Annotated in this window: 54 protein-coding genes (1 of these 54 only partly in view); 27 read left to right on the top strand and 27 right to left on the bottom strand. The window is 74.1% G+C overall.

Translation table 11 applies throughout. The features are described 5' to 3' along the window. Positions 1 to 320, top strand: partial view of a methyltransferase domain-containing protein gene (locus ACWD4U_RS27310; RefSeq protein ID WP_363452201.1) — the 3' portion only. The gene continues 502 nt to the left of window position 1, outside the view; only the last 320 of its 822 coding nucleotides appear in the window; its start codon lies beyond the left edge, outside the window; the stop codon is at positions 318 to 320. Between the two features lie 175 nt (positions 321 to 495). Here the strand turns inward: ACWD4U_RS27310 and ACWD4U_RS27305 are convergent, their stop codons facing one another. Continuing rightward, on the bottom strand, positions 496 to 1,032 hold the full coding sequence (locus ACWD4U_RS27305; RefSeq protein WP_363452199.1) for an O-acetyl-ADP-ribose deacetylase: 537 nt from the start codon (positions 1,030 to 1,032) through the stop codon (positions 496 to 498). Between the two features lie 239 nt (positions 1,033 to 1,271). On the opposite strand from ACWD4U_RS27305, the gene ACWD4U_RS27300 reads away from it, so the two are divergent. Next, the gene (locus ACWD4U_RS27300; RefSeq protein WP_363452197.1) at positions 1,272 to 2,723 is read left to right on the top strand and encodes a PP2C family protein-serine/threonine phosphatase; all 1,452 of its coding nucleotides are present in this window, start codon (positions 1,272 to 1,274) and stop codon (positions 2,721 to 2,723) included. 81 nt (positions 2,724 to 2,804) lie between these two features. Here ACWD4U_RS27300 and ACWD4U_RS27295 read toward each other — a convergent pair whose 3' ends face one another. From ACWD4U_RS27295 to ACWD4U_RS27285, 3 genes are all read right to left on the bottom strand, one after another. Beyond that, entirely contained in the window at positions 2,805 to 3,137 is a 333-nt protein-coding gene (locus ACWD4U_RS27295; RefSeq protein WP_363452436.1) for a DUF2516 family protein, read from the bottom strand. Between the two features lie 88 nt (positions 3,138 to 3,225). Then, the gene (locus tag ACWD4U_RS27290) at positions 3,226 to 3,762 is read right to left on the bottom strand and encodes a hypothetical protein (RefSeq protein ID WP_363452195.1); all 537 of its coding nucleotides are present in this window, start codon (positions 3,760 to 3,762) and stop codon (positions 3,226 to 3,228) included. 38 nt (positions 3,763 to 3,800) lie between these two features. Continuing rightward, a complete protein-coding gene (locus ACWD4U_RS27285) occupies positions 3,801 to 4,193 on the bottom strand; it encodes a helix-turn-helix domain-containing protein (protein ID WP_363452193.1) in 393 nt (130 codons plus the stop codon). A 142-nt stretch (positions 4,194 to 4,335) separates the two neighbouring features. Here ACWD4U_RS27285 and ACWD4U_RS27280 point away from each other — a divergent pair, with 142 nt between their 5' ends. Genes ACWD4U_RS27280 through ACWD4U_RS27270 form a run of 3 tightly spaced genes read left to right on the top strand, consistent with a single transcriptional unit; the run spans position 4,336 to position 6,572 of the window. After that, entirely contained in the window at positions 4,336 to 5,079 is a 744-nt protein-coding gene (locus ACWD4U_RS27280; RefSeq protein WP_363452191.1) for a GbsR/MarR family transcriptional regulator, read from the top strand. After that, complete coding sequence (locus ACWD4U_RS27275) at positions 5,076 to 5,711, top strand: HAD family hydrolase (RefSeq protein ID WP_363452189.1); 636 nt, start codon at positions 5,076 to 5,078, stop codon at positions 5,709 to 5,711. The genes ACWD4U_RS27280 and ACWD4U_RS27275 overlap by 4 nt, the downstream gene beginning before the upstream one ends. Positions 5,712 to 5,753: 42 nt before the next feature. Beyond that, complete coding sequence (locus ACWD4U_RS27270; protein ID WP_363452187.1) at positions 5,754 to 6,572, top strand: alpha/beta fold hydrolase; 819 nt, start codon at positions 5,754 to 5,756, stop codon at positions 6,570 to 6,572. 33 nt (positions 6,573 to 6,605) lie between these two features. Here ACWD4U_RS27270 and ACWD4U_RS27265 read toward each other — a convergent pair whose 3' ends face one another. The 4 genes from ACWD4U_RS27265 to ACWD4U_RS27250 all read right to left on the bottom strand — a co-directional run bounded on the left by ACWD4U_RS27265 (position 6,606) and on the right by ACWD4U_RS27250 (position 13,034). Then, positions 6,606 to 6,869, bottom strand: a complete 264-nt coding sequence (locus ACWD4U_RS27265) for a hypothetical protein (RefSeq protein WP_363452185.1) — start codon at positions 6,867 to 6,869, stop codon at positions 6,606 to 6,608. A 14-nt stretch (positions 6,870 to 6,883) separates the two neighbouring features. Then, positions 6,884 to 9,994: a DEAD/DEAH box helicase gene (locus ACWD4U_RS27260; protein WP_363452183.1), complete on the bottom strand. Its 3,111-nt coding sequence runs from the start codon at positions 9,992 to 9,994 to the stop codon at positions 6,884 to 6,886. A gap of 161 nt (positions 9,995 to 10,155) precedes the next feature. Then, positions 10,156 to 11,904, bottom strand: coding sequence for a vWA domain-containing protein (locus ACWD4U_RS27255; protein ID WP_363452434.1), 1,749 nt, complete (start codon positions 11,902 to 11,904; stop codon positions 10,156 to 10,158). Positions 11,905 to 11,969: 65 nt separating this feature from the next. Continuing rightward, a complete protein-coding gene (locus ACWD4U_RS27250) occupies positions 11,970 to 13,034 on the bottom strand; it encodes an AAA family ATPase (RefSeq protein ID WP_363452181.1) in 1,065 nt (354 codons plus the stop codon). Positions 13,035 to 13,310: 276 nt separating this feature from the next. Here ACWD4U_RS27250 and ACWD4U_RS27245 point away from each other — a divergent pair, with 276 nt between their 5' ends. Next, entirely contained in the window at positions 13,311 to 13,910 is a 600-nt protein-coding gene (locus tag ACWD4U_RS27245) for a YceI family protein (RefSeq protein ID WP_363452179.1), read from the top strand. A gap of 118 nt (positions 13,911 to 14,028) precedes the next feature. On the opposite strand, the gene ACWD4U_RS27240 is transcribed toward ACWD4U_RS27245, so the two are convergent. Beyond that, entirely contained in the window at positions 14,029 to 14,997 is a 969-nt protein-coding gene (locus ACWD4U_RS27240) for a LysR family transcriptional regulator (protein ID WP_363452177.1), read from the bottom strand. A 142-nt stretch (positions 14,998 to 15,139) separates the two neighbouring features. On the opposite strand from ACWD4U_RS27240, the gene ACWD4U_RS27235 reads away from it, so the two are divergent. Then, entirely contained in the window at positions 15,140 to 16,363 is a 1,224-nt protein-coding gene (locus ACWD4U_RS27235; RefSeq protein ID WP_363452175.1) for an MFS transporter, read from the top strand. Positions 16,364 to 16,519: 156 nt separating this feature from the next. Here ACWD4U_RS27235 and ACWD4U_RS27230 read toward each other — a convergent pair whose 3' ends face one another. Next, positions 16,520 to 17,029, bottom strand: coding sequence for a GNAT family N-acetyltransferase (locus ACWD4U_RS27230; protein ID WP_363452173.1), 510 nt, complete (start codon positions 17,027 to 17,029; stop codon positions 16,520 to 16,522). A 340-nt stretch (positions 17,030 to 17,369) separates the two neighbouring features. On the opposite strand from ACWD4U_RS27230, the gene ACWD4U_RS27225 reads away from it, so the two are divergent. Beyond that, complete coding sequence (locus ACWD4U_RS27225) at positions 17,370 to 18,140, top strand: TetR/AcrR family transcriptional regulator (protein WP_363452171.1); 771 nt, start codon at positions 17,370 to 17,372, stop codon at positions 18,138 to 18,140. A gap of 294 nt (positions 18,141 to 18,434) precedes the next feature. On the opposite strand, the gene ACWD4U_RS27220 is transcribed toward ACWD4U_RS27225, so the two are convergent. Next, on the bottom strand, positions 18,435 to 19,727 hold the full coding sequence (locus tag ACWD4U_RS27220) for a GNAT family N-acetyltransferase (protein WP_363452169.1): 1,293 nt from the start codon (positions 19,725 to 19,727) through the stop codon (positions 18,435 to 18,437). Between the two features lie 4 nt (positions 19,728 to 19,731). Beyond that, positions 19,732 to 21,288 carry an MFS transporter gene (locus ACWD4U_RS27215; protein ID WP_363452167.1) on the bottom strand — a complete coding sequence of 519 codons (1,557 nt, stop codon included), beginning with the start codon at positions 21,286 to 21,288 and terminating at the stop codon, positions 19,732 to 19,734. A gap of 148 nt (positions 21,289 to 21,436) precedes the next feature. Here ACWD4U_RS27215 and ACWD4U_RS27210 point away from each other — a divergent pair, with 148 nt between their 5' ends. Both ACWD4U_RS27210 and ACWD4U_RS27205 read left to right on the top strand, forming a co-directional pair. Next, positions 21,437 to 22,390, top strand: coding sequence for an Lrp/AsnC family transcriptional regulator (locus ACWD4U_RS27210; RefSeq protein ID WP_363452165.1), 954 nt, complete (start codon positions 21,437 to 21,439; stop codon positions 22,388 to 22,390). Positions 22,391 to 22,474: 84 nt separating this feature from the next. Further along, a complete protein-coding gene (locus ACWD4U_RS27205) occupies positions 22,475 to 23,038 on the top strand; it encodes a dihydrofolate reductase family protein (protein ID WP_363452163.1) in 564 nt (187 codons plus the stop codon). 48 nt (positions 23,039 to 23,086) lie between these two features. On the opposite strand, the gene ACWD4U_RS27200 is transcribed toward ACWD4U_RS27205, so the two are convergent. The 4 genes from ACWD4U_RS27200 to ACWD4U_RS27185 form a co-directional block, all read right to left on the bottom strand. Further along, a complete protein-coding gene (locus ACWD4U_RS27200) occupies positions 23,087 to 24,352 on the bottom strand; it encodes a C40 family peptidase (RefSeq protein WP_363452161.1) in 1,266 nt (421 codons plus the stop codon). A 235-nt stretch (positions 24,353 to 24,587) separates the two neighbouring features. Continuing rightward, the gene (locus tag ACWD4U_RS27195) at positions 24,588 to 25,580 is read right to left on the bottom strand and encodes a hypothetical protein (protein WP_363452159.1); all 993 of its coding nucleotides are present in this window, start codon (positions 25,578 to 25,580) and stop codon (positions 24,588 to 24,590) included. A 60-nt stretch (positions 25,581 to 25,640) separates the two neighbouring features. Then, positions 25,641 to 27,347: a threonine/serine exporter family protein gene (locus ACWD4U_RS27190; protein WP_363452157.1), complete on the bottom strand. Its 1,707-nt coding sequence runs from the start codon at positions 27,345 to 27,347 to the stop codon at positions 25,641 to 25,643. A 108-nt stretch (positions 27,348 to 27,455) separates the two neighbouring features. Beyond that, a complete protein-coding gene (locus ACWD4U_RS27185) occupies positions 27,456 to 28,070 on the bottom strand; it encodes a DedA family protein (protein ID WP_363452155.1) in 615 nt (204 codons plus the stop codon). Between the two features lie 111 nt (positions 28,071 to 28,181). Between ACWD4U_RS27185 and ACWD4U_RS27180 the strand changes: the two genes are divergently transcribed. Further along, on the top strand, positions 28,182 to 29,150 hold the full coding sequence (locus ACWD4U_RS27180) for a cation diffusion facilitator family transporter (protein ID WP_363452153.1): 969 nt from the start codon (positions 28,182 to 28,184) through the stop codon (positions 29,148 to 29,150). Here the strand turns inward: ACWD4U_RS27180 and ACWD4U_RS27175 are convergent. Continuing rightward, positions 29,131 to 29,985, bottom strand: coding sequence for an alpha/beta fold hydrolase (locus ACWD4U_RS27175; RefSeq protein WP_363452151.1), 855 nt, complete (start codon positions 29,983 to 29,985; stop codon positions 29,131 to 29,133). The two genes, ACWD4U_RS27180 and ACWD4U_RS27175, sit on opposite strands and share 20 nt — an antisense overlap. 49 nt (positions 29,986 to 30,034) lie before the next feature. Between ACWD4U_RS27175 and ACWD4U_RS27170 the strand changes: the two genes are divergently transcribed. The 3 genes from ACWD4U_RS27170 (at position 30,035) to ACWD4U_RS27160 (ending at position 32,000) form a co-directional block, all read left to right on the top strand. Continuing rightward, positions 30,035 to 30,544 carry a MarR family winged helix-turn-helix transcriptional regulator gene (locus ACWD4U_RS27170; protein ID WP_449787329.1) on the top strand — a complete coding sequence of 170 codons (510 nt, stop codon included), beginning with the start codon at positions 30,035 to 30,037 and terminating at the stop codon, positions 30,542 to 30,544. A 269-nt stretch (positions 30,545 to 30,813) separates the two neighbouring features. Then, positions 30,814 to 31,203, top strand: coding sequence for a hypothetical protein (locus tag ACWD4U_RS27165; RefSeq protein ID WP_363452149.1), 390 nt, complete (start codon positions 30,814 to 30,816; stop codon positions 31,201 to 31,203). Positions 31,204 to 31,622: 419 nt separating this feature from the next. Beyond that, positions 31,623 to 32,000, top strand: coding sequence for a hypothetical protein (locus ACWD4U_RS27160; RefSeq protein ID WP_363452147.1), 378 nt, complete (start codon positions 31,623 to 31,625; stop codon positions 31,998 to 32,000). A gap of 296 nt (positions 32,001 to 32,296) precedes the next feature. Here the strand turns inward: ACWD4U_RS27160 and ACWD4U_RS27155 are convergent, their stop codons facing one another. Beyond that, positions 32,297 to 34,633: a hypothetical protein gene (locus ACWD4U_RS27155; protein WP_363452145.1), complete on the bottom strand. Its 2,337-nt coding sequence runs from the start codon at positions 34,631 to 34,633 to the stop codon at positions 32,297 to 32,299. Continuing rightward, positions 34,630 to 36,567: an ATP-binding protein gene (locus tag ACWD4U_RS27150; protein ID WP_363452143.1), complete on the bottom strand. Its 1,938-nt coding sequence runs from the start codon at positions 36,565 to 36,567 to the stop codon at positions 34,630 to 34,632. The genes ACWD4U_RS27155 and ACWD4U_RS27150 overlap by 4 nt, the downstream gene beginning before the upstream one ends. Positions 36,568 to 36,896: 329 nt before the next feature. Here ACWD4U_RS27150 and ACWD4U_RS27145 point away from each other — a divergent pair, with 329 nt between their 5' ends. Next, complete coding sequence (locus tag ACWD4U_RS27145; RefSeq protein ID WP_363452141.1) at positions 36,897 to 37,214, top strand: hypothetical protein; 318 nt, start codon at positions 36,897 to 36,899, stop codon at positions 37,212 to 37,214. Here the strand turns inward: ACWD4U_RS27145 and ACWD4U_RS27140 are convergent. Then, positions 37,211 to 38,404 (bottom strand): TetR/AcrR family transcriptional regulator, encoded by a 1,194-nt coding sequence (locus ACWD4U_RS27140; RefSeq protein WP_363452138.1) that lies wholly within the window; start codon positions 38,402 to 38,404, stop codon positions 37,211 to 37,213. The genes ACWD4U_RS27145 and ACWD4U_RS27140 overlap by 4 nt on opposite strands. Positions 38,405 to 38,562: 158 nt before the next feature. Here ACWD4U_RS27140 and ACWD4U_RS27135 point away from each other — a divergent pair, with 158 nt between their 5' ends. Then, positions 38,563 to 39,720: an acyl-CoA dehydrogenase family protein gene (locus ACWD4U_RS27135; RefSeq protein ID WP_363452136.1), complete on the top strand. Its 1,158-nt coding sequence runs from the start codon at positions 38,563 to 38,565 to the stop codon at positions 39,718 to 39,720. An 83-nt stretch (positions 39,721 to 39,803) separates the two neighbouring features. Beyond that, positions 39,804 to 40,916: a hypothetical protein gene (locus ACWD4U_RS27130; RefSeq protein WP_363452134.1), complete on the top strand. Its 1,113-nt coding sequence runs from the start codon at positions 39,804 to 39,806 to the stop codon at positions 40,914 to 40,916. Between the two features lie 59 nt (positions 40,917 to 40,975). On the opposite strand, the gene ACWD4U_RS27125 is transcribed toward ACWD4U_RS27130, so the two are convergent. After that, positions 40,976 to 41,233: a hypothetical protein gene (locus ACWD4U_RS27125; RefSeq protein ID WP_363452132.1), complete on the bottom strand. Its 258-nt coding sequence runs from the start codon at positions 41,231 to 41,233 to the stop codon at positions 40,976 to 40,978. 161 nt (positions 41,234 to 41,394) lie between these two features. Between ACWD4U_RS27125 and ACWD4U_RS27120 the strand changes: the two genes are divergently transcribed. Then, complete coding sequence (locus ACWD4U_RS27120) at positions 41,395 to 41,733, top strand: cupin domain-containing protein (RefSeq protein WP_363452130.1); 339 nt, start codon at positions 41,395 to 41,397, stop codon at positions 41,731 to 41,733. Positions 41,734 to 41,767: 34 nt separating this feature from the next. Here the strand turns inward: ACWD4U_RS27120 and ACWD4U_RS27115 are convergent, their stop codons facing one another. Beyond that, positions 41,768 to 42,355 (bottom strand): TetR/AcrR family transcriptional regulator, encoded by a 588-nt coding sequence (locus ACWD4U_RS27115; protein WP_363452128.1) that lies wholly within the window; start codon positions 42,353 to 42,355, stop codon positions 41,768 to 41,770. A 110-nt stretch (positions 42,356 to 42,465) separates the two neighbouring features. On the opposite strand from ACWD4U_RS27115, the gene ACWD4U_RS27110 reads away from it, so the two are divergent. The 6 genes from ACWD4U_RS27110 to ACWD4U_RS27085 all read left to right on the top strand — a co-directional run bounded on the left by ACWD4U_RS27110 (position 42,466) and on the right by ACWD4U_RS27085 (position 47,338). Next, positions 42,466 to 44,043 carry an MFS transporter gene (locus ACWD4U_RS27110; RefSeq protein WP_363452126.1) on the top strand — a complete coding sequence of 526 codons (1,578 nt, stop codon included), beginning with the start codon at positions 42,466 to 42,468 and terminating at the stop codon, positions 44,041 to 44,043. A gap of 147 nt (positions 44,044 to 44,190) precedes the next feature. Further along, on the top strand, positions 44,191 to 44,541 hold the full coding sequence (locus ACWD4U_RS27105; protein ID WP_363452124.1) for a YidH family protein: 351 nt from the start codon (positions 44,191 to 44,193) through the stop codon (positions 44,539 to 44,541). Next, positions 44,538 to 44,879, top strand: a complete 342-nt coding sequence (locus tag ACWD4U_RS27100) for a DUF202 domain-containing protein (protein ID WP_363452122.1) — start codon at positions 44,538 to 44,540, stop codon at positions 44,877 to 44,879. The genes ACWD4U_RS27105 and ACWD4U_RS27100 overlap by 4 nt, the downstream gene beginning before the upstream one ends. A gap of 222 nt (positions 44,880 to 45,101) precedes the next feature. Beyond that, positions 45,102 to 45,377, top strand: coding sequence for a Sec-independent protein translocase subunit TatA (tatA, locus tag ACWD4U_RS27095; RefSeq protein WP_363452120.1), 276 nt, complete (start codon positions 45,102 to 45,104; stop codon positions 45,375 to 45,377). A gap of 162 nt (positions 45,378 to 45,539) precedes the next feature. After that, positions 45,540 to 46,811 carry a hypothetical protein gene (locus tag ACWD4U_RS27090; RefSeq protein WP_363452118.1) on the top strand — a complete coding sequence of 424 codons (1,272 nt, stop codon included), beginning with the start codon at positions 45,540 to 45,542 and terminating at the stop codon, positions 46,809 to 46,811. Beyond that, complete coding sequence (locus ACWD4U_RS27085) at positions 46,808 to 47,338, top strand: potassium channel family protein (RefSeq protein WP_363452116.1); 531 nt, start codon at positions 46,808 to 46,810, stop codon at positions 47,336 to 47,338. The genes ACWD4U_RS27090 and ACWD4U_RS27085 overlap by 4 nt, the downstream gene beginning before the upstream one ends. A gap of 13 nt (positions 47,339 to 47,351) precedes the next feature. Here the strand turns inward: ACWD4U_RS27085 and ACWD4U_RS27080 are convergent, their stop codons facing one another. The 4 genes from ACWD4U_RS27080 to ACWD4U_RS27065 form a co-directional block, all read right to left on the bottom strand. Next, positions 47,352 to 48,842 carry a protein kinase domain-containing protein gene (locus ACWD4U_RS27080; protein WP_363452114.1) on the bottom strand — a complete coding sequence of 497 codons (1,491 nt, stop codon included), beginning with the start codon at positions 48,840 to 48,842 and terminating at the stop codon, positions 47,352 to 47,354. 140 nt (positions 48,843 to 48,982) lie between these two features. Further along, positions 48,983 to 49,132, bottom strand: coding sequence for a hypothetical protein (locus ACWD4U_RS27075; RefSeq protein ID WP_363452112.1), 150 nt, complete (start codon positions 49,130 to 49,132; stop codon positions 48,983 to 48,985). 312 nt (positions 49,133 to 49,444) lie between these two features. Beyond that, positions 49,445 to 50,314: a hypothetical protein gene (locus ACWD4U_RS27070; protein ID WP_363452110.1), complete on the bottom strand. Its 870-nt coding sequence runs from the start codon at positions 50,312 to 50,314 to the stop codon at positions 49,445 to 49,447. Beyond that, complete coding sequence (locus tag ACWD4U_RS27065) at positions 50,311 to 51,045, bottom strand: RNA polymerase sigma factor (protein WP_363452108.1); 735 nt, start codon at positions 51,043 to 51,045, stop codon at positions 50,311 to 50,313. Before ACWD4U_RS27065 ends, ACWD4U_RS27070 begins: the two co-directional genes overlap by 4 nt. 243 nt (positions 51,046 to 51,288) lie before the next feature. Between ACWD4U_RS27065 and ACWD4U_RS27060 the strand changes: the two genes are divergently transcribed. From ACWD4U_RS27060 to ACWD4U_RS27050, 3 genes are all read left to right on the top strand, one after another. After that, positions 51,289 to 51,978, top strand: a complete 690-nt coding sequence (locus tag ACWD4U_RS27060; protein WP_363452106.1) for a hypothetical protein — start codon at positions 51,289 to 51,291, stop codon at positions 51,976 to 51,978. Positions 51,979 to 52,030: 52 nt separating this feature from the next. Next, positions 52,031 to 52,735: a tyrosine-protein phosphatase gene (locus ACWD4U_RS27055; RefSeq protein ID WP_363452104.1), complete on the top strand. Its 705-nt coding sequence runs from the start codon at positions 52,031 to 52,033 to the stop codon at positions 52,733 to 52,735. 148 nt (positions 52,736 to 52,883) lie between these two features. Next, positions 52,884 to 53,585 carry a class I SAM-dependent DNA methyltransferase gene (locus ACWD4U_RS27050; protein ID WP_363452102.1) on the top strand — a complete coding sequence of 234 codons (702 nt, stop codon included), beginning with the start codon at positions 52,884 to 52,886 and terminating at the stop codon, positions 53,583 to 53,585. Between the two features lie 364 nt (positions 53,586 to 53,949). Here the strand turns inward: ACWD4U_RS27050 and ACWD4U_RS27045 are convergent, their stop codons facing one another. After that, positions 53,950 to 54,444: an NUDIX hydrolase gene (locus ACWD4U_RS27045; protein ID WP_363452100.1), complete on the bottom strand. Its 495-nt coding sequence runs from the start codon at positions 54,442 to 54,444 to the stop codon at positions 53,950 to 53,952. Between the last annotated feature and the right edge of the window lie 159 nt (positions 54,445 to 54,603).

The following is a 54,603-nucleotide window of genomic DNA, read 5'->3' as shown; positions in this document are numbered from 1 at the left end:
GGGTGGCGCTCGGGCCGGAGGGCCCGCGGACGGTGACCTTCGCGGCCCGGCTCGGCAGCCTCGGGCAGCCGTCCGACCTGGCCGAGCGGCTGCCGAAGGCGCTGATCCACCACAACGTGCCGGGCCGACCGGTGCACGCCTTCCTCACCGACTTCGACCGGGCCTGGGCGGCCGCCGCGCCGCTCCAGGCGTTCGGCGCCCGGCAGCGCTGGGCGGCGGCCTGCGCCGCGCTGGCCCGCGACTGGCCGCTGCGGGACGCCCGGGGGCGCTGGCGGCAGGGCGAGCTGACCGTGGAGTGGAGTGCGCTGGCCCCGCGCTGAGGACGCGCCGTACGCCCCCTGACCCTCCGTCAACAGTGCTGCTCACGCGCATGTTCGTGCACCCGTTCGATAGTTCACTCGAACGAGTTATCGAATTCCTCTGGCGTGTTGACGCCCCGCCGCGCCACCATGGGAACGTTCGCACGAGCGGGCGCACGCCCCAGCTGAGCGTCCGTCAGCCCCGCTGCTCCGCGATCCCGCGCCACGCCCGTTCGAACGCCTCGTACGCCTCCGCACCGAACAGCACGAACCGCACCTCCTCGAGGTCGGGGTCCGCCTCGACCACGGTCGTCAGGGCGATCCGAGCGGCATCGTCCAGCGGCCAGCCGAAGATTCCGGCCGAGATCGCGGGGAACGCCACCGTCCGCGCTCCCAACTCCACCGCCACCCGAAGGGACTCCCGATAGCACGAGGCCAGCAGCTCCGACCGCTGCTGGTAGTCCTCCGCCAGGTGGACCGGCCCCACCGTGTGCACCACCCAGCGGGCCGGCAGCCGGCCGGCCGTGGTCGCCACGGCCCGACCGGTCGGCAGGCCCTTGCCGTAGCGCGACGCCCGCAGGGCGCGGCACTCGGCGAGGATCTCCGGCCCGCCCCGGCGGTGGATCGCCCCGTCCACCCCGCCGCCTCCCAGCAGCGAACTGTTGGCGGCGTTCACCACCACGTCCACCTGTTGCTCCGTGATGTCACCCTGCACCAGCGTGATCTGTGTCACCGCTGCTCCTCCTCGTCCGACGACTGGTCAGCGACCGGTCGACGCCCGGTCGGCGGTGGCGCAAAAGGTACTCAAAGCCGCCACCAAGTGCGTGGCAATAACCACATCGGCGCCGCTCAGTCGAAGAAATCCTCGGAGATCACGTTATGGTCGCGGGAAGCTCCCCGATGCTCGGTGCCAGGCGGGCACCGCGGACGGACACCGGCCGTTGGCCTGTCGGGGAAAGGAAGGACCGACCGATGCCCGCTACGGGAGACGGGCGGGCACCCGACGCGACCGGAAGCGCCGGGGCCGCCGAGCGAAGCAGACGCCAGGACGGCCGCCCGGCCGCGAAGGCCGCCGGCCGGGTCGCCGCCGTCGGCAGCGCGCCGATACCGCATCCGCGCACCACGCCCGCGCCGAGCGTCCCGCCGAGCGCCGCCGAACCGTCCCGTCCGGCCCCCTTCCGGGTGCTGGTGATCGAGGGCGGCGGTCCGGACGACGAGCTGTTCGAGTCGCTCGCCGCGGAGAGCGGCGCCCACGCCGAGCTGCACCGGGTCCGCGACGTCGGGCAGGCGGTCGCGTTGCTGCCCCCGCTGCCCGGCACCGGCCGGCGCGGACCGCAGCACCGGGACTTCCAGTGCGTGCTGCTCGACCTCGGCACTCCCGGTGAACTCCCGCCCGACAGCGACGGGTTGGATGGCCTGCGGGAACTCCACCAGCGCGCCCCGCACACCGCCGTGGTGGTGCTCACGGACGCCGCCGGGGCCGAACTCGGCGCCGCCGCGGTCGCCGCCGGCGCCCAGGACTTCCTGGTCCGCCAGGAGACCGGCGGCCCGTTGCTGGCCCGCGCCCTGCGGTACGCGGTCGAGCGCAAGCGGGCCGACGAGTCGCAGCGCCGCCTGGTCGAGGCCGAGATCCGCGGCCAGGAGAACGCCCGCCTCCAGCGCCACCTGCTGCCCACCCCGCTGCTCGACGGCGCCGGCCTGTCCTTCACCCGCCGCTACCGCCCGGGCCGCCGCCGCGCCCTGCTCGGCGGCGACTTCTACGACGCGGTGCGCACCGACGACGGCCGGGTGCACGTGGTGATCGGCGACGTCTGCGGCCACGGCCCCGACGAGGCCGCGCTCGGCGTCGCGCTGCGGATAGCGTGGCGGACCCTGGTCTTCGCCGGCCTCGACGGCGAGGAACTGCTCACCACCCTGCAGCACGTGCTGGAGCACGAGCGCCGCAGCGACGAGATCTTCGCGACGCTGTGCATGGTGGTGCTGGCCGCCCCCGGCGAGGAGGGCGATCCGGGCGCCGAGTCCGCCGAGCTGTACCTGGCCGGGCACCCAGCGCCGCTGCTGCTCGGACCGGAGGGCCGCCCCGTGCTGCTCCCCACCGAGCAGGCCGGACCGGCACTCGGCCTGCTGCCGTGCGACGCCACGCACTCCGCCTGGCCCGCCCGGAAGCTCCGGCTCGACCCGGGCTGGCGGCTGATGCTGTACACCGACGGCCTGGTCGAGGGCCGGGTCGGCGCGGGTTCGCCCCGGCTCGGCCAGGACGGCCTGATCGACCTGATCGCCGATCACCAGGCCGCGGGCCTGACCCGCGGCCGGCTGGTGGACAGCGCCATCGCCGAGGTCGAGGAGCTGAACGGCGGCGCGCTCGCCGACGACGTCGCGGTGCTGCTGCTGGAGCGCAACCCGGCTCCGGTGATCATGGGCTGACGGGTCGTCGGACACCACGAGGGCGGCCTCCCGGATGCACCGGGAGGCCGCCCTCGTCGTTCGCGCCGATCCGACCGTCCGTCACCAGGGCCCGTACGGGCCGGTGTTGCTACGGCCGCCACGGCCCCGGCCGTCGGTGAGCTGCTTGATCGCGGGGCGGACGTCGACCACGTAGACGATCGCGGCGACCAGGCCGATCAGGGTCAGGAAGCCGGTGACCGGGTTGGCGCCGAACAGCAGGTCCAGGCCCAGCGCGAGACCGAGGACCACCAGCCAGAACGGCTTGGTCTTCTTGTCCGCCGCCCGGTACGCGTCCTCGCGGCGGGTGGCGGCGTCGACGAAGGCGAACGCCTTGAAGCCGATGATCGCCGTGGCCAGCCACCAGAACGGGTTCAGCACGTCGAAGGTCAGAATCTGCACCGCGTTCTCCTCGCTCTCACATCCATCGTGGCACGACCACTGCCCGAATCAACGGGCTTCACGCCTGGTGCGTTCCGCCGGCTCACTCGCCCTTGGCGGTGGTCTTCCGGGCGCGGGTGGTCTTCTTGGCGGCGGGCTTCTCGGCCTGGTCGGCCGACTCCTCGTCCACGACGACCTCGGCGACCACGATCTCGACCTCGTCCTCGGCGACCGGAGCAGCCGGGGCCGCGCCCTGCGGGCGGGCGGCGGCGGCGTCCACCACGGTGCGGCCGCGGACGGCCAGGTCGTCGTAGACCTCCTTGGCCTTCACCGCGAACTCCAGCGCCCGGCCGACCTGCTGCATCGCGAACTCCTGCGCCTTCGCCTGCAGTTCCTTCACGTCGGTGGGCAGCGCGTTGACCGCCTCGGTCACCTTCGCCTGCGCGCCGGCCAGCTTGGTCCCGGCGTCCTGCAGCGCGGCGGCGGCCTTGTCCTGGGTGCCCTTGCGGTCCGCCGCCAGCGCCTCCAGCTGACCGGGGACCTCGCGCAGCTTCTCGTACGCCAGGTCGCCCGCGCCGGCCAGCGCGTACAGCGGGGTCGGGTCGGTGAGGGTCTTCTTCAGCTCGTCGGTGATCGGCATGTCGGGTCCTCCGGTCTTGGTGCCCACGCGCGGTCGGGTCACGCGTGGTCGGTGGTGTCTGCGGCCTTCGCCCCGGCGGCCGGCGGTTCCTGGTTCTCCTTCAGGAAAGCCTCGTACACCGCCAGCAGCGCCTGCTTCTGCCGCTCGTTGATCAGCTGATCGGCGAGGATCGCGGCCCGCAGCCCGGGGCCGGAGTCCTCCCGCTCCTCCAGGATCCCGGCCTGCACGTACAGCGTCTCCGCCGAGATCCGCAACGCCTTGGCGATCTGCTGAAGGATCTCCGCGCTCGGCTTGCGCAGCCCGCGCTCGATCTGGCTCAGGTACGGGTTCGACACCCCGGCCGCGTCGGCCAACTGCCGCAGCGAGTACTGCGCGCTCCGCCGCTGCTCCCGGATGTACTCGCCCAGCGAGCCCACATTCAGTGACGCCATGTCCGCAGTCTGCATCCTCGCGCTTGCAATTGCAAGCAGCCCGCTAACGCCTGCAACCGCGCGGGTCGGGCGACCACCGTTCGCCTCCGACGCGGGCGCTAGGCTGCCCGGCGGCCGCTAGGACGCGTGAAGGGAGATCACGATGCCGGGAGGCAGGCTCACTCTGCAGGAACGTCAGCAGATTGCGCTGGGGCTGGCTGACGGGCACGCGTACGCGGAGATCGCCCGGCGGCTCGAACGACCGACCTCGACGGTGACCCGTGAGGTGATGCGGAACGGCGGTCCGACCTCGTACCGCGCCGACCTGGCCCACCGGGCCACCGAGCGGCGGACGCAGCAGCGGCGGCCGGCCGCGCGGGGTGGGCAGGCGCCCGTGCCGACCGCGCCCGGGCGGGATCCGGAGGCGATCCGGGCGTACGAGGAGAGCTTCACCGACGTGATGATGCAGTCGGGCCTGTCGAAGATCGGGGCTCGGGTGCTGGTCGCGCTCTACACCACCGACGAGGGCAGCCTCACCGCGTCGGAGCTGGTCCAGCGCCTGCAGGTCAGCCCCGCGACGATCTCCAAGTCGGTCGCCTTCCTGGAGGGGCAGGGCCTGATCCGGCGTGAGCGCGACGAGCGGCGTCGGGAGCGCTACATCGCCGACGACGACGTCTGGTACCAGGCCACCCTGGCCAGCGTCCGCGCCAACGCCCAGGTCGTGGACGCCGCCCGCCAGGGCGTCGCGGTCCTCGGCCCCGACACCCCCGCCGGGGCCCGGCTGGAGAACATCGCCCGCTACCTGGGCTTCGTCTCCGAGACCCTCGCCCGCGCCGCCGAACAGGCCCGCGAGGTGCTCTACGCGAAGCCCGCCCCCGCCCCCGACCAGGAGGAGCGCCCGTCATGACCACGGCCGGGGTGGTACCGCAGGTCGAGGCCGTGCTGTGCGACCTGGACGGGGTGCTGCGGATCTGGGAGCCGCTGGAGTCGGTGGATCTGGCGTACGGGCTGGCGCCCGGGACGGTGGCGGGGGCGGCGTTCCGGCCGGAGCGGTTGGGACCGGCGATCACCGGGATGGTGACGGACGAGCAGTGGCGGCAGGCGGTGGCGGGAGATCTGACGGCGGTGTGCGGGTCGGCGGCCGTGGCGCGGGAAGTGGTGGCCGCGTGGGGGCGGCAGGCGTCGGAGGTGGATGAGCAGGTACTGGCGCTGCTGGGTGAGGCGCGACGGCGGGCCACGGTGGTGCTGCTGAGCAACGGGACGACGCGGCTGGAGCGGGATCTGCTCGCGTCGGGGTTGGACCGGGCGGTGGACGCGGTGGTCAACACGGCCCGGGTCGGGGTGGCCAAGCCGGATCCGGCGGTGTACCGGATCGCGGCGGAGCGGGCCGGGGTGGCGGTGGAGCACTGTCTGTTCGTCGACGACGGGGAGAAGAACGTCACGGCCGCGGAGGCGGTCGGGATGTCCGGGCACTGGTACCGCGGGGTGGCCGGGCTGCGGGCGGCGTTCGCGGCGGCGGGGCTGGTCGCCGCCGGGTGAAACTCGGCGGCGCGCGGGTGGTGGGCGTGGCAGCATGCGTGCATGTCGATCGTGGACGGGTATGACGGGACGGCGCTGCACGTCGAGGAACTCGGCTCGGGGCGGCCGCTGTTGGCCTTGCCGGGCGGGCCGGGGATGGATGCGCGGTACCTGGGGGAGCTCGGCGGGCTGACGGCGCGGCGGCGGGTGGTGCGGATGGACCCGCGCGGGTGCGGGCGGTCGGGGACGCCGGTGGAGCGGGCGAGTTGTTCGTTCGGCGCGCAGGTGAAGGACGTCGAGGCGGTGCGGGAGCGGCTCGGGTGGGAGTCCTTCGACCTGCTGGGGCATTCGGCGGGGGCGTTGACGGCGCAGCGGTACGCGGCCGAATTCCCGTCGCGGGTACGGAGGTTGGTGCTGGTGACGCCGGTCGGACGGGCGGCGCGGGAGCCGGACGAGGCGGAGCTGGCGGCGATCCGGGCGTCCCGGGCGGACCAGCCGTGGTACCCGGAGGCAGCCGCGGCGGCGGCCCGCTTGGCGGCGGGCGACGGGGACGCGGCGGAGCTGCTGCGGCGGATGACCCCGCTCTTCTGGGGCCGGTGGGACGAGCGGGCGCGGGCCGCGGCGTTCGATCCGGAGCTGGTGCCGGCCGCGCCGTGGATGCGGGAGGCGTTCTACGCGGGGGCGGGCGCGCCGGTGCCGGTCACGATGCCGGTGCTGGTGCTGGCGGGGCGGCTGGACGGGATGATCGGCACGGCGCCGTCCCTGCTGGTGGCGCACTGCCACCCGCACGCCCGGCTGGAGGTCATGGACGGCGCGGGGCACCGGCCATGGGTGGATCGGCCGGAGGAGTTCACCCAACTGGTGGACGAGTTCCTGACCTGACCTGACCCGACCTCGCCCCACTCTGACGGTCCGTCAGTCGCGTTCGGCGAGGCGGCGGTAGTCGCGGGCCAGCAGCTCGGCGAGGTCGCGGTCGCGGACGGTGAGGCCGACCGGGCCGAGGCCGTCGGGGGCGGGGGCCGGGCGTTCGGCGGGCGCGTCGACCGGGCGGAGGGTGAACTCGCCCTGCCAGAAGTCGTCCAGGCACCGGTCGAGCGGCCGGTCGGCGGGCGGTCGGGTGGCTGGCTGGCGGGCGGCGGGCGGTCGGGTGGCGGGCGGCACGGGCTTCGCAGGCGGCACGGGTTCCACGATCCTCACTCCCCCACCGCGTCGGCGGACAGCGTCAGCAGCTCGCGCAGCTGCTCGGCCGGCAACTCGGTCAGCCACTGCTCGCCGGGCCCGATCACGGCGTCCGCCAACTCCCGCTTGGCGGCGATGAGTTCGGCGATCCGTTCCTCGACGGTGCCGACGCACACCAGTCGACGGACCTGGACCTCGCGGTGCTGGCCGATCCGGTGGGCGCGGTCGGTGGCCTGGTCCTCGACGGCGGGGTTCCACCAGCGGTCGAGGTGGATCACCTGGTTGGCGGCGGTGAGGTTGAGCCCGGTGCCGCCGGCCTTCAGCGAGAGCAGGAACACCCCTGGCCCGTCCGGGGATTGGAAGCGGTCGACGAGCTCCTGGCGGCGCCCGGCGGTCAGGCCGCCGTGCAGGTAGAGCACGGGTCGGCCGAGCCGGCGGCGCAGGTGCGACTGGAGCAGCGCCCCGAACTCGGCGTACTGGGTGAACACCAGCACCCGGTCGCCCTCGGCGAGGGCCTCCCGCAGCAGCGCGACCAGGCGCTCGACCTTGCCCGAGCGTCCGCCCAACGGCGAACCGTCGTGCAGCAGTTGGGCGGGGTGGTTGCAGACCTGCTTGAGCCGGCCGAGGGCGGCCAGCACCGCGCCCTTGCGCTCCACCCCGCGCACGCCGTTCAGCCGCTGCAGCAGGTCCGCGACGACCGCCTGGTAGAGGCCGGCCTGTTCGGCGGTCAGGTTGCAGCGGACGGTGAACTCCTGCTTGGCGGGCAGCTGTTGGCCGATCTCGGGGTCGCTCTTCACTCGGCGGAGCAGGAACGGCCCGGTCAGCCGCTGCAGCCGGGCGGCGACCTCCCGGTTGCCGGACTGCTCGACCGGGACGGCGTACCGCTCCTTGAAGGACTCGGCGCTGCCGAACAGGCCCGGGTTGGCGAAGTCCAGCACCGCGTGCAGCTCGGCGAGGCGGTTCTCCACCGGGGTGCCGGTGAGCGCGATCCGCGGACCGGAGCGCAGCGAGCGGATCGCCCGGGACTGCCGGGCGGCGCGGTTCTTGATGTGCTGGGCCTCGTCGGCGATCACGCGTCGCCAGTGGATCCGACGCAGCGCGGCGGTGTCGCGTTGCAGCACCCCGTAGGTGGTGATCACCAGGTCGGCGGCGGGGTCGGGGTCGGTGCGCTCCGGGCCGTGGTGCAGGTGGACGCGCAACTGCGGGGCGAACCGGGCGGCTTCGCGCTGCCAGTTGCCGACCAGCGAGGTCGGGCAGACCAGCAGGACGGGGCCGGGCCGGGTGCCGCGGGAGTGTTCGAGGGCGAGCAGGGCGAGGGTCTGGACGGTCTTGCCGAGGCCCATGTCGTCGGCCAGCACCGCGCCGAGGCCGAGCCGCCCGAGGGCGTCCAGCCAGGCCAACCCCCGTTCCTGGTACGGGCGGAGGGTGCCGGTGAAGCCGGGCGGCGGCGGGGTGCGGCGGGCGTCGGGGCGGCTGCCGAGGCGTCCGGCCAGCAGGTCGCCGAGCGGGCCGTCGGCGTGCACGACGGTGACCGGGAGGCCGTCCACCACCGCGTCGTCGTCGAGGGCCAGGCGCAGTAGGGCGGCCCCGTCGACCTGCGGGTCGTCGCGGCGGGTGGCGAGGAAGCGCAGGGCGGCGGCGAGTTGGGCGCGGTCCACCTCGATCCACTGGCCGCGCAGCCGGACCAGGCCCTGCTGGGCGGCCGCGAGCTCGTCCAACTCCTGTCGGGTGAGCGGCTGTTCGCCGAGGGCCAGCTGCCAGCGGAAGTCCAGGACGGCGTCGCGGTCCGCCTGCGCGGCGCGTTTGACCGTGCCGGGGGCGGGTCCGGAGTGGGCGGTGAGGGCGAGGCCGAGGCGGGGGCGGCGGTGCCACCAGGCGGGGAGCAGGACGCCGAAGCCGGCCGCGGCGAGCGCGGGGGCGGTGTCGCGGAGGAAGGCGAGGGCTCCTTCGCGGTCGAGGGTCAGGCCGGTGGGCCGGGTGCGGTGCAGGGCGGCGCGCAGGTCCGGGGCGATCCTGGCCGCGCGGTCGAGTTCGGCCAGGTAGGACTCGACGGGGTCGGCGAGGGCCCGGCCGAGCGCGGTGAACGCCGGTCCGTCGGACCACAGTTCGGCGGCGGGGAGGAGCAGTGACGGCTGGTCGGCGGGGCGGAGCAGCACGTCCAGCCGCCAGTTCTCGTCAGGCACGGTGGCGTCGGCGTCGGCGGCCGCCGAGCCGAGCGGTTCGGACAGCCGGAAGGCCAGCCGGACGGCGTCCGGCTGCTCGGGTCCGGCCTTCCAGGCGGCGAGGCGCGACGCCTGGACGGGGTCGGGCGCGGCGGGGAGCCGGCCGTCGGCGCTGTGCAGGGCGGCGAGCCAGTCGGCGGGTGCGGCGGGCGGCTCACCCGACAGGGACTCCTCACCTTCCTTCACAAGGAAGGTTTCTGACGATTCGTCAGTAGCAAGTCCGAGGCGGACCTCGTGGTCGGTGAGCGCGTCCAGGACGGTGGTCAGCAGCGTGCTGCCGGTGGGCTCGACGGCGGCGGGTTCGGCGCGGGCGATCGGGGGGCAGCCGGTGGCGAGGGCTGCGGCCTCGGTGCGGGCGGCGGCGTCCGGCGCGGGGCGCCAGCGGGCGTGCCACCCGTCCGCCTCCTCGACCAGCGCGGGCAGCACCCGGCCGCGGCCGGCCAGCCGCCAGGCGAGGTCGTGGACGGCGGTGAGCCAGCGCAGGGAGGCGCCGTAGGCGAGTTCGACAGTGCGGCCGTGCAGGTCGACGGTGGTGCCGGGCCACTGCGGGTCGAAGAGCTCGCCGAGCAGTTGGGCCGCCTCGGGCAGGTCGAGGAGCAGCGCGGGGATGCGCCACGGCTCCAGTGCCAGGCCCTTCGCGGTGCTGCCCACCGGCAGGTCGGGCGAGGGCGTGGGCCGACCGCCGATCGTCGGCAGGCGCAGCGTGATCCACCGCTCCGCCGCGCGGTCCGCCAGCCAGGCCGGGCCGGGCCCGATCGCCCCCAGCAGCCCGGCGACCTCGCCCGCCGCCACCGCGAACGGATGCCGCGCGCCGTCCCCCACCCGCGCCCCGAACGCCCCCGCGTCCTCCGCCCACAGACCCAGCCGCCCGTCGGCGCGCCACACCGCGTGCAGGACGTACATGGAACGGGGCCTCCGGCGGGCGGGACGGACGGGGACTGGCTGCGGGGCGGGCGGGGATGGAGGGGCTGATTGCCCAGCGTAGATCGCACCGCTGACGACCGGCGTCCGCACGGCGGAGGCGGACACTGCCCGCGCGGCGTGGACCGCCCGTCCGCAGCGCGTCAGGACAGGTGGAAGACCGGCCCGCGCGGGGTGAACGGCAGGGTGGCGCCGCGGGGGATCAGGTAGGCGTGTTCGCGGCGGGATACGCGGAGGTGGTCGCAGTCGGTGTCGGTGATGATCAGGACGGGGGCGGTGGGCGGGAAGTCGGGGGCGCGGGTGAGGAGGTCGATGCCGGGTTGGAGGACGGTGCCGCCGCGGCCGTGGATCCGGGTGCGGGAGGCGAGTTCGGTGACGGGGAGGTAGCCCGCGTCGTGGGGGGCGGCGTCGCAGTAGACGACCCGGGCGGCGGGGACGTCGCGGGCGGCGGCGTAGGAGGCGATCGCGCCGAGGGCCTTGCCGAGCAGGGTGCGGCTCATCGAGCCGGAGGTGTCGAGGACCACGCCGAAGGTGCTGCGCGGGACGGCCTCCGGCGGGAAGTACCGGCCGGCCCGCGGGATGTCGGGCGTCGCGGACTGGCGGCGCGCGGGGCGTGCGTAGGAGCGGACGGGCTCGGGCCGGGGGACGAACTCGTCGAACCAGCGGGCGAGGCGGGCGTCCCAGGGCAGCGGGGGCTGGGAGAGGGCGCGGATCTCCTCGACGAGTCCGGCCGGGAGCAGGCCGCGCTCGCGCCGGTGGAGGTCGAAGCCCTGCTGCAGGCCGCGGCGGTAGAACTCGTCCAGGTCGACGTAGGTCCCGCCGGGGCCGGGCCGGGTCAGCGGTTCGCCGAGGACGTCGCCGAGGCCCTTGCCGCGCAGGGTGGCGAGGCGGCGCAGCCGGCGCTGGTCGCGGACGATGCGGTCGTAGACCTCCTCCGCGGACAGGCCGCGCAGTTCGGGGTCGTGCAGGAGCCCTTCGGGCATCTCGCCGACGCCCATCTCCAGTAGCCAGCCGTTGATGACGTAGTCGGCGGCGACGTTGAAGAGGTACGGGTCGCGGCCGCCGGTGCGGTCGCCGTGGCGCAGGGCGGCGTGCAGCATCTCGTGGGCGAGGATGAACCGCCATTCCTCGTCGGTGTGGTGGCGCAGCGGGTTGAGGTAGATCTCGCCGGCCTCGGCGTTGACGGCGGCGATGGCGATGCCGTGGGCGCGGGCGAGTTCGGCGTCGGCGACCAGGGTGAGTCCGGCGGCGATGCCGCCGAGCAGGGGGTAGCTGGAGACGAACCAGCCGAGGGCGCGTTCCCAGGGGCGCTGCGGGAGGCGGGGGCCGGTGAGTTCCTCGCGGCGGCCGGCGGCCAGGTCCATCGCCGCGGAGACGGTGCGGGTGAGGGCGTGGGCGAAGGCGAGGGTCCAGTCCTCGGGAGCGGCGTTCCACCCGGTCCAGGTGGCGAGGTGCTGGTCGGGGCGGTCGCCGGCGATCCCGCAGGCCTCGTACTCGGCGGGCAGGCCGTCGCGGCGCCAGCGGGCGGCGAGCTGGTCCTCGTCGCCGCCGGGGTAGGCGGCGGGCCGGTCGTCGGGGGCCCGGCCGACGCTGAAGCCGGTCAGGAACCGGTTGACGACCACGCAGCGGGCGGCGAGGTCGTACCGGTCGGGTTGGATCCGCGGGCCGCGGTCGGCGGGGAGGTGGCCGAAGCCTAGGTGGAGCAGGGCGTGGGCGAGGGCCCAGGCCCATTCCTCGGGTTCGGCGCGGCGGCGGCGGTTGTGGTGCAGGGCGCCGTTGGAGCTGATCACCGCCCAGCCGGTGGGCGGGTGGTGCGGGCAGCGGTCCTCGTCGGCGCCGCAGACGGTGAACGGGACGGCGGCGAGCGCCGGGTTGGCCTTGACCTTGGCCATCCCGGCGGAGAACGCGACCTTGGCCGGGTCGGTGTCGGGCTGGTCGGCGGCGGGCCGGCGGGTGCTCACCGGCGGGCCTCGACCAGGCGGGGCATGTCCCGGGCGGCCTCGATCAGGAACCAGCCGGGCAGCACGGGGTTGCCGTCCGGGCCGTCGGCGATCACGGTCTGCGCGACCTCGACGGAGATCTCGGCGAGCTGCACCAGCAGCGACTTGGCGCGGTAGGCGGTCTGACGGACCGTCGGCGAGGCGTGCTCCTTCTTCGCGGGCAGTTCGCGGACCAGCCGGCCGCGGAAGGAGTCGGCGAGGTAGTAGAGCAGGTCGCGGTCCTCGACGCGGCGCGGCCAGGAGGCGTCGCCCTTGAGGATCGCCTCCAGCCCGTACGCGTTGCGGACGATCTTGACGTACCCGCAGAAGGCCACCGCGTGCGCGGGGGTGAGCAGTCCGTGGGCGATCACCTTGAGGGTGGTCTCGTCCAGCGTCGGGCCGAAGGAGTGCAGCGCGTCGGACAGCATGTGCCAGGCGCGCGGGGTGGAGAACGGCTCCTCGGTCTTCGGCGGGGCGGACCACAGGTGGTCGGGCCGGTCGGTGAGGTGGTCGACCACCCAGGAGTGGATGCCGTGCGCGGCGGCCCAGCCGAGCCAGTCGGTGGCGCTGGCCCGCAGGTGGACGTGGACCAGGCGGTTGAGCAGCGCGGACGGCATCGGGCGGGCGAGCGCGCCGTCGGTGGCCCGGTTGCCGGCGCCGATCACGATGCTGCCTGGCGGCAGCTCGTAGTTCCCGATCCGGCGGTCGAGGATCAGCGAGTAGAAGGCCTTCTGCACGTCGGGCGTGGCCGCGTTGAGCTCGTCCAGGAACAGGCAGTACGGCTGGTCGCGGGCGATCGACTCGGGCGGGCAGAACCGGGACCGGCCCTCGGGGGTGATCTGCGGGACGCCGATCAGGTCCTCGGGGGCGAGCTGGGTGCCGAGCAGCGAGACGCACTCCAGGCCGAGCGACTCGGCGAACTGGTTGACCAGCGAGGACTTGCCGATGCCCGGCGCGCCCCACAGGAACACCGGCCGCACGGTGGCGAGGCCTAGCAGCAGCTCGGGCACCTGGGACGGCGACACGGTGACGGCAGACTGCACGGCTCTCCTAGGGAGGGGGCGTGGGGTGCGGGTTCCGGCGGTCAGTGTGAACCGCGGCCGTGGCGTGGCGCACACGGTTTTCCGCCGGGTGTTGTCCACAGGCTGGGGACAACCGCGCGTCTTCCCAGGTCAGACGGGCGCAACTGGGCCACCCGGGGGAAAGTCGACCAACTTTCAACTTTGTGGTTGAAACTTGAACCAGATCGGAGTACGGTGAAGCCATCAACAAGTTGAAGCCTAAACAACATGGCTTCGACCTCACGGAGGAGACAAGTCATGGGCATCTTCAACCGCTCGAAGAACACCACCACCACCGCCGTCGTCGAGGGCCCGGACCTGGCGCACCTGACCGGCGACTACGCGATCGACGCCGCGCACAGCAAGATCGGCTTCGCGGTGCGCCACGCGATGGTCACCAACGTCCGCGGCGAGTTCACCGAGTACGAGGGCAAGCTGCACCTGGACGGCAGCAACCCGGCCGCCTCCACCGCCGAGCTGGTGATCAAGGTCGCCTCGGTCAACACCAACCAGGCCCAGCGCGACGAGCACCTGCGCACCGGTGACTTCTTCGAGGCCGAGACCTACCCGGAGATCACCTTCAAGTCGACCTCCGCCGAGCGGATCGACGGTGACACCTACCGGATGCACGGCGACCTCACCATCAAGGGCACCAGCCGTCCGGTCATCCTCGACCTGGAGTACACCGGCGCGGCCACCGACGTGTACGGCGCCAACCGGGTCGGCTTCGAGGGTGGCACCACCGTCGACCGCACCACCTGGGGCCTGACCTACAACGCCGCGCTGGAGACCGGCGGCGTGCTGATCGGCGAGAAGGTCAAGCTCACCCTGGACATCTCCGCCGTCCGGGCCTCCTGAGCCCGCCTGTACGTTCCACCCCGGTCACGCCCCCGCCACCCCCTCGGCGGGGGCGCCGCCGTTTCCGCGCGCGGCCGCCCGGCGCCGGGTCCGGGGTCAGCCTGGTGCCGGTCCCGGGTCAGCCCGGCAGTAGCGCGGCGTCCTCCGTGGGGAGCCAGCTGCCCGGCGGTCGGCGCAGCCACTGGTGGTCGGCGGCGAGCCGGGCCGCGGCGGTGCGCAGGGCGGTCAGGCCCGGGTGGCGCAGTTCGGGGCGGTGCACCAGGCCGAGCAGGCTGAGCGGGACGGGGTCGACCAGCGGGCGGGCGATGCCGCCGGGGATCCGCGGGCCGTCGACGGTGGTGAGGACCGGGCTGCCGTGCCGGGTCAGGTAGCGGGCGAACTCGGCGGCGCCGACCGGCGGGGTGCGTCCGGCGGTGGGGGTCAGGCCGTGTTCGGCGAGCAGTCGCAGGCCGAGGTCGGTCCATTCGGCGGTGCCGGGCTGGCCGGCCAGCACGTCGACGGGGTGTCCGGCGAGCGCGGCCAGCGGGACGGCGGGCAGCGCGGCCAGCGGATGATCCAGTGGCAGGAAGACCGCCATCCGCTCCAGCCGGACGGGCGTGTGCGCCAGCCGGGACCGGACGGCGGCGGGCAGTCCGGCGTACCGGCCGAACGACGCGTCCAGCCGGTGAGCGGTCAACTCCCGTGCGGCGGCGGTGAGTCCGTTGTGGTACCGGGCGAGCAGGTCGGCGTCGGGACGGAGCGTGCGGGCCGCGGTGAGCACCTGTTCGGCGGTGAGTTCGCCGTCCGGGCCGCCCGCGCTGTTGACGTCCACCAGCAGCGCCCGGGTGTCGCCGAACGCGGTGATCTCGGCCTGAAGCTCGAGGAGTTGACGGGCCTTCGGCAGTAGCTGCTCGCCCGTCTCGGTCAACTCCACGCTGCGGGTGGAGCGGTGGAACAGCGCGCAGCCGAGCTCGCGCTCCAGCGCCTGCACGTCCCGGCTGACGGCCTGCTGGGCCAGGTGCAACTGCTCGGCGGCGCGGCCGAAGTGCAGCGTCTCGGCAACCGCCGTGAAGCTGCGCAGCAGGCGGGGGTGCAGGTCGCGGGGCATGCCGGGAGGGTAGCAACCGGCCGTTCCCGCCCGGCGACTGACAACAGGATCCGGTGAATCCGGCGGAGCAGGTGTTGGACGGCGCCGACCGCGCGGCCCGAGGCTGGTGGACATCCCCCTTCCCACCGACCGGAGTCGTCGCTTGTCCCTGCCCGCAGCCTCCCCGCACTCCCCACTCGCCCGCTACCGACCGGTGTTCGCCGCACCCGGCAGCCTCTCCTTCACCGTGGCCGGGCTGCTCGGTCGGCTCGCCCTGGCGATGAACGGCGTCTCCACCGTGGTGCTGATCGCCGACCGGCGCGGCTCCTACGCGCTGGCCGGGGCGGTCTCGGCGGTCGGGGTGCTGGCGGGCGCCGCGCTGATGCCGCTGCTGGGCCGGCTGGTCGACCGCCTCGGGCAGGCCCGGGTCGCCGTCCCCGCGGTCCTGGCCACCGCGCTGCCGGTCGGCGCGCTGCTGTCCTGCGTCCGCGCCGACGCGCCCGCCTGGACGCTCTTCCTCTGCTGGGCGCTCTCCGGCTCCAGCCCCAACCTGGGCGGCATGGCCCGCGCCCGCTGGGCCCACCTGCACCGCGCGGACGACGCGGTGCTGCACCGCGCCAACGCACTGGAGCAGTCCCTGGACGAACTCTGCTTCATGGCCGGCCCGGTGCTCGGCATGGCCCTGTGCACCACCCTCGCCCCCGAGGCCGGACTGCTCACCGCCTGGGCCCTCGGCACCCTCGGCACCCTGCTGTTCGCCGCCCACCGCGGCACCGAGCCACCGTTGCCCGCGCGCGCCGAACGCCCCTCCCGCGCAACGGCCCTGGTGCGGACGGCCGGTTTCCCCGCGGTGCTGCTGACGTTCCTCGCGGCCGGAGTGCTGTTCGGCTCGCAGGAGGTGACCACGCTCGCCTACACCGACGCACTCGGCCACCAGTCCGCGGGCGGCGTCCTGCTGGCCCTGGTCGCGGCCGGGTCCTGCGTCTCCGGGCTGGCGTTCGGTGCGGTGCGGCCACGCCGCCCGGTAGCGGTACGGCTCGCGCTCGGGGCGGCGGCGATGGCCGTACTGATGCTGCTGCCACTGACCGCCGCACTGTCCGGCGCCGGGGTGGTGCCGCTCGGCGCAGCCCTGCTGGCCGCCGGGTGCGGCACCGCGCCGACCATGGTCAGCGGCATGACACTGGTCCAACGACTGCTCCCCGCCCACCGCTTGAACGAGGGCATGGCACTCGCCGTCTCGGCCATCCTGGTCGGCATCTCCACCGGCGCCACCCTCGCCGGCACCCTCGCCCAACACACCTCCCCCACCACCGCCTACCTCCTCCCCCCAACCGCCGCCACCCTGGCCCTCCTGGCCACCCTCCCGCAAGCACTGCGCCGCCCCTGACGGCTCGTCACCGAGCGGGATGGCGGCCCGCGGAGAAGGCGACGAGCGGAAGTGGCCCGCCACCGGGACGTGCTTCTCCGGGCGTGATCGGCCGGAGCTGCGCGAGCACGGGCGCGGCCGCGCCACCGCGTTGCGTGCGGCCCGGCGCCGGAACCGCTAGTGCCAGCCGTACTCGTACTCCGGCAGTCGGAGTCCGCCGGGGAAGTGTGCGGTGCCGGTGCCGGTGCGGCGGGCGCCGTGGCGTTCGTAGAAGGTGATGGCGCGGTGGTTCGCGGCGAGGACGTCGAGGCGGACCGGGTGGTCGGCGAAGCGGGTCAGGGCGGCGGCGAGGAGGAGGCCGCCGAGGCCGGCGCCGGTGCGGCCGGGCCGGACGTGCAACTGTTCCAGCCGGACCAGGTCGTCCTCGGGGGTCAGGTAGGCGAAGCCGGCCAGGGTGCCGTCCGGGTCCTCGGCGAGCAGCAGGACGGGGGTGCGCTCGGGCGTCCCGTAGTCGACGGACAGTCGCAGTTCCCAGAGCAGTCGCTGCTCCTCCTCCGAGCCGAGCGCGTCGACCGGGACGAGTCCGGCGTACGCGGCGCGGCGACTGGCGGTGAGCAGTGCGGCGACGGCGGGGGCGTCCGCGGCGGAGCCCTCGCGCAGGCGGGGCGGGGCGGGGGCGGCGGTCATGTGACGAGCGTCCCACACGATCGACTTGAACGCGTTCAAACGAGTGCCCTAGAGTCGTGCCCGCAAGGTTTTGAACGCGTTCGAAACCAGCGCGAACAGGCCGTGGAGGGGATCCGTCCGTCGCACCCGAGGCGCCGGACGGGCGGCCGGACGTACGGACGGCGTACCCGGTGTCGGGGGGCACCCGGTACGCCGTCCACCGGAGGGGGTCTGACTTGTCCGGATCCGGGCTAGGCTCGGAGATCGTGGACCAGACTCCGGTGGGGCGGATGAGCAAGCTGCAGAGCGTCGAGGGAACGGCCGGGGGCAACCCGGCCGAGGCCCGGTAGGGTCGGCTGGCGTGGAGAAGTCGAGCGACATGGACGTCCCGGAGACCGGCGCGCCCCCCACCTCCGAGCTGCCCGGCGGTCGGGCCCAGCCCAAGACGGACAAGAGCGAGGCGACCCGGGCGCTGATCCTGGAGACCGCGATGCGGCTGTTCCAGGAGCGCGGGTACGAGAAGACCACGATGCGCGCGATCGCGGCCGAGGCGGGCGTCTCGGTCGGCAACGCCTACTACTACTTCAGCGCGAAAGAGTTCCTCATCCAGGGCTTCTACGACCGGATGACGTACGACCACGCCGCGGACGCCCGGCTCCGGATGGCGGGCACCCGGGACTTCGCCGAGCGCCTGGAGATCGCCCTGGTCTCGTGGCTGGACACCGCCGCGCCGTACCACGAGTTCTCCGCCCAGTTCTTCCGCACCGCGGCCGACCCCAACAGCTCGCTCAGCCCGTTCTCCAACGAGTCCCACCCCGCCCGGGCCACCGCCGTGGCCCTCTTCCGCGAGGTCCTGGAGGGCTCCGAACTCGCCCCCAAGCTCGACGCCGAACTGGTCGAGCTGCTCCCCGACGTGCTCTGGCTGCACCTGATGGTCGTCGTCCTCTACTGGGTCTTCGACCGCACCCCCGACACCGAGCGCACCCGCGAGTTCGTCCGTCGCTCCACCCCCGTGGCCGCCCGCCTCATCAACCTCTCCCGCTACCGGGTCTTCCGCCCGATCGTCCGCGACGCCAAGGGCCTGATCCAGGACTTCATCCTCCCGACCATCGGCAAGACCGCCGTCAAGTAGCCGACCCCCGGGGACAGCGGGCGGGCAGCCGCTGCGGTACGGGGCAGTTGGCGAGCGGACGTACCCGGGGGGCGAGCCCGAGGTACTCGCCCGGCTGCGCGTTGCCGTCGTGGCACCAGCGCAACTCCCAGCCGGGCCAAGCCTCGTGGAGCAAGTCGAAGGTCGCGGAGGAGCTCGTAGCCGGTCGGCCCGACGAGGACGAGGTTTGCGCGGTTGGCCATGCCCGCAGGGTGGCCCGGGCGTGCCGCCGGCCGCCAGTGGATTTGTCGGCGGCCGGGCGGGGGTGACGTGGGGTCAGAAGCTGTCGGGGTTCCAGGGGGCGCGGGAGGTGCGGAGGAGGGTGTCCGCGGTCGTGGCGGCGCCGGGGCGGAGTTCGGTGAGGAGGGCGGCGTCCGCGAGGCGGGTCGCGCTCTCGCCGCCGAGGTAGAGGACGGCGAGCTGGGAGGTGTCGAGGGCCAGGTCGGGGGCGTCCTCGGTGGGGGTGATCCGGCCGGTGCCGTCGGCGGCGGTCTCCAGGGCCCAGCGGCCGGCGGTCCAGCCCTCGCGGTCGGTGACGTCGAGCACCAGACGGCCGGGGGTGGCGTACCGGCGGGCGGCGAACGCGGCCGGCAGGTCGAGCAGTCGCAGCCAGGTGAAGTCCGAGTTCTCCTCGTGCGGCTTCGCGGCCCGCGGCTCGTTCAGCAGCAGCGGCAACGGGTCGCCGGGGCCGAGGCCGTGGGCGACCACCGTCTTCACCCAGTCGACCGAGAAGGCGAAGGACCACAGCGCGTTGGCGGTCTCCCGGTCCAGCGCGAGGAAGTCCCGGACGACCAGCGGACAGTTCGGGTAGGAGCCGTCCCACACGTCCTCGACCGAGTAGTTGATCAGGCCGGTGACCGTGCCGTCGGCGGTGCGGTGGACGGCGGTGAAGCCCTCCTTCCACTCGAAGCCGGGCAGCTCCACCTCGCCGGTGCGCAGCCGCCACCACGCGTCCGGGCGGCCGATCGCGCCGGTCTGGGTCGGCCGCCACCGCTCGTGCAGTTCGGGGCCGAGCTTGCGCAGCTCGTCCAGGGTGACGAAGTCGATCCGGTGGCCCTCGTGCACCGGCAGCCCGGCGCGCACGCCGCGCGCACGCAGCACGTCCACCCGCCAGCCGGCCGCGTGGACGGCCGGGCCGAAGCCGAACCGGCCGTAGATGTTGTACTCGGCGGCGATCAGGATCGCGGCGGCCGAGCCGCGCTCCCGGGCGGCGGTCAGGTCGTGCCGCATCATCGCGCTGAGCAGGCCGCGCCGGCGGTGGGTGGCGCTGACGGTGACCGCGGTGACGGCGTCCACCGGCAGTTGCGCGCCGCCGGGGACGGTCAGCTCGGTGTCGAAGCTGCGGAAGGTCGCCACGCAGCGCGGCCCCTCCGGCGTCTGGTCGGCGTGGTCGAACGCCGCCTGCATCCGCCCCGGCTCGAACAGCGCCTCCCGCCACTCGGACGCCGGAGCGACGTGCGGCCGCATGAATCCCCGGGCGATCGCCCGGTCCCAGACGGCCAGTTCCTCCCGGACGATCGGCCGGATCTCGATGCCCCGATCGGAGCCCTGTCGTGCGTCGTTGCCCATCCGGTCACGGTACGACGCCCTCCTCGCCCGGGCATCCGGTTTTCCGCCCGGCCCGGCCAGCGGCTCCCGCCCGGCCCACTGCTCCGGCGCTGCCCGCGCCTCCGGCCTCGCCCACGCCTCCGGCCTCGCTCGCGGCTCCAGTCCCGCCGATGCCCTCCGCGCCGCGGGGCTGACGGCCCGTCATAACAACAGCCGCCACCGCGGTGAGGCCGAGCAGCCCGAGGGCGGCGGTGAAGGCGAGCCGGGCGGCGGGCAGCGAGGCGGCGGCCGCATCGGGTGCGCGTAGGGCGGTGAGGAAGACGCCGCCGAGCGCGGCGGTGCCGAGGGTGGCGCCGAGTTGCTGGACGGCGTTGAGCAGTCCGCCGGCCGAACCGGTCTCGTGCGGGCGGACCCGGGAGAGCGCGGTGGTGAAGAACGGCACGGTGAACAGCCCGTTGCCGAGACCGGCCAGGGCCAGCGCGGGCAGCAGCGGCCACGGGTAGCCGTGCGGCCCGGCCGCGCCGTAGGCGGCGACGGCGGCCAGCAGGCCGAGCGCCATCAGCCCCAGCCCGGCGAACATCACCGTGCCGCCGTACCGCGGTACCAGGCGGGCCCCGGCCGCGAGCGAGCCCGCCGCCATCGCCGCGGACCACGGCAGCAGCATCATTCCCGCTGCCAACACGCCGGCCCCCGCGCCGAGTTGGACCTGCAGCACGATCACCAGCAGCAGGCCGTTCATGGCCGCGAAGAACAGCGTCGAGGTGGCCAGTGCCGCCGGGAACGCCCGGTCGCGGAACAGGCTCGGCTCGACCAGGGTGGCCCGACCGGCCCGGGCGCGGCTCCGCTGGTGCGCCGCGAACAGCACCACCAGGCCGACACCACAGGCGAGTTCGGCCCCGCGGATGGCCGGACGGCCTGCCGTGACCAGCAGCGGATGGGCGAGCAGGCCGGTCGCCGCGGCCAGCAGGACGGTACCGGGCAGGTCGAGCCGGGTCCGCGCGGTGGCCGTGTGCGGGGGCAGCAAGGTCGCGCCCACCAGCGCGGCGGCGGCCGGCAGCAGGTTGACCAGGAACACCGAACGCCAGGAGAGGCCGAACAGGTCGGCGCGGGTCAGCACCGCGCCGAGCACCGGTCCGAGGATCGCCGCCAGTCCCATCACCGGGCCCACGGTGCCCATCGCCCGGGCCAGTTCGGGGCCGTCGAACATGGTCCGGATCAGGCCGATGGTCTGCGGGATCACCAGCGCGGCGGCCGCGCCCTGCACCGCCCGCATCCCGATCAGCGCCCCCGGGTCCGGGGCCAGCGCGCAGGCCAGCGAGGCCGCCGCGAAGCCGGCCACCCCGAGCGCGAACACCCGCCGCCGCCCGAACAGATCGCCCAGCCGACCGCCGGTGACCAGCAGTACCGCGAACGGCAGCGTGTACGCCGCGTTGAACCACGGGATCAGCCCGGCCGCCCCGCCCAGTTCGGTGTGGATCACCGGCCCCGCGACCGTCACGATCGTCGCGTCCAGCAGGTTCATCGCCTCCGCGACCAGCAGTGCCACCAGCGCCCACCAGCGCCTCCGGTCCGCCCCACTCATGTGCTGCCTCCCTGGTTGTGTCCTCGGTGCGGCCAGCGTGCGGCGGCTGCGGGATGCTGTTCCATTCAGGGCGGATCAGTGGAGGAAATCTTCCATCGAAAGCGGCTCTGGCGAGAGAATCAACGTCCGCGCGGGAAGGAGTACGGGCATGCTCGACGAACTGGAGCAGCAACTGGTGCAGGCGCTGCAGGTGGACGGGCGGGCGCCGTTCAGCCGGATCGGCGAGGTGCTGGGGGTCTCCACCCAGACCGTGGCGCGGCGCCACCAGCGGCTGCGGGAGACCGCCGGGCTGCGGGTGGTCGGACTGCCGGACCACGCCCGGGTGGGCTGGGCGCAGTGGGTGGTGCGGATCGCCGCGACACCCGGAGCGGCGGAGGAACTGGCCGCGGCGCTGGCCCGCCGCCCGGAGACCTCCTGGGTGAAGCTGACCTCGGCCGGCACCCAGATCTTCGCCCTGGTACAGGCCCGGCAGGACGAGCACCCGCCGGTGCTGCAGCGCCTCCCCCGCACCCGCGGCATCACCGCCGTCTCCGCGCACTGCCTGCTGCACACCTACCTCGGCGGCCCGTCCGCCTGGCACGGCCGCACCGGAGCCCTGACCCCACGCCAACTGGAGCTACTCCAGCCGGAGTTCACCGAACGGTCGGCGCCCGCGCCGCTCACCGACACCGACCACGCGCTGCTCGACGCGCTGCGCCACGACGGCCGCGCCCCGTACGCCGACCTCGCCCGCGCGGCCGCCTGCTCGCAGGCCACCGCCGCCCGCCGGGTGGCCGAACTCCGCGCCCGCGGCGCGCTGTTCTTCGACGTCGAGATCGATCCGGCGGCGTACGGCATCACCACCCGCGCCCTGCTCTGGATGGCCGTCCCACCCGCCCACCTGGACCGGATCGCCACCGCACTCGCCACCCACCGCGAGCTCGCCGTGGTCGCCGCCACCACCGGCCCCACCAACCTGCTGGCCCAGGCCCTCTGCCCCGGCCCCGCCGCCCTCCACCACTACCTCACCCGCCGCCTCGGCGCCCACCCCGAAATCCTCTCCCTGGACGCCGAACCGATCGTCCGCACCGTCAAGTCCGCGGGTCACCTCGCACTCCGCTGACACCGGAAGGCATCAACATGCTTGGCCGCCACCCGCGTCGTGCCGATCCATAGACGTGAGACCGACTCACGGAAGGCTGGCGCCATGCGGAAACTGATCTACGGCATGAACCTCACCCTGGACGGCTACATCGCCGCGCCCGGCGACGACATCGGGTGGAGCGTGCCGAGCGGTGAGCTGTTCCAGTTCTGGTCGGACCAGTTGCAGGCGACCGAGCTGTCGCTGTACGGGCGCAAGTTGTGGCAGACGATGAGCTCCTACTGGCCGACCGGCGACCAGCGGCCGGACGCCACCCCGGCGGAGATCGAGTTCGCGCGTCGGTGGCGGGACATGTCGAAGGTGGTGTTCTCCTCGACGATCGACGAGGTCGACTGGAACACCCGGCTGGTCACCGGCGATGCGGTCGCCGAGATCGGCCGGCTCAAGGCCGAGGACGGCGGCGCGATGGACATCGGCGGCGCGACGCTCGCCGGGGCGGCCATGCGGGCCGGGCTGATCGACGAGTACGTGCTGGCCACCGCGCCGGTCCTGGTGGGCGGCGGCACGCCGTTCTTCACCGCGCTCGACAACTGGGTGAGCCTCGACCTGGTGGAGACCCGGACGCTTCCCGGCGGTGTGATCCTGACCAGGTACGAGACGAGGCGCTGAACGTCCGTCCCGGGCGGCCCTTTCGAGGCCATGCGGCGGCGGAGCAGCTCAGGGGCGGGCGTAGAAGTCGGGGCGGCCCATGATCCAGAGGCTGGCCTGTTTGATGGCGGTGCCGGGGCGGGGCGCCTCGATCATCTGGTCGTCGCCGAGGTAGATGGCGACGTGGTAGATGTCGGCCGCGCGGCCGGTCTTGGTCCAGAAGACCAGGTCGCCGGGGCGGAGTTGGGCGTAGCCGACGGGGGTGGACTCGGCGTACTGGTCGGCGGCGAAGTGGGTGAGGGGACGGCCGCCGCGGCGCCAGGCCATCATGGTCAGGCCGGAGCAGTCGTAGCCGGCCGGGCCTTCGCCGCCCCAGATGTAGGGCAGGCCGATGACGGAGCGGGCGAAGGCGAGGGCGGCGGCGGCGCCGCCGGCGGACCAGGGGCTCTCGCGGGGCGGCGCGGCATGGGCCCGGGCGGCCTCGGCGGCGGCGCGTTCGGCCTCCTGGCGGCGGGCGGCCTCCTCGGCCTCGCGGGCGGCGATCGCCTCCAGTGCCTCGCGGCGCTGGCGTTCCAGGTCGACGCTGGTGTTGCGGGCGGCGGCGAGTTCGGCGAGCAGGGTCTCGCGGCGGCGGCCGATCTCGGCGACCTGGGCCTGCTGGGCGGCGAGCCGGGTCTCGGCCAGTTCCTTGGCGGTGCGGACGGCGTCGGCGGCGCGGACGGCGGTGTCCTCGGCGGTGCGGGCGTCCTGGGCGGCGCGGGCGGCGGCCTGCGCGGTGGAGGTGGCGTCGTCGAGGATCTGCCGGGTCTGCGCGCCGGCCACCCCGATGGCGGCGGCCTGGGCGGACCGCGAGCCGGTGCCGTGTGCGCTCAACAGGGCTTCGATGGCCGAGAGTTGGGGAGAAGCGCCCTGCCGGTAGATCTCGGCGAGCAGGCCGGCGGCCCGGTCGGCGGCCTCGACGCGGTCGGCCTCGGCGGCGGTGGAGCGGTTGGCCGCGGCTTCGGCGTCGGCGCGGGCCCGGGCCAGCCGGACGAGTGCCCCGTTGTACGCCTCGACGGCCTGCTCGGCGTCCCGGCCGGCGGTCTCCAGTTCGGCCTGGGCGGCGGTGAGCCGGGCCTCGATGGCGGTGGCGTCGGCGGCCTTGGCGTCGGCCTCGGCCCGGGCCCGGGCGACCTCCTCCGCCGACGGGTACGCCGCGGAGCCGCCGGACTCCGGGTCGTCGACGGGCAGGGCGACGGTCCGGGTGGCGGGGGCCGCCGGGGCGGTGGCGGCGGGCAGCAGGGCGAGCACCGAGGCGGCGGCGAGCAGGAGCGTGGGGAGGAGCCTGCGCGACATGACGGACCCTCTCTCGCGGCGTTCTGACGATCAGTCGGAAATCCCATGACGTGACCATCCGGTCACGCACCGCAAGATTCTCAGACCTGACGATGTCTCAGCGCCATCGCCATGCGGCCGCGCGGGTGAGATGTCGGATTGTCGGTGCGGACCTCCGCCGGACATCTGCCCCACAGGGACGGGTCGTTCACGAACGCTACCCGTTGAACGGTTGAAGCCGGGCGCGCCCCGGGAGTCAGCGCACCGGCGCCCTGCGGGTGGCCGGGGTGCGCGGCCGGCCCGCCCGGACGGTGCGGCGGCGGCACTGCGCCCGGGCCTTGCGGGCCGGGTCGGTGGCGGCGAGGGCGGACGCCGCGGACCCGGCGGCGGCCGCGCCGGTGGCGGCGGCGGAACGGCGGGCCGCGGCGGGGCTGCCGGCCGGGCGGTGGGCGAGGGCCCGGGCGGCCATCCGCTCGGCGACCCGGTGCGCGGTGGGGTGACCCGCCGGAACCTTGTCGGGGGCGCCGGCGATCACGTCCCACAGCCAGTTGCGGGCCCGGTCGGCCCGCGCGTGCAGGCGGCGTTCGCGCCGGACCGCCCGCGCCATCCGCCGGGGCCGGCCGGTGTAGCGCCAGCGCGCCCACGGGCTGCCGGGCCGGGCCAGCCGGATCGCGCCGATCCAGGACAGGCCGGGCACCATGATGCCGAGCAGCCCGGTCCACACCTTGCCCTTGAACAGCGCGACCAGGCAGACCACGGCGTTGCCCGAGATCACCGCGAACAGCCCCCAGCGGGTGACGTCCCCGGGCACCACGCCGAGCGGGACGTAGCCGGTGAGCAGCAGCGCGGTGAGCAGGATGCCGAGGATCACCGCGTCCACCGACTTGCGGCCCTGCTCGCTCCAGTAGACGTCGTCCAGGTGCAGGATCAGCGCGAACTCGTCCAGCACCAGGCCGCAGCCGATGCCGAAGGCCAGGCCGAACCAGTCGATCCAGGGGTGGCCGCCGTTGGTGGCGAAGACCCCGATGCCGCCGAGCAGCAGGAAGCCCAGCCCGAAGACCATGTGGTGGATGTGCAGGCCGCCGGGGGTGATGTTGCCCGGCCACCAGCGGACCTGGGCGCGGATCATCCGCACGCTGAACCGGATGCAGACGAAGGAGGTGATGAAGCCGACGAGCAGCAGGAACAGCGGTTGCTTGTGGGCGTCCACGATGTGTTCGCGGTAGCCGTCGAGCAGTGCACTGATCATCGGTGGTGCCTTCGGGTCGGGGTGGCCTCGCGCGGCCGCCGGGGCGGGCGTGACGCCGGGTCAGAAGCCGCGGGTGCGTTTCGCGGCGCGGCGCGGGATCAGCACGGGCACGGCCTCGCGGTCGCTGGCACCGGGGTTCTTCAGGAACAGTCGGGCCACCTCGCCACCGAGGTTGACGCCGATCGCCAGCGCCAGGGCGAGCGCGACGGCCCGGGAGGCGGAGACCAGGCCGCTGCTGGCGTGGCCCTGGGCGAACGCCAGCATGCCGAGGTACAGCGCCGAACCGGGCATCAGCGGGCCGATCGCGGGGGTCACGTACGGCAGCGCGGAGGCCGAGCGGTAACGGGCCAGCAGTTGGCCGAAGAGGCCGACCAGGCCGGCCGCCAGGCCGGTGGCGATGATCGGCGAGATGTCGGCGTTGACCAGCACCCCGTAGGTGGACCAGCCGATCCCGGAGTTGAGGGCGACGATCGGCAGCATGGCCCGGTCGGTCTGCAGCAGCATGGCGAAGGCCAGCGCCAGCACCATCGCCGCGACCAGTTGCAGCGGCGGGTTGGTCTGGCCGCCGAGGCTCTCGTCGGGGCGCAGCTTGGCGTTGTAGTTGACGCCGATGTACAGCACCAGCATCACGCCGATGACGATGCCCGCGATCAGGTACATCACCTCCAGCAGCCGGGCGGCGGCGGTGATGTAGAAGCCGGTCAGGCCGTCCTGGACGGCGGCGACCATGGCCCGGCCGGGCAGCAGCGCGAACAGTCCGCCGGTGATCACCACCGAGCCGCGCAGGTGCAGTTCGTTGAAGGAGAGCAGGATGCCGCAGAGCGCGGCGGGCATCGCGGCGACCACGAACTGGTAGAACTCGGGCAGGCCGCGCCGGGCGATGAGGGAGGCCAGCCGGTCGCCGACCACGGCGGTGACGAAGGCGCTGGCGAAGACCAGCCAGGCCTTGCCGTCGATCTGGCCGCCGACCAGGAAGGTCGCGGCGCCGGCCAGCAGCCCGGTGGCCAGGGCGAGCAGCCAGACCGGGTACGGGTGGCGGTTGCGCCGGATCTCCGCGAGCCGCCGGTAGGCGTCGTTGACGGTGACCTGCTCGGCGGTGATGTCGGCGACCAGCCGGTAGACCGCGGCGAGCCGGGTGTAGTCGGAGGTGCGGCGGCGCACCACCCGGTCGGCGGTGACCGGCGGGTCGATCAGCGAGGGCTGGTGGGAGATCGAGATCAGGGTGAAGGTGACCTGCGGTTCGCAGTGGTCGAGCCGGTAGGCGTGCGCGATGCCGAGCATCGCGGCCTCCACGTCCTCGGCGGCCTCGCCGCTGGCGAGCAGCAGTTCGCCGATCCGCAGCGAGAGGTCGAGGATGCGCGGCACGTTGCGGCTGGCGCCGGCCGAGGGGTGCAGTTCGCGCGCGGTGCGTTCGAACGCCGGGCGGTCGACCATCGGCGTGCGCAGCAGGGTGCGCATCCGGTCCGGCCAGGGCGCGTCGCCGGGGGCGCCCTTGTGCAGCTCGGAGAGGTCCAGGCCGACGGCGGGGGTGTACCCGGCGGCGTCCCACTCCTCGGGGGTGAGGGTGTCCTGGACGAGCGGGTTGCGGGCCCGGACGGTCTCCGCGGCGTCCGGTACGGCGTGGCCGAGCAGGCCCTCGGTCTGCGCGGGCGCGGGTGCGTGCGGAACGCTGACGGGGCGTTCGACGGGTGGGGCGTCCGGTCCGAGCAGCCCTTCGGTGGGCGGCGCGTCCTTGCCGGGTGCGCGCTCCTGCTCGCTGTCGGCCACGGTGGTCCTCCGCCTCCCCGGCGGCCGCTGCTCCTCGGGCCACCTCGTGGCTCCCACCTTGCCCGATCGGGGGCGGCGGTGCGAACAACGGGGTGGCCCCGACGGAGGTCAGCCGCCCTGGGCGGCGCCGCGGCGGGCCCGCAGCAGCTCGGCGGCGACGGGCAGCACCGAGACCAACACGATGGCCAGGCAGATGAGTTCGATGTTCTCCCGGACGAAGTCGACCTGGCCGAGGAAGTAGCCGAGCGCCGTGATTCCGGCGCCCCAGAGCACGCCGCCGAGCACGTTGCAGAGCGCGAAGGCGCGGTAGTTCATCCGCCCGACGCCCGCGACGATCGGGGTGAAGGTCCGCACGATCGGCACGAACCGGGCCAGCACCACCGCCTTGGGGCCGTGCCGTTCGAAGAAGGCGCCGGCCCGCTCCACGTTCTCCTGCTTGAACAGCCGGGACTCGGGCCGGTTGAACAGGCTCGGCCCGACCCGGCGGCCGAACAGGTAGCCGACCTGGTCGCCCGCGATCGCGGCCAGCACCACCAGCAGGCAGACCAGCCAGATCGGCTGCTGCAGCAGCGTGCCGCCGGCCACCAGCAGGCCGGTGGTGAACAGCAGGGAGTCGCCCGGCAGGAAGAAGCCGATCAGCAGGCCGGACTCGGCGAAGACGATCGCCAGGATGCCGAGCAGGCCGAAGGTCGAGATCAGCTGGGTGGGGTCGAGCCAGTGCACGGGCGGGACTCCTGCCGGGTCGAGGGATGGCAATGAAAGAGTAAAGCATTCACCAAGAACCCCTGTGGACAGCCCGGTAATACCTCAGCAAATAGGACATACTGGCGCGTTGTGAGCGAGCAGCGGGACGGCGGCGGGCAGGAGAGCGTCACCACGGTGATCGTGGCCGGGCTGGCCAACCTGGGCATCGCCCTCGCCAAGGTGGTCGCCGGGGCGATCAGCGGCTCCAGCGCGATGCTCTCCGAGGCCGCGCACTCCTTCGCCGACACCGTCACCGAGGTGCTGCTCTTCTTCTCGCTGAAGCGCAGCAGCCGGCCCGCCGACGACCGGCACCCGCTCGGCTACGGCCGCGAGCGCTACCTGTGGGCGCTGCTCGCCTCCTTCGCCACCTTCGTCGGCGGCGCGGTGTTCTCCGTCCACGACGGCATCCACACCCTGCGGGACGGCGAGGACCTCGGCAGCCCGTCCCTGTCCTACCTGATCCTCGCCGTCTCGTTCGGCCTGGAGTCCGTCTCGCTCTCCCGGACGGTCCGTCAACTGCGCGGCGACACCGCCCGGCTGGGCGTCGGCGGCTACCGCTACCTGCGGCACACCCCGGACACCACGGTGAAGGCGGTCTTCCTGGAGGACACCGCCGCCCTGATCGGCCTGCTGATCGCCTTCCTCGGCCTGCTGCTCGCCCAGCTCACCGGCGACCCGCTCTGGGACGGCCTGGCCTCGGTGCTGATCGGACTGCTGCTGGCGTGGGTCGCCTACGTGCTGGCCCGCGACAACGCCTCGCTGCTGATCGGCCGCGCCCTGCCCGAGCGCTTCGAGCAGCGGATCGCCGAGACGCTGGCCGCGCAGCCCCAGGTGGTCGCCGTCCTCGACCTGGTGACCAGCGTCTACGGCCCCGACGACGTCCTGGTCGCCGCCAAGGTCGACTTCGCCGACCTGGCCACCGCCGCCGACGTGGAGACCGCCTGCGACCAGGCCGACCAGGCCGTCCGCGACGCCGTCCCCGCCGTCACCCGCGTCTACCTGGACCCGACCCCACCCCGCCGCCCGGGCCCCGCGGACGCTACGCGTGGACCTCGGTGAGGAAGTCCAGCAGGGTGCGGGTGAACTCCTCGGGGCGTTCCAGGGAGGTGTAGTGGCCGGTGCCGGGGAGGGTGAGGGTGCGGCCGTGCGGGATGCCGTCCATCAGCTTGGTGACGGTGTTGAGGCAGGCGGGGCTGTCGAGGGCGCCGTTGAGGGCGAGGACCGGGAGGGTGAACTCGTCGAGGCGCTGGGTGAGGCCGGGGACCGGGACGCAGAGGGCGGGGTCCTCGTCGGGGGTGTGCTTCAGCAGGGTGCGCAGCGCCATCTCCTTGATCCGGCCGAGCATCGCGGCGTCGAGTTCCGCGACGGTGCGGGTGGGTCCGGTGGCGAACGCGGCGAAGGCGTCCTGCCAGGCGGGGATGTCGCCGGCCGCGAGGGCGGTGTGCTGGGCGTCCACCATGGCGGCGTACCAGGGGTCGTCGGCCGGGTCGGGCTGGCAGAGGCCGCGGCCGCTGATCAGCAGGGCGCGGACCAGTTCCGGGTGTTCCGCGGCGGTGTCGATGCCGATCATGCCGCCCATCGAGACGCCGGCCAGGACGGCGGGCTCGCCCAGGTCGAGGTGGCGCAGCAGCGCGGCGAGGTCGTCGGTCTGCCGGAACGGGCGGCTCGCGTTGGCGGACCAGCCGTGGCCGCGGGCGTCCGGGGCGATCACCCGGTAGCCGGCCGCGGCGAACGCGGGGATCAGGTCGTCGAACTCGGTGTGGTCGACGAAGCCGCTGTGCAGCAGGACCAGCGGGTGGCCGTCGCGGGGGCCGGCGTCGCGGTAGGCGAGCGGGCCGTCCCCCGAGTCGAAGATGCCGAACGTGGGAGCGGCGGAGATCGAAGCCTCAGTCATGACAACCAAGGTGTCATATCCCGTCCGACATGGCAACTGAGGTGTCATGATGGGACCCGTGACCGGAACCGACCGCCCCATGGACCGCCCCCTCACCCCCGATGAGCTGCCCGAGCGCCTGATGGAAGTCTTCGCCCTCGTCGGGCCGCTCTACCGGCGGGTGCAGCGAAAGATCGAGCAGGACGCCGCCCCGGGCCTGTCCGTCGGCGTGCGCGCCGTACTGGACCTGCTGCGCGAGCACGGCCCGATGACCGTCCCGCAGATGGGCCGGGCCCAGTCGCTCAGCCGACAGTTCGTCCAGCGGATGGTCAACGACGCCGCCGCGCACGGGCTGGTGGAGAGCATCCCGAACCCCGCCCACCAGCGCTCCTCGCTGATCCGGCTGACCGACGCCGGGCGGGCCGCGATCACCGCCGTCACGGCGCGCGAGTACGCCCTGCTGCGCCAGGCCGGCGGCGAGCTCACCGAGGCCGACCTCGACACCTGCGTCCGAGTGCTGGGCCGGATGCTGGAACTGTTCGACGACGTCGACCTCGGGCAGACCGAGCCACCCTGCTGACGGGGCGTCAATAGGGCGGGACGGGACGGCACGTCAAATGCAGCGAGGCGACGGCGGTACGTCAGATCCGAATCCGCAAGCAGCAGCCCACGGCCAGTCAGCCAATCTCGGTATTTCGTGTCGAGGAGCTCTCGCGCTCGTAGCGGGGTCGCCTGCCGGGCGATCCCTTCGGGCGGTTCGACCCAGACGAGTGCGCCGCGCTCGAACGGGAGACCGGACTGCCCCAGCCTCCCGGCAACCGCTCGTTCCTGGAGGCCGCCAGCGGGGAGATGTCGAACTACTCGATGCGCCTCCCGGTCGGTAGACCAGAACCGGTCCAGGGCTTCGACGACCTCTATCAGTTGGGCCGGGACGATACCGGTGAGTACGCCTGGAGAATCCTCCTGGGCGAGCTGACCGACCTGCTTCCCATCGCCCACAACGGCGGAAGCGACACCCTCTTCCTGGATCTGGACCCGGCTACTCATGGCCGGCTCCATGCGTTCGTCCATGGCGTCGACCTGCTGGGATATCTGGGCAGCCGTGTCCGCAAAGGTCACCGACAGCGATCCCACAGACCCTTGGCGGCGAAGCGTCAAGGAGTGGCTGGACAAGAACCGCCAGGCTGGCACGCTGAAGCGTCCGCTCCGGCTCGTTCTGCGCAGCCCATCACCATCTGAGGATTCACGCGAACAGGGACACCGTGGCGCAGCTCCCAGCGATGGGTGAGTCATCGCATCCGATGCAATTCAGCGCACTTTACTCCGATAACCAGAATTATCAGGGTTTCTTATGCCAAGGTACGAGCAGCCCGGCAGAGTACCGACCACCCGAAGGTGATTCCGGTCCACCGGCCTCAGGCGCATACTCCGCATCGCTACGAGGAGCCCTCGTGACAACCACGCCTCCCACGCCCCCGGCCCCGCCCGGCCCGCCGACCTGAGCCGCTGCCCCGCCGCAACCGACCAGCCCCCGAAAGCCGTTCCAGGGCAGGGCGTTACTGACCCACGGCGCAGCGGCGTTCGTTGCCCTACTCCTTGGCGTCGGAATCGGCGGCGCCGACGGGAAGCCCGCCGCCGAGGCTCGGCCGGCGCCCACTGTGACCGTCACCGCTCCCGCCGCGATCGCCGCGCCCGCCCCCGCGTCCACTGTGACCGTCACCGCCGCCCCGTCGCCCCCGAGCACACCGGAGTCCTCTGCCCCGCCCCCGGCTCCGGCTCCGAGCGGCCCAGCCACCTCGTTCCCAGGCAACGGCAAGTACCTGGTCGGCGAGGACATCGAGGCCGGCACCTACAAGACCGCCGGCCCGGCGGACAGCGTCATACCGAACTGCTACTGGGCGCGTTACAAGGACGCCTCCGGAGAGTTCTCCTCGATCATTGCCAACGGCAACGTCCAGGGCCAGACCCGGGTGACCGTCCGCAAGGGCGAATACCTTGAAGTCCAGGGGTGCTCAACGTGGGAGAAGACCGGCTGACCCCCAGCCACGCGGCCTCCTGGGCACCGCATACGCGGTCACCCACCATCTCCCGGGCACGCCACCTCGTCGGGCCGGCCGATGCGCGTGACCGGTGCGGCCCTGGAATCGACCGATCCCCAACATCCCATCGTGTCAGCCGGCGGTGTCCGACATGGAGGAAGACCTGAGGTCGGCCCTGCTCGCGAGCAGGTGCTCGGCGACGAACCGAAGTCGACGCGATGGCCGGGGACCTGATCCGCTGACAGCCCACGGTCCTGGGGAATGCCAGGACCGCGGGCGGTCGCGGAACGCGCCTACAGGCCGTAGTCCTCCACGATCCGCTGGTGGCGGGCCAGGTCGATGCCGGCTGCCTCGGCGAGGTCGGGCCAGGCCAGGGGGTGGGCGAAGTCGGCGGTGAGCTCCCGCAGCAGGGCGTCGGCCTCCTTGGCGGAGGCGGTCGGGGGGACGCCGACCGCGGCGTAGAGGCCGGGCAGGTCCTCCTGTTCGCCGGTGGGGTCGGTGACCCGGTACTGGTCGCCGCTGTACGCCCAGATGCCGTAGCCGGCCACCTGCAGGCCGGTCCGCAGGGCGAACCAGTCGGTGTCGCCGGGGTGGCCGCCGTCGATCCAGTAGGTGGTGAACCCGGCCGGGTCGAGCAGGGTGATGAACTCGAAGACCGGCCGCCAGTCGTCCTCCTCGCCCGGTTCGGGGCGCTCGTTCAGCACGGCCGGGCCGAACACCACCACGTCGCCGTGGTTGAGGTCGAGTTCGCCGCCGAGCACCGGCAGCACCCGGGCGGTGGCCGGGCCGGTGCGCACGGCGGGCATGTCGGCGGTGCTGCCGTTGCCGCGCGGGGCGCGGAGCGTGATCAGCTGCCACTCCTCGTCGACCGGACCGCTGTCGGCGTCGAACTCGATGCCGAGCCGGGCGCCGACGGTGCGGACGGTGTCCCAGTCGCGGTTGGCGCTGGCCGCGGTGATCAGGTGCCACAGGTCGGGCTCCTGGACGGTGCGGTGCGCCTCGTCGTCCGCGGCCTGCTCCGGGTCGAGGGCGTGCGCCAGCAGCTCCTGGTAGATCCGCTGGGCCTCGGCGTGGTCGCCCTGCCGGGTGGCGGCGGTGGCGGCGAGGCGGCGGGTGTTGATCGCCTCCGGCTGGTGCGCGAGGACGCCCCGGCACTGCTCGCCGGCCTCGGCCCAGCGGCCCTGCGCGGCGGCCCAGCGGGCCCGCAGCCAGTGCGCGTCGGCGGGGTCGGCGGCGGTCAGCAGGTCGGCGAGACGGTGCACGCCCTCGCCGTCCTCCGCGTCGATCAGCTGCTGGCCGAGCAGGCCGACCAGGTACTCGTGCCCGGGGTCGGCCTCCAGCTGCGCCCACAGCAGGTCGGTGGCCGTCCGGGCGTGCCCGAGGGTGCCCAGTGCGGCGGCCAGGTTGACCACCAGGACGGTGTCGCGCCGCCCGCTCGCGGCGAGCCCGGCGGCCAGCAGGTCGGCACCGGCCTCCGGGTCGGGCTGGTGCTCGGCCAGCCAGCCGGGCAACTCCTCGATGTCGACCGGGAGTTCGGGGCGCGGCAGGGCTTCGGCGGCAGCCTTCAGGGCGGCCACCTGCTCGGCCACCCCGTCGGTGCGGCGCAGCTGGCCGAGCTTGCGCTCACCGGTGGCGGCCAGCGTGAGCGCCACCTCGCGGGCGCCGCGGGCGACCGCGAGCCGGCCGGCCAGCAGCACCAGGTCGAGGCACGGGCGGTGCGACCCCGCGACGTCCAACTCGCTGGTCCAGGAGGCGAGTCGGGCGCCGAGCTCGGCGTCGTTGGGGTACGCCCCGGCCTCCGCCAGCTTCTCCACGGCACGCGACCAGCGGTGCCGGATGTCGGCGTAGCGGTCGGCCTCCTCGGCGGGCGGCAGCAGCTCCAGGGCCGGTTCGGTGCGGCCGAGCGCGGCGAACTGCAGGGCGCGGCCGGCGGCGAGCTTGCGCCGGTCGTCGTCGTCCAGCCGGTTGCGGGCGGCGACGTAGGCGCGTTCGGCGCGGTCGTACGAGTCCAGCGCGTCCTGGTAGCGGCCGAGGCGGTGCAGGGCGGAGGCGCGGCTGTGCGCGAAGGAGAGCGAGGGCTGCTCGCCGGCGGCCTGGATCCGGGTCTGCGCGCGGTCCAGGTGGGCGAGGGCGTCCTCGGGGCGGTCGGCGTCCTCCAGGGTGTCGGCGTACTCCCGGGAGAGGCAGTCGAAGCAGGCCCGGGCGGGTTCGACCCGTTCCAGGGTCTCCTCGAGCACGGCGAGCCGCTCGGGGACGTAGCCGGGGCCGTCGATGTTGGCGTGGCAGATGGTGAAGTCCTGGACGGCGCACACCGACTGGGGGCAGCCGGCGGTCTCCTCGCGGTGCGCGAACTCCAGCAGCGAGACCGCCTCGGCCATCGCCGCCTCGCCCTGGTAGCGCTTGTTCAGCAGGTTCTGCAGCCGCCAGTGCCGCAGGAACACCTCCACCCAGGGCAGGTTGAGCGCGCGGGAGGCGGCGAGCGCCTCCGGGAACATCGCGTCGAGCTGCTCGTTGCGGCCCTCGACGGCGTGGCCGGCGATCTCGGCGAGTGCGTCGGCGAGCCGGTGCTGCCCGGACTCGGCGAGCTGGCGGTGGGCGTCGTGGACCCAGGACCAGATGTCGGTGCTCATCGTTCGTCCCCCTGCGGAGTGTCTGAGATGCTGTCGGGGACCGCTGACAGACCGTCGGAGGGGACGGCGGCGGTGAGTGCGGCGACCGCGGTGGAGATCCCGGCGAGGGCCGCGCCCAGGTCGCCGTTCGGGGAGCCCGCGGCAGCGGCCATGATCACCTTCAGCGAGCGCAGCAGTCCGGCGGCGGTGGCCGCCCCGGTGTGCCCGGAGCGGTAGGCGGCCAGCAGGTCGCAGACCGCGGGCGAGGCCAGGTTGAGGTACAGCCGGGCCTTCACCTCGCCGTCGGTGCGCGCGGTGAACGCCCGGGCCAGCCGCAGCGCCGCGGACGGGATCCGGGCGTCCGCCTGGTCGTCCTCGATCCGGGCCTTCAGCTCGGCCTCCCGGTCCGGCACCAGCACCAGCGGCAGCCCGTACGGCTCGAACCTGGCCGGGACCAGCTGCTCGCCGTCCTCGGCCAGCGCGCCGGCCAGCCAGCGGGCCTCCTCGGCGGGCAGCGGGAAGTCCGGGGCGCGGAACAGCTCCCGGTTGCCGCTCTCGCTGCCGAGTTCCACGATCCGGCAGTCCCGCAGCTGCGCGTAGCGGCGCAGGAACGGCAGCACCGCGTACCGGTCACCGCGGGCGATCGGCACCTGCATCGCGCGGTACAGCATCTCCTCGAAGCCGCCGCCGCTGCCGAGCGCCACGTGCACCGCGCCCTCGCCCGCGGCGCGCAGCGCACCGGCGGTCAGCTCGCCCTGCGAGGTGGGCACCGGGACGTCGTCGGCGAGCAGGCTGAACAGCCGGTCGTCGCAGAGCGCCGCGCCGAGCAGGTCCTGCCCGTGCCGGGCGAGGATCCGCCGCCAGGCCGCGGGCTGCAGCCGGGCGGTCTCGTACAGGCCCTCGACGATCGCGTCGGTCAGGGCCTGCTGCAGCGCCCGGTAGTGCTCGTCGCGCTGCAGGTCCTCGCGGCTGGCGGTCGGGGTGAGCCGGGTCGACTCGACCACGCCGCCGATGAACCCGGCCCACTTGGGCAGCAGGTCGCGGGCGTCGTCGGCCAGCAGCATGCCGCGCAGGTACACCGCCAGGTCCCGGTTGTCGGTCGACCCGTAGGTGCCGCCGTCCTGCACCCACAGCAGCCCGACCGCGTCGGTGCTCCCCTCCACGGGGTTCACCGGGAAGGCGGTCAGCGGCTCGAAGCTGCGGGCGAAGGCGCCCGCGAACCGCATCCGGTGCAGGTACGGGGAGCCCGGCAGGTCCTGCCGCCAGGGCACCGCCACGTCGTTGACCGGCTTGTCGTCCTCACCCACGTACACCGGGATCGGCAGCAGCACGCAGTACCGCGCCAGCACCTCGCGCAGCGCGAACTCGTCGGCCAGGTGTGCGTGTTCGGGCTTCAGCCGGAGGCTCACCACGGTGCCGGCGGCGGCCCGCGGCGGGGCCGGCTCGACGGTGTACTGCTCGCCGCCGCGGCTGCGGTAGGTGTGCGCCAGGGCCGGTTCGCGGTGCGAGGCGGTGGTGACGGTCACCTCCTCGGCCACCGAGAAGGCGGAGAGGAAGCCCAGCCCGAACGCGCCGATCAGGTCCTGGTTGCCCGTCAGTTCGCGCAGCATCCGGGTGTACCCGGTGCCGACGGTGGCCAGGTACGCGTGGATCTCCGGCTCGGTCAGCCCGGCCCCGTTGTCCTCGATCGCCACCGTCCGGCGCGCGGGGTCGCCACTCACCCGGATCAGCGGGCGGTAGTCCGACTCCAGGTCCTCCAGCTTGCGCCGGGTGTGCGAGTCGTGGGCGTTCTGCACCAGTTCGCGCAGCGCCACCAGCGGCGTGGAGTAGAGGTGGGTGGCGAGGACGCCCACCAGGCCGCCGAGGTCGACCTCCGTGGTGCGGAGATTCTCTTCCGACGGGAATTCGGCGTCGCTTCCGCCGGTACCGGCAGCGGGGGGAAGGCCATCAGACATGAGGCCACAGTGTGCCAGTACGACAATCAGGCGACCACTCCTTTCCAATTCCCGCTTCTGTCGATCCTCGGTCAACCTGCCGTTGACGTACCGGAACCGCCGCACGCCCCGCCGTTCGGGCGAAATCCCTTGGCAGTCGCGCCTTGTGGAGGTAGCTGCGCGTTCAGTGGCTATTCCATTTCCGTGACACCTTCGAGCGAACCGGACCGGCAGCTCTGGAAGTCAATCGGCCGACTGGGCAATCCTGATGAGGCGACGTCAGGAACCGGCGTGAAGGGGGCGGCCACCCCCGAGCGTCACATTTCGCACCAGTTAGCAGGGAGACCACCGTGTCCCGTATTCGCGCAGCCGCCGTCGTCACCGCCCTCGGGGCGTTCCTCCTGGCCGGCATCGGCACCGCCTCGGCCGACAACGGCGCTGGCGCCGACCACTCCTCCAACGGCAGCGTGGTCAGCAACACCGGCTCCGGCAACATCGTCGGCTCCGTCCACGGCAACGCCAACGCCTCGCAGCAGACCGGCACCGGCTCCGGCGCCGCGAACCAGAACAACACCCTCGGCGTCGCGGGCAACGCGGGCGGCGTAGGCGCACTGCAGGCCAACACGAACCTCGCCAGCGCGGTGTACTACCCGTTCGTCCTGTACTAGGCACGGACCGCAGGGGCGCCGGGAAGGCACCCGGCCCGGCGCCCTTGACTCCCGAGCGCGGCTCCGGCCAGCGCCGCCACCGTCTCCGGATTGGCGGCGCCGCTGCGGGTGGTGTCGATGGTGACGGCGATCATCGCGTGCACCCGGATCCGCACCTCCGCCTCCGACTCGCCGTCCGTGCGGGCGAGTTCGACCCAGGCGCGAAGGAACTCGCGGCGGAAGTCGAGCGCCGCGCGACGGTCCGCGGGCGCCAGTCGGCCGGTCTCGCTGAGCATCGCGCCCAGGTAGTCGCGCTCCCGCCAGGCGAACGCGGCGAAGGCAGCCAGCGCGGCGTCCGGTCCCGCCGGGCCCTCCAGCACCGAGACCACCTCGCGGCGCAGCCGCTCGCGTCCGCGCTCCAGCACCTCGGCTAGCACCGCGGCCTTGGTGCCGAAGTGCTTGTAGACGCTGGGCCCGGCGATGCCGACCGCCGAACCGAGCTGCTCCATCGAGACGTTGTCGTAGCCGCGCCGGTGGAACAGCCGGGTCGCGGCCGCCACCAGCTCGCCCCGCCGGGTCGCCTCGCCCGCCTCCGCCGGGACCGCCTCCACCGGAACCGCCGCGGCCGGGCCGCCCGGCAGCGGGACGGCCAACAGCCGCTCCCCCAGCGCCCGCAGCACCTCCTCGAACCTGCGCCGCGGCAGCCCGAAGGAGTGGTGGCTCAGGCTCCCGTACGCGGAGAGCACCGCCCAGCATCGCAACTCGGCCGCACCGTCGGCAGCTTCGCCGCGCACCGGACCGGCCGCGCCGTCGCCCCGCACCAGTTGGGCCGTCGCGCGCACCGCCGCGCGCAGCTCGCGGCGCAGCGCGGCCCGCCGGGCGGGCGGCAGCAGCCGGCCGTCGCGCTGCCACAGGGTCCCGAACTCCCGCCGTTCGACGGCGGCTTCGGCGAGTGCGGCGCAGAGTCCGGGGCCGTCGCCGGCGGCGGCGACCGCCTCGTGCACCGCGGCCAGGCCCGACTCCAGGGCGCAGCGCAGCAGTTCGGCCTTTCCGCGGTAGTGCCGGTAGAGCGCGGGCGCGGTGATGCCCACCTCGGCCGCGATCGCGGCCATCGACACCTGGTGGTAGCCGTCCCGGTGGAACTGCCCGGCGGCGACCGCGAGGATCCGGGCCCGCCGCCCGGGCGGCCGTCGCACCACTGTTCGCCGCACCGTCCTCACCCTCCCCGTGTGAACCCCGGTCAGGCTAGCAACCGTTCACTTAGCCGTGGCCGTGCCCGTGTCGCCACGGCGTCGACGGCCCTGGACACCGCAAGCTACCGGCGATTAACTTGTTGCGCGATCAGCCGCCGGCCGAAGGGAGCGCCACCGTGCGCCGTACCGTGTTCAACGAGGACCACGAGGCGTTCCGGGAGACCATCCGGGACTTCATCGCCAACGAGGTCGTCCCGGTCTACGAGAGCTGGGAGGAGGCCGGCCACCCGCCGCGGGACTTCTACCGCAAGCTCGGCGAGCTGGGCGTCTACGGCATCGAGGTGCCGGAGGAGTACGGCGGCGCGGGCGAGACCGGCTTCAAGTACCAGGCGGTGATCTACGAGGAGACCGCCCGCGCGGGCGTCACCTTCGGCTCCTCGGGCGTGCACACCGGCCTGGTGCTGCCCTACCTGATGGAGTACGCCACCGAGGAGCAGAAGCAGCGCTGGCTGCCGGGCTTCGTCTCCGGCGACATCATGACCGCGATCGCGATGACCGAGCCGGGCGCGGGCTCCGACCTGGCGGGCATCGCCACCACCGCGAAGCTCTCCGCGGACGGCACCCACTACGTGCTCAACGGCGCCAAGACCTTCATCACCGGCGGCGTCCTCGCCGACCTGGTGCTGGTGGTCTGCCGCACCGCCCCGTACGACCCGGCGGACCGCCGCGCGGGCCTGTCCATCCTGTGCGTGGACACCACGTCCGAGGGCTACACGGTCGGCCGCAAGCTGCAGAAGATCGGCCTGCGCACCTCCGACACCGCCGAGCTGGCGTTCAGCGACGTCAAGGTCCCGGTGGAGAACCTGCTCGGCGAGGAGGGCAAGGCGTTCTCCTACCTGACCCACAACCTGGTCCAGGAGCGCCTGGCGATCGCGGTCGGCGCCTACGCCTCGGCCGCGGCGGCGGTGAAGTTCGCGGTGCAGTACGTGAAGGACCGCAAGGTGTTCGGCAAGGCGGTGGCCGAGTTCCAGAACACCAAGTTCAGCCTGGCCGACTGCCAGGCCCAGGTGCTCGCCCAGCAGGCGATGGTCGACCAGGCGCTGGAGCTGTACCAGAACGGCGAGCTGACGGTCGCGGACGCCGCGGCGGCGAAGCTGTTCTGCACCGAGTCGGCCTCCGAGGTGATCGACAAGTGCCTCCAGCTGCACGGCGGGTACGGCTACATCCTGGAGTACCCGATCGCCCGCCTCTACACCGACAACCGGGTGTTCCGGATCTACGGCGGCACCAGCGAGGTCATGCGGACGATCATCGCCAAGTCGCTGGGCCTGTGACGGATATCCCCATGACGGCGTGACCGCCCTCTGGTAGAACTCGCGTGCCCGTGCGATCCACGGGCACTCGACAGGGGGATCAGTTGTCACGACACATCGAGCACGGGGCGGTCGCGCGCCGCGCGGCCGCCTTCGCCGCCGCCGGCCTGCTGGCGGTCGCCGCCGCTCCGGGCGCCGCCGCGGCGCCGGGACCGGCCGCCGGCCGGGTGGCCTCGGCCGCCCAGGGCGCGCCCACGGCCGGCCTGAACCTGCTGCTCCGGGCCGACCCGAACAAGGTGGTGGAGACCCGCCGGGCCCCGGGAGGGAGCTGGGACCAGGCGCACGAGGTACCGCAGTTCGCCGGCCTCTCGTACTGGACCGAGGTCGTCGACCAAGGCCGGAAGCGGATGTTCGGCGCCCAGTCGTACGGGTACGGCAACAAGCACTTCGTGCAGTCCGTCCAGCAGCCGGACGGCAGTTGGGGCGCGCTCGCGCCGATGACCGGCCTCGACGACCTGCCGGGCAGCACCACGTACTTCCAGACCGGCCGGATCAAGGCCACCCAGGTCGCGGGACAGCTCCAGCTGCTGGCGATCGACCCGTCGGGCCGGCTGATGCACACGGTCGAGCGGTCGGACGGCAGCTGGCAGCCGTGGGGAGTGGCGAGCAGCCCGTCGGGGCTCGGCTCCGGGCAGTTCTTCAGCGTGGCCGCCGCCGACGTCAACGGCGAGCTGCAGGTGGTCGGCACCATGTGGACGGGCGAGGTGCTGCACACCCTCCGCCACGCGGACGGCAGCTGGCAGCCGTGGGGCAACGTGATGGGCGCGACCGGGACGCCGTCGCCGTGGGGCTGGACCACCGACGTGGCGGTCGCCGGGATCAACGGGCAGCTCCAGGTGGTGGTCTGCGACAACAGCGTGGTCGGGGCCTACCACGCGATCCGCCGGGCGGACGGCACCTGGACCCGCTGGGGCAACGTCGTCGACCAGGTCCGCTTCGACCGGGCCGGCTACTACGGCTCCAACCTCGGCGGCGTCGACGGCGCCGCGGTCAACGGCGAGTTCCAGCTGGTCTTCGAGCCGAGCACCAACACCGGCGACCTCTACCACACCATCCGCCGCGCCGACGGCACCTGGCAGCAGGCCGGTCACGTGCAGGACGCCATCGACCTCTCCCGCTGGCGCCCGGTGGCCACCGGCGCGGCCGCCGGGGGCTGACGCACCACGACGGAGGCGGGCACCCGTCCGGTGGGTGCCCGCCTCCGTCGTCCTCCCCCTCAGTTGGCACTGGCGCGCCACGCCTCCCATCCGGCCGACGAGGCGGCCTTGGCCTGGTGCAGGGTGCGCTGCGCCAGCTCGGTGGGAGGGGTGTCGAGTCGCTGGATCCAGCCCCGGCCCGCATTGGCCAGGGCGACGCAGACCAGGACCGTGCCGGTCAGTCCGACGACGGCGCCGAGCCCGGTCAGGGCCGCGCCGGCGGTGAGCATGCCGCGGTTCACCTGGAAACCGCCGATGAACTTCTGATTGGTCGCCATACCCCCACCATCGGGCCGCCGGTGCGGCCTCGCACGCCGAGCGGGCCTCTCCTTAACCCCTGCGCGTGGTCCAGCGCGCGACACGCCGACGCCGACGCCTAGGGTCGCGGCGGGGGCTCCGACGGCGAGCCCCCGCCGAGGGCCCGATGGAGGAGAGCGCGATGACCGAGCAGCAGCCCGTCCACGTCGACCTGGCCGCCCTGGCCGAGGAGCACGCCGCCAAGGCCGCGGCGAGTCCGCACGGCCGCAGCGCCCACCTGGTGCTGCACGACGGCGTGCTGCGGCAGACCGTGATCGCGCTGACCGCGGGCGCCGCGCTGGACGAGCACAACGCGCCCGTCGCGGCCAGCCTGCAGGTGCTGCGCGGCCGGGTGTCACTGACCGTCGCCGGCCGCCGGCAGGAGGTGGCGACGGGCGAGCTGCACGCCATCCCGCAGGAGCGGCACGGCCTGCTCGCCCACACCGACGCGGTGGTGCTGCTCACCGCGGTCACCGCCTGAGCCGGGGGCGTCCGCCCCGCCCGCTGATCCCCCGTCAGGTCGCCGGGACGCCGAGCAGGTCGGCGCTGACCAGGGCCAGCCCGTCCAGGTACTCCCGGCCGGTGGGCGTCTGGTCCGGGTCGATCAGCCAGGCGGTGGCCTGACCGAGCAGCAGGGACTGGTAGAAGACGCCCCTGGCCAGCTCCTCCGGGGTGTCGATGTGCTCCGGCCGGCCCTGGAACATCGCGGCCAGGCCGAGCCGGCCGAGCTTCTGCGCGCCGGCCAGCTGCTCGCGCAGCTCGGGCAGGTGGTCGAGCCGGCCGACGATCTCGAACTGCACCGTCCACAGCCCGCGGTGGGTCTCGAAGCTGTCCCGGACGGCATCCCAGACCCGGACGAAGCGCTCCCGCGGGTCGGCCACCTCGGCCGCCCCGGCCAGCGCCGCGTCGACGGCCTCGCCCCACTCCCCCATCGCCTGGACCAGCGCCTGGATCAGCAGCGCGTCCTTGGAGCCGTAGTGGTAGCCGATCGCGGCCAGGCTGACCCCGGCGCCGCTGGCGATGTCCCGGGCGGTGGTGCGCCCGTAGCCCTTTTCCTGCAGGCAGCGCTTCGCGCTGGCGAGCAGGTCTTCGCGGTTTCCCATGGCGGCGATGCTACGCCAGTCCAAGACGGATGTCTTGCTCGAACGTCTGGGACGAGTGATTTAGACGCTTGTACTAGACAGTTGTGTGAGACCTCCGTACAGTCATCGCCATGACCACGACCCACGGCCGCGCCGGCCGACGTGAATGGCTGGGCCTCGCCCTCCTCCTGCTGCCGACCCTCGTCCTCGCCATGGACATGGGCGTGCTGTTCTTCGCCGTCCCCTTCATCGCCACCGACCTGCACCCCAGCGGCACCCAGCAGCTGTGGATCATGGACATGTACTCGTTCCTGCTGGCCGGGCTGCTGATCCCGATGGGCGCGCTGGGTGACCGGATCGGTCGCCGCCGGCTGCTGATCGGCGGCACCGCGGCCTTCGCGGCCGCCTCACTGGTCGCCGCCTGGGCCGACGGGGCGGCCCAACTGATCGCCGCGCGGGCCCTGTTGGGCATCGCCGGGGCGGTGTTCGGGCCGTCCACACTGGCCCTGATCCGGAACATGTTCCACGACCCCCGGCAGCGGCAGGCCGCGATCGGCGCCTGGAGCGGCGTGATGATGGCCGGCGCCACCCTCGGCCCGGTGGTCGGCGGTCTCCTGCTCGACCACTTCTGGTGGGGCTCGGCCTTCCTGGTCGCGGTCCCGGCGATGCTGCTGGTGATGGTCGGCGCGCCGTTCCTGCTCCCCGAGCACCGGGCACCCCGGCAGGGCCGCTTCGACCTGCTCGGCGCGGCGCTCTCGATCGCCACCGTGCTGCCGGTGGTCTACGGCATCAAGACCCTCGCGGTGGACGGCTGGAGCCTGCGGCCCGCCCTGGTGCTGGCCGCCGGGCTGCTGCTGGGCACCGGCTTCGCGGTCCGGCTGCGCACCGCGGCGAACCCGCTGATCGACCTCGGGCTGTTCCGGATCCGCACCTACTCCGGGGCGATCACCGTCAACACCATCGCGATGTTCGCCATGATGGGCTTCACCCTCTTCACCTCCCAGTACCTGCAGCTGGTCAAGGGCTACAGCCCGCTGGCCGCCTCGCTCTGGGCCCTGCTGCCCAGCGTCGGCGTCGGCGCGGCGGTCGGCGGATTCGGCGCGCTGGCCGGCAAGGTCCGGCCCGCCGTCCTGCTCACCGCCGGGTTCCTGGCCAGTGCGGCCGGGTTCACCGCGATGGCGCTGGTCGACCCGGGCTCCTCGCTGGCGCTGCCGCTGGTCGCCGCGGGGGTGATCGCGGCCGGCTCGGTCGGCACCATCAGCATCACCGGCGAGATGGTGCTCTCCGCCGCCCCCGCCGACCGGGCCGGCGCGGCCGGCGCCACCGCGGAGACCGCGCAGGAGCTCGGCAGCTCGCTGGGGATCGCCCTCCTCGGCGCGGCCGGCGCCGCCGTCTACCGGGCCCGGCTGGACGGCCCGCTGCCCGGCGGCGTCACCGGCGAGGCCGCCACCGCCTCCCGCGACACCCTCGGCGGCGCGGTCACCGTCGCCGCCCACCTGCCCGGCGAGGCCGCCGACCAGCTGCTCACCGCGGCCCGCACCGCCTTCGCGGACGGCATGCACCTGGCCGCCCTGGTCGGCGTCGCCGTGATGCTCGGCGCGGCGCTCGCCGCCCACCTGCTGATGCGTCACCTGCCCGTCCCCGCCGCCCGCACCGCCCCGGCCGACCCGGCGCCCGCCGAGCCCGACCAGGCCCTGCCGGTGGCCTGACCCCGGATCGGCACGGCGCGGCGCGGCCCCGGACGACCCCGTCCGGGGCCGTTCGCGTGCCCGGGTGCGTCCGCCGGTCGCCCCGCCGGACGGCCTCCGCCGCGCCGGTCCGGGGCGCAGCGTCGGGCAGGCCCTAGGGTCGCTGGCATGGCGGGCGACGACGGCGACGAGGAGATCGACTACCGCTTCACGCTGGCCAACGAGCGCACCTTCCTGGCCTGGATCCGGACCGCGCTGGCGCTGCTGGCCGGCGCGATCGCGCTCGACCAGCTGACCCCGGACCTGGCGCCCGAGCCGGTCCGGGCCACCCTGTCGGTGCTGCTGGCGGCCGGCGGCGCGGGCCTCGGCGTGGCGGCGTACCGGCGCTGGCGGCAGGTCGAGCGGGCGATGCGGGCCGGCGGGGCGCTGCCGGCCACCCGGATCATGCTGGTGCTGACGGTCTGCGTGGCGCTGGCCGCGGCCGTCTTCGCGGTGCTGATCGTCGGCTGGGCGAAGTGACCGGCCGGGCCCCGGCGAGCGGCCGCGACCCGGGCCTGCAGCCGGAGCGCACCCTGCTGGCCTGGAGCCGCACCGCGCTGCTGCTCACCGCCGACGCCCTGCTGGTGCTGCGCACCGGACTGCTGCACCGGCAGCCGGGCCTGGTCGCGATCGGGGCGGTGCTGGCCTGCGCGGCCGGCGGCTTCCACCTGCACGGGGTGCGCCGCCGGCGGCTGCTGGAGCAGCCGGGCGGGGAGCGGCGGGTCGCCTCCTCGGCGCCCGTGCGGATGCTCACCGCGGTGGTGGTGCTGGCCGCCGCGGGTTCGGCCTGGAGCGTGCTGCTGGGCCCGCGGGCCTGAGCCGGACGCCGCACCTCGGACGACCGCGAACCGGCCGCCGAATTCCGGTCGTTATCCGCACGTGGTTCAGACCACATGACTCGGATCACCTGTTTTTCGGCGGCTGTTTGCCGACGGGTGTATACGTTCGCCGACAAGGCCAGGCATACTGGCCGGGTCGGGCTCCGTCGCCCGGCCCGGAATTCACGGCGAGAACTTCCACGAAAGGACCGGTGGTCAGGGATGTTCCGTAACGGTCTTGAGCCCTGGCACATCATCATCATGGTGGCAGTGCTCGTCCTGCTGTTCGGCTCCAAGAAGCTGCCCGAGATGGCCCGCGGCCTCGGCAAGTCGATGCGCATCCTGAAGGCCGAGACCAAGGCCCTGCGCGAGGACGACGCCCCCGCGGAGGCGCAGAACGGCACCGCGACCTCGCAGGCCGCCGAGCAGCCCCGCCCGGCCGTCGAGCCGACCGTGGTCACCAAGGCCGCCCCGGAGACCAAGTCGACCACGGCCTGACGGCTCGTCGACCGCACGCCTTCCGGAACCCCCGGACCGTCAGCTGACGGTCCGGGGGTTCCGGCGTTCCCGCGCCCTCTGAGGGACCAACCCGACTGGCTGTCCGCTTCGCCCTGGTATCTCCTGGTAGCCATCTGACGGTGTGGCACCGGGGAGGCACGGATGGCGACGGACGAACCCTCGAGCGAGCCGGAGCTCGCCGAGCTGCGCAAGCGGATCGCCGTCCTGGAGAAGCAGAAGCCGCCCCGGCCCAGGCACCGGGTGCGGTCGTTCTTCGCCGTCGTGCTGATCCTGCTGGCCGCCGTGCTCACCCCGCTCGCTGTGGTCGCCTCGTGGAGCAAGGCGCAGGTCACCGACACCGACCGGTTCGTCGCGACGATGGCGCCGCTGGCCTCCGACCCGGCGGTGCAGGGCGCGCTCGCCAACCGGATCACCGACGCGGTGATGCAGCAGTTGCCGATCACCGACCTGATCAACTCGGCGGCGCCCGCCGACAAGCCGGTCCTCGACGCCGCGCTGGCCAAGCTGGGCCCGGCGCTGACCAGCGGCCTGACCGGCTTCGTCCACGACCAGGTGCAGCGCTTCCTGCAGTCCGACGCCTTCGCCGGGATCTGGGCGAACGTGCTGCGCAGCGCGCACGCCGCCTTCGACAAGGTGCTGACCGGCCAGGGCGGCGGGGCGGTGCAGGTCAAGGGCGACAAGGTCAGCCTCGACCTGGCGCCGGTGATCGCCCAGGTCAAGGACCGGCTGGTGGCCAACGGCCTGGGGCTGGCGTCGAAGATCCCCGAGGTGCACACCGACTACACCCTGGTGCAGTCCAGCGCGGTGAAGAAGGCGCAGACCGGCCTGCGGCTGCTCGACCTGGCCGGGTTCTGGGTGCCGGTGCTGGCGGTGGCCTGCGCGGTCGGCGGCATCCTGCTGGCGGTGCGGCGGCGCCGCGCGACCGTCACCGCGGCGCTCCTGATGGCGGCGGGCGCCGGGGTGCTCGGCATCGGGCTGAGCGTCTTCCGGACCGTCTACCTGGACAAGTTGCCCGCCGACGTGGACCAGGCCGCCGCGATGGCGGTCTACGACACGCTGGTGCGCTACCTGCGGACCGCGATCCGGATGGTGCTCGCGCTCGGCGTGGTGATCGCGCTGGCCGCCTGGCTGACCGGTGCCGGACGCCGGGCCGGCTGGGTGCGCAGCCTCTGGCAGGAGGGCCTGGGCGCCGTCCGGCAGGCCGCCGAGCGGATCGGCATGAACCTCGGCCCGGTCGGCCGCTTCGTGCACCGCTGGAAGACCTGGCTGGGGTGGGGCGCCGTCGCGGTGGCCGCGATCGTCCTGCTCACCTGGAGCTACCCGACCGGGCTGGTGGTGCTCTGGCTGGCGCTGGCACTGCTGCTGGTGCTCGCCGTGCTGGAGTTCCTGGACACTCCCGGCGAACCGGCGTGACGACCGCGCGGCCGATGCGCGCCTACCTCACCCTGCTGGGCGGACCGGTGGCGCTGCTGGTGGCGTACTTCACCGTGCCGCTCGGTGCCTTCGGGCCGCACCACCCGGTGCTCAGCTGGACGGTGTTCGCCGCCCTGCTGACCCTGTTGGGGCTCGGGGTGCTGCGCGAGGTGCGCCAGCAGATCCTCGGGCTGCCGGGCCGGCCCGCGCCGGTGATCCTGCTGCTGGTGTGCGCGGCCCTGGTGGTGTTCTCCGCCGCCTACCTGGCGCTGGCCCGGCAGCCCGGCCAGATCGACGGGCTGTACACCAAGATCGACGCGCTGTACTTCACGGTGATCACCATGTCGACCGTCGGGTACGGCGACATCCACCCGACCGGGCAGGTCTCCCGGGTCATGGTGATGCTCCAACTGCTGTACACCGTGGTCTTCCTGACCACCGGAGTGACCGCGCTGACCCGGCAGGTGAAGACCCGCGCGGTGCAACGCGCCGGCGAGCGGCACTCCCGGCGCGGGAAGCACGACTAGGGCTGCCGGGCGGCTAGTTCTGCTGGGCCTGGGCGTGCACGACAGCGGTCAGGGCGGTGACCCGGTTCAGCCAGCCGGTGAGGACGCCGCCCTCGACGGCGTGGCGCTTCTGCAGGTCGCGGATCAGGCGCTGGGCGTCCTTCAGGGCGCTCTCGGCCTCGTCCGGCTGCTTGTCGCCGACCGCCTGGGCGGCCTGGTCGAGCAGCTTGGTCAGGTCGTCCTGGCGGTCGCGGTCCCGGGCGAAGTTCGCCTGCGCGACGTCGGCGCGCAGCTGGGCCAGCTGGCCGGCCACGCTGAGCTTGGGGGTGGCGGAGGGGCGCGACGAGGGGCTCAGGCTGGGCGAGGGGGCGGCGGTCGAGGGCTCGGGGGCGCTGCTGGAGGCGACCGGCGGGGCGGCGGTGTGCTGGGTCTTCGGGGTGCCGCCGTTGCCGCTGAACGAGAAGGCCGCGACGGCGGCCACGCAGACGATCACCGCGGCGCCGATGCCGCCGTACACCAGCGGGTTGCGGCTGCGGCGGGGCTCCTCGTCGTGGTAGCCGTCGGAGTCCATCGCGGCCATCGAGGGCAGCGGCGGGAGCACCGAGGTGCGGTGCTGCTCGGTGTAGGGCTGCGGCGGGGCGGCGACCGGCGGGAGGACCTGGGTGGCGCTGCCGAGCAGGGCGGCGGCCCGGTCCGCGGGGACGGACGGGACGGCGGCGAGCAGTTCGGCGGCGGCGCTCGCGGCGTCGGCGGGGCGGTCGGCCGGGTTCTTGGCGAGCAGCCGCATGATCGCCGCGTCCAGCGCCGGGGACACGTCCGGGCGCTGCAGCGAGACCGGGGCCGGGTACTCGGTGACGTGCTTGAAGGCGATGGCGACCGGGGTGTCGGCGGTGAACGGCGGGGCGCCGGTGAGCATCTCGACCAGCACGCAGCCGACCGCGTACAGGTCGGAGCGACCGTCCAGCTCGGCGGCGGTGGCCTGTTCCGGGGAGAGGTAGGCGGCGGTGCCGAGCACGGTGGCGGTCTGGGTGAGCTGCTGGCCGCTGGAGGAGCCGGCCCGGGCGATGCCGAAGTCCACCACCTTCACCCCGCCGTCGTGGGTGATCATGATGTTGCCGGGCTTGATGTCGCGGTGCACCAGGCCCTGGGCGTGGGCGGCGGAGAGCGCGTCCAGGACGGCGGCGGCGATGCCGACCGCGCGCTCCACCGGGAGGGCGCCCTGCTCGGCGATCAGGTGGCCGAGGGCGCGGCCGTGCACCAGTTCCATCACCAGGTAGGGCGCGCCCTGGTCGACGCCGGAGTCGAAGACCGTGACGATCCGCGGGTGGACCAGCAGTGCGGCGTGCTGGGCCTCGCGGGCGAAGCGCTCGGCGAACCGGGGGTCGTCGGCGAGACCGCCGTTGAGCACCTTCACCGCGACCGGGCGGCCGAGCTGCCGGTCGATGCCGCGGTAGACGGTGGCCATCCCGCCGACGCCGAGTATCTCGCCGAGCTCGTAGCGCCCGTTCATCGCGCGTCCGATCATCGGATACTCCCCTCACGTCGGTCGGGCACCCGTGAACCATAGCGTTCGCGGCCCCCGGCGGACCCGGTCCCCGGTCATCACCGGTGCCACGGGCACCATCGGCCACTGCGGCCCGGTGCACCGCGCGGGCCTCACCGGCCTCACGGGCCGATGCAGCCCCACAGCAGCAGGGCGACGGCGAGCAGCGCGGCGCACACCGCCGGCAGCGGGCGCAGGCGGTGCGGGTGGGAGCGGGCGGCGTCGCGCCGGGCCCGGCGTTCGACGCCGGGCGAGGTCCGCGGGAAGGTCATGGCGGCTCACCGGGGGAGGTCGGGGGGACGGGCTGGAGGGTCGGAGCTCGGCACCGGAGCCGGTTCCGGACGGGCGGCACACCCGGGGGAGTGGCGCCGCCCGTCCGGAGCTGTCCCGGACGGCCGGGGGCCCGGGGGAGCCCACCGACCGTCCGGAGCCGTCCCGGACGGCGGGGGCCCGGGGGAGCCCTCCGACCGTCCGGAGTCGGTCCCCGGGCGGGCGGCGGGCACAGGGGAGGCCGCCGACCGCCCGGTGGCGGTCCCGGTCGGGTGGTGGGCCCGGGGGGTGCCCACCATCCGACCGGAGTCTGGTCAGTCCTGGCCTCCTCCGGCGGAGGACTTGGACTGCTGGGGGTCGCCGCGGCGGCCGTCCGAGCGACTCGGGCTCGGGGTCGGCGCGCTCGGCGACGGGGTCGTGGTGGCGGACGGACGGCCGTGGCCGGTGTCGCCCTGCTGGTCGCCGCCCGCCGCCAGAGCGGCGCAGTAGCCGGTCACCTTCTCGAATCCGTCGGCCGCCTTGAGCAGTTCGGCCAGCTCCGGGAGGGTGGCGGCGTCCTTCGCCTTGGCGCCGGCGGACACCCGGTCGGCGAAGGTGCGGCACTGCTTCGCCAGGTCGGGCAGCGCACTCGGGTCGGTCGACCCGGTGCCGGCCCGGCCGCCGTCGCCCCCGCCGGGTCGGGCGGTGGCGCTCGCCGACTTGCCCGCACGCGGGCTGCCGGTCTGCCCGGACGGGTTGCCCGGCGCGGACGAGGAGTGCGTGGCGGAGGCGACCGCGGGCGGCGGGTTGTCCGGGCTGCCGCCGAGCACCTCGGGCAGCCGTCCGGTGCTCGCGGCGACGGCGACCCCGCCGACGGCGGTCACGCCCAGCGCGATGGCAAGGGCCTTCGCGCTGAGTGCCCGCGCGAGCGCGGTGTCCGCCATCGTTCGTCTCCGGTGCTGTGGGGCAGGGGTGCGAGCGGCCTGCCGGAACGCGGCCATGGCCTCCTCCTCGCCGGGCAGCGGGCCGTCGCCCTCCGCACCGTGCGCCGCGGCGGCGGCGAGGAGTGCGGAGAGCTCGGGCCGTCCGGGGGCGGAGTGCCGCCCGGCGGAGGGGGCCAGACCGGCCTCCGGGTCGACCGTGGCGCCGCCGAACAACTGCTCGGCGGCGGCGCGATCGATCCGGCGGGATCGGTTGGTGCTCATCTCATGTCCTTCAGCGTCGGCACCTGCGCCGGTGTCACACCCTGCGCGGAGATTTTTTTCGCGGCCTCCCGGCGGGGCACCCCGCCGGCCGCTCCCCCGGTCTGTTCCAGCACCTTGGCCAGCCGCCGCAGCCCGCGGTGGGCGGCCATCCGGACGGTGCCGGCCCGCTTGCCGAGCACCTTCGCGGCGCTCTCGGCGTCCAGTCCGAGCACCACCCGCAGCAGCACCGCCTCGGCCTGGTCCGGCGGCAGGCCGGCGATCAGCGCCAGCGCGTCGGAGGTGGCGACGGTGGCCATCGCCTGGCCCGCGGTGTCCTCGACGGCGGCCAGCTCGGCCAGGTACTCCTCGGGCACGTCGGCGACCGGGCGGCGGCGCTGGCGGCGCAGGTGGTCCATCGCACGGTTGCGGGCGATGGTGGCGGCCCAGCCGCGGAAGCCGTCCGCGTCACCCCGGAAGCCCGGCAGGTCACGGGCGATCTGCAGCCAGGCCTCGGAGGCGATGTCCTCGGCGTCCTCGGCACGGCCGCCGACCAGCACCCGCAGGTAGCGCAGCAGGCCGGGTTGGACCGCGCGGAACAGGATCCGGAACGCCTCCTCGTCGCCGCGCTGGGCGGCCGCCACCGCCTCGGTCAGATCGACCCGCCGGCCGGGAGGACGGTCCGGTGGGCTCGGACGGCCGGCCGGACAACCGTCGTCCGCCCCGTGGTGTTCAGCACTGTGCACCCGCCACATGATGCGCCATCGGAGTGAAGCGGCCCAACCCGCCGAGGCGGGGCGCCGGGCGGACCTTCGTCCCGTCGGAGGCCGTCACTTCGTCCCCTCCGATGCCGTCGCTTCGTCCCGCCGGCCGCTGCCGTTCGCCCGCGGCCCGGGCCACTCGCTTCGCCATACCGTGCGAAAGAGGGACATTCCCCCCCTCTTCACCACCGGCCTTTCGGCCGACCCTTCTGCCGACCGCGAGGAGCCCGCGCCGCCATGACCACCGCCCAGGAGCTGTACGCGACGGGAATCCGCGAGCACTTCGCGCCCGCCCTGCGCGCCCTCGGGTTCCAGGGCTGGCGGTACTCCTTCTCGCTGCCGGACACCGCCCGCTGGGCGGTGCTCGGCGTGCACGCGGTGGTCGAGGACGGGCGGGTCCGGTACACCGTCAACCTGAGCGTCACCGACAAGTCGGCGTGGGACCGGCGCAGCATCCGCCCCGACGCCAACACCCCGACCGGGCTGGAGCGCTGGAGCGCCCCGATCGGCGAGCTGCTGCCGGTCGGCGGCGCCGTGTGGTGGGAGGTGGCGCCCGGCCCGCGCTGGCTGGTCGCGGTGGAGGACTCGGTCGCCGCGGTGCGCCGCTACGCGCTGCCGGAGCTGCGCCGCCGACTGGACGTCGAGGGCCGCGAGCGCTACCTCGGCCAGGCCGAACTCGACGGCGTCAACGGCGCGTTGGCCCAGGCCGCGGTCGCCCGCATCCAGCGGGCCGAACTCGCCTCCGGCGCGCTGGAGTTGTTCGGCGCCTGGAGCCGCCACGACGCGGCCGCCGGCGCGGTGCTGGCCGGCGCCGCCCGCGGGTTCCTCTCCGCGGGCGACGAACGCTTCGACCTGGTCCGGGTGTTCGACACCCTCGGCCGCGCGCTCTGGGAGTTCCCGCGCGGGAACCACTCCGCGCCCAGCTGAGTCTCAGTCAGTACCGGGGCGCGGTGCCCCTGGAGTGAGCCGGGGGGCTGAAGTGACGGGACTGCTGGATGACCGGCGGCTGGAATGGGACGGCTGCCTGAACGTCCGCGACCTGGGCGGCCTGCCCACCGTCGACGGACGGCGCACCCGGCCGGGAGCGATCGTCCGCGCCGACAACCTGGACCGGCTCACCGCCGAGGGCTGGGCCGCACTGCTCGCCTACGGCGTGCGCACCGTCGTCGACCTGCGCGACCCCGAGGAGTACCGGCCGCTGCTCCCGCTCCCGGACGGCGTCGACCTGGTCCGGGTGCCGCTGGACGCCCTCGCCGGACCCGACTGGTGGGCCCGGTTCGGCGCCCTCGACGGCACCCCGCTCTCCTTCCGCCCCTACCTCGACCACTGCCCGCACGCCGTCTCCGCCCTGGTCTCCGCCGTCGCCGCCGCCCGGCCCGGCGCCGTGGCGGTGCACTGCGGGGCCGGACGCGACCGCACCGGCCTCGCCGCGCTGGTCCTGCTCGCCCTGGCCGGCGTCACCCCCGCGGCGATCGCCGACGACTACCTGCGCAGCGCCGCCAACCTCCGCCCGCTGTGGGCGATCCTCGGCCACCCCGACGAGGAGGCCGGCATCGCCCGCATCCTCGCCTCCGCCGGGACCTCCGCGGAGGCCGTCCTGGCGCAGGTGCTGGCCGAGTTCGACGGGCCGGACTGGCTGCCGGCCGCGGACGTCGCGGCGGTGCGGACGCGACTGCTGGGCTGACGGCCGGCGAGCTCCGCAGCGTGGCCCGTCAATCGTTGGCAGGGCGCTCAATCGTTGGCAGGGCGCTCAAGCTCTGGCGGAGCGCTCAAACTTTGGCAGACCGCTTAATCGTTGGCAGGGCGCACGTGGCCCGACGGATACTGCCGACATGGTGGACTTCGCGCTGTTCGACACCCGCAACTATCCGATGGTGGACGTCCGGACCGGCTACGCCCAATGGGTCGACAGCTACGAGCGGACCGTGCAGGACGCGATGGACGTCGAGGTGCTGGCCGGCCTCACCGTCCCCGCGTGGGGCGAGGCCGCCACGGCCGTCGACCTCGGCTGCGGGACGGGGCGCACCGGCGCGTGGCTGCGCGGGCAGGGCGTCGGCGCGGTGGACGGCGTCGACCTCACCCCCGAGATGCTCGACCGGGCCCGGCAGCGCGGCGCCCACCGCCGCCTGGTCGAGGCCGACCTCGGCGCGACCGGACTGCCGTCCGCGAGCTACGACCTGGCCGCCTGCTCCCTGGTCGACGAGCACCTCGCCGACCTCGCCCCGCTCTACCGCGAGGCCTTCCGCCTGCTGCGCCCCGGCGGCCTGCTCACCCTGGTCGGCCTGCACCCCGCGTTCATCATGGCCGCCGGCATGCCCACCCACTTCGACGGCCCCACCGGCCCCGTCGCCATCACCACCCACGTCCACCTGGTCAGCGACCACCTCACCACCGGCCTCGCCGCCGGTTTCCACCTCGCCGAGATACACGAACGCGTCGTCGACGACGCCTGGCTCACCCTCAAGCCCAAGTGGACCCCCCACCGCGGCCACCCCGTCTCCGCCGCCTACGTCTGGCGCCGCCCACAGACCTGACCGCCCACACGGGCGCCGGCGAACACGGAGCCGGCGGCGGGCTGACGGGAAGTCAGCGAAGCACGCGAGCGAACGACGGCCCACCACAGCGCAGCCACCGACGAGCAACCGGCTCCCCGCCGGTAGGCCACCGCCTGCGGCGGGCCGACGGGGAGTCACCGACGGTGCGCAGGCGAGGAGCCCCACGGGGTAGCCACCGAAGGACCTGCAAGGTACCCGCGCGGGCGGACGAGACCGACTGACGGTTCGCGACGGCACATGCCGACCGGCTCCCCGCCAGCCACCGTGCGGGCGCGCGATGGGTCGAGTCCGCCGACCTCCGAAAAACCCGCCGGCTCCCCGCCGTAGGCGGCTGGGTGGGGGGTCAGAAGCCGGAGTTCGGGGCGGTGATGATGCGGGGGTGGCCGTCTTCGCGGGCGGCCAGGGCGGCTTGGAGGCGGAGGGAGCGGGCGGGGCCGAGGAGGGTGAGGGCTTCGGGGACGGTGGCCCACTGGTAGGTGTCGAGCTCGCCGGCGGGGAGGGTGATGGGGGTGTCGGCGGGGAAGGTGCCGAGGTCGAAGAGGAAGTGGCAGGCGGGGTGGTCGAGTTCGCCGCTGGGGTGGGTCCAGGCGACGGCCAGCAGGTCGCCGGCCTCGCGGGTCAGGCCGGTCTCCTCGTGGAGTTCGCGGGCCGCGCACTGCCGGGGGTTCTCGCCGAGGTCGACGGTGCCGCCGACGAACTGCCAGGCGTCGCGGTAGGAGGCCTTGACGATCAGGACGCGGCCGTCGGGGTCGGAGATCAGGCAGCCCGCGGCGGCGTACACGCGGTGGAGGGAGGCGAGCCACTCCTCCTTGGAGGCGAACTCGGGGGCGTCGGCCATGGCACTCCCTAAGAATGTGAGGCGGTCCGGGAGGACCGGGTATGGCTGATGGCGCGTTGCCCTCGAGGGCTCGGAAGGAATGGCCGCCCGGTCCTCCGGGACGCTCCGACCACTGATTGAGAACTGCGGTCATCGCTGGTTAGGGACCTGTCGGCGGAG

The sequence above is a fragment of the Kitasatospora sp. NPDC002522 genome, from assembly GCF_053595195.1.
The sequence above is the reverse complement of the archived record's forward strand: the minus strand, read 5'-3'. Positions and strand labels throughout refer to the sequence as shown.

What these genes read in the sequence shown, in the direction of transcription:
- ACWD4U_RS27125 (WP_363452132.1), bottom strand. Translation starts at nt 41,233, where the DNA reads ATGGCGACCAATCAGAAGTTCATCGGCGGTTTCCAGGTGAACCGCGGC.
- ACWD4U_RS27060 (WP_363452106.1), top strand. Translation starts at nt 51,289, where the DNA reads ATGACCACCGCCCAGGAGCTGTACGCGACGGGAATCCGCGAGCACTTC.
- ACWD4U_RS27215 (WP_363452167.1), bottom strand. Translation starts at nt 21,288, where the DNA reads ATGAGTGGGGCGGACCGGAGGCGCTGGTGGGCGCTGGTGGCACTGCTG.
- ACWD4U_RS27255 (WP_363452434.1), bottom strand. Translation starts at nt 11,904, where the DNA reads ATGGCCAAGGTCAAGGCCAACCCGGCGCTCGCCGCCGTCCCGTTCACC.
- ACWD4U_RS27070 (WP_363452110.1), bottom strand. Translation starts at nt 50,314, where the DNA reads ATGAGCACCAACCGATCCCGCCGGATCGATCGCGCCGCCGCCGAGCAG.
- ACWD4U_RS27280 (WP_363452191.1), top strand. Translation starts at nt 4,336, where the DNA reads ATGCCGGGAGGCAGGCTCACTCTGCAGGAACGTCAGCAGATTGCGCTG.
- ACWD4U_RS27245 (WP_363452179.1), top strand. Translation starts at nt 13,311, where the DNA reads ATGGGCATCTTCAACCGCTCGAAGAACACCACCACCACCGCCGTCGTC.
- ACWD4U_RS27210 (WP_363452165.1), top strand. Translation starts at nt 21,437, where the DNA reads ATGCTCGACGAACTGGAGCAGCAACTGGTGCAGGCGCTGCAGGTGGAC.
- ACWD4U_RS27300 (WP_363452197.1), top strand. Translation starts at nt 1,272, where the DNA reads ATGCCCGCTACGGGAGACGGGCGGGCACCCGACGCGACCGGAAGCGCC.
- ACWD4U_RS27080 (WP_363452114.1), bottom strand. Translation starts at nt 48,842, where the DNA reads ATGATCGGACGCGCGATGAACGGGCGCTACGAGCTCGGCGAGATACTC.
- ACWD4U_RS27275 (WP_363452189.1), top strand. Translation starts at nt 5,076, where the DNA reads ATGACCACGGCCGGGGTGGTACCGCAGGTCGAGGCCGTGCTGTGCGAC.
- ACWD4U_RS27230 (WP_363452173.1), bottom strand. Translation starts at nt 17,029, where the DNA reads ATGACCGCCGCCCCCGCCCCGCCCCGCCTGCGCGAGGGCTCCGCCGCG.
- ACWD4U_RS27170 (WP_449787329.1), top strand. Translation starts at nt 30,035, where the DNA reads ATGGGACCCGTGACCGGAACCGACCGCCCCATGGACCGCCCCCTCACC.
- ACWD4U_RS27115 (WP_363452128.1), bottom strand. Translation starts at nt 42,355, where the DNA reads ATGGGAAACCGCGAAGACCTGCTCGCCAGCGCGAAGCGCTGCCTGCAG.
- ACWD4U_RS27175 (WP_363452151.1), bottom strand. Translation starts at nt 29,985, where the DNA reads ATGACTGAGGCTTCGATCTCCGCCGCTCCCACGTTCGGCATCTTCGAC.
- ACWD4U_RS27155 (WP_363452145.1), bottom strand. Translation starts at nt 34,633, where the DNA reads ATGAGCACCGACATCTGGTCCTGGGTCCACGACGCCCACCGCCAGCTC.
- ACWD4U_RS27260 (WP_363452183.1), bottom strand. Translation starts at nt 9,994, where the DNA reads ATGTACGTCCTGCACGCGGTGTGGCGCGCCGACGGGCGGCTGGGTCTG.
- ACWD4U_RS27050 (WP_363452102.1), top strand. Translation starts at nt 52,884, where the DNA reads ATGGTGGACTTCGCGCTGTTCGACACCCGCAACTATCCGATGGTGGAC.
- ACWD4U_RS27270 (WP_363452187.1), top strand. Translation starts at nt 5,754, where the DNA reads ATGTCGATCGTGGACGGGTATGACGGGACGGCGCTGCACGTCGAGGAA.
- ACWD4U_RS27075 (WP_363452112.1), bottom strand. Translation starts at nt 49,132, where the DNA reads ATGACCTTCCCGCGGACCTCGCCCGGCGTCGAACGCCGGGCCCGGCGC.
- ACWD4U_RS27120 (WP_363452130.1), top strand. Translation starts at nt 41,395, where the DNA reads ATGACCGAGCAGCAGCCCGTCCACGTCGACCTGGCCGCCCTGGCCGAG.
- ACWD4U_RS27205 (WP_363452163.1), top strand. Translation starts at nt 22,475, where the DNA reads ATGCGGAAACTGATCTACGGCATGAACCTCACCCTGGACGGCTACATC.
- ACWD4U_RS27195 (WP_363452159.1), bottom strand. Translation starts at nt 25,580, where the DNA reads ATGATCAGTGCACTGCTCGACGGCTACCGCGAACACATCGTGGACGCC.
- ACWD4U_RS27240 (WP_363452177.1), bottom strand. Translation starts at nt 14,997, where the DNA reads ATGCCCCGCGACCTGCACCCCCGCCTGCTGCGCAGCTTCACGGCGGTT.
- ACWD4U_RS27165 (WP_363452149.1), top strand. Translation starts at nt 30,814, where the DNA reads ATGTCGAACTACTCGATGCGCCTCCCGGTCGGTAGACCAGAACCGGTC.
- tatA (WP_363452120.1), top strand. Translation starts at nt 45,102, where the DNA reads ATGTTCCGTAACGGTCTTGAGCCCTGGCACATCATCATCATGGTGGCA.
- ACWD4U_RS27105 (WP_363452124.1), top strand. Translation starts at nt 44,191, where the DNA reads ATGGCGGGCGACGACGGCGACGAGGAGATCGACTACCGCTTCACGCTG.
- ACWD4U_RS27150 (WP_363452143.1), bottom strand. Translation starts at nt 36,567, where the DNA reads ATGTCTGATGGCCTTCCCCCCGCTGCCGGTACCGGCGGAAGCGACGCC.
- ACWD4U_RS27065 (WP_363452108.1), bottom strand. Translation starts at nt 51,045, where the DNA reads ATGTGGCGGGTGCACAGTGCTGAACACCACGGGGCGGACGACGGTTGT.
- ACWD4U_RS27290 (WP_363452195.1), bottom strand. Translation starts at nt 3,762, where the DNA reads ATGCCGATCACCGACGAGCTGAAGAAGACCCTCACCGACCCGACCCCG.
- ACWD4U_RS27200 (WP_363452161.1), bottom strand. Translation starts at nt 24,352, where the DNA reads ATGTCGCGCAGGCTCCTCCCCACGCTCCTGCTCGCCGCCGCCTCGGTG.
- ACWD4U_RS27045 (WP_363452100.1), bottom strand. Translation starts at nt 54,444, where the DNA reads ATGGCCGACGCCCCCGAGTTCGCCTCCAAGGAGGAGTGGCTCGCCTCC.
- ACWD4U_RS27090 (WP_363452118.1), top strand. Translation starts at nt 45,540, where the DNA reads ATGGCGACGGACGAACCCTCGAGCGAGCCGGAGCTCGCCGAGCTGCGC.
- ACWD4U_RS27285 (WP_363452193.1), bottom strand. Translation starts at nt 4,193, where the DNA reads ATGGCGTCACTGAATGTGGGCTCGCTGGGCGAGTACATCCGGGAGCAG.
- ACWD4U_RS27110 (WP_363452126.1), top strand. Translation starts at nt 42,466, where the DNA reads ATGACCACGACCCACGGCCGCGCCGGCCGACGTGAATGGCTGGGCCTC.
- ACWD4U_RS27220 (WP_363452169.1), bottom strand. Translation starts at nt 19,727, where the DNA reads ATGGGCAACGACGCACGACAGGGCTCCGATCGGGGCATCGAGATCCGG.